Below are 56,516 nucleotides of genomic sequence, written 5' to 3' on the forward strand. Positions count from 1 at the left end.
AACTTGGGATAAAAGAGCAGCCCGGGGACGTTATGGTTGAAACATGACGCCGTTAGCTCTTTCGCCTCATGCTTGCCGAAGGCCAGCTCCATCATGCAACCGAGCATGTAACGGCCTACCCCTTTCGAGCGGGCATGCGGCGCAATGATGACGTTGCCCATCGAGCAGCGACCGCGGAAATCGTAGCGCGAGAAATTGGCAAACCCCACGACCTCGCCGTTCAGCTCGATCACCGTGTTGTCCGAACGTTGCTCGATGGCGTCCTTCAGCTGCGCCGGCGTCAGCGGGAATGCCGCTTTAGGAAACATATAAAAGAGCTCATCCACACTCTGTGGCATGTCGCACACGGCCGGTATGTCTTTTTCTTCTAGGGGACGATGTTGAAACATGAGAATTACCTCTCGAAGAGACGGGCCTGAGCCGAGACTATAGGCCATGAGCTGGCACCCTGGCATCGCCCGTACGGTTCTAAAGCGTATTTTTGCTTCAACCAGCGCTGAGCGCTGAATGGTTGCCGCACGCATCTGACCGCGGGGTGACATGATCATTGCATTTGACGCTAACGAAACGCTGCAACTTGCTGACCTCACTGAACTTATCTCGACCGGGCAGAACGCATGTGGAACTACACCACGTCATGCAATTTGCATGGAGGCCGCCCAGGCGTTTTTCCTCAACTCCCTGTTTTTAAACGCATTTATAAAACAGCCTACGCTGGCACACGCACTGCAATGTCTTGCCTGAAGCAAAAACCATTATTTGCACGGAGCATGACCCCATGAACGTCTCACCTGATGCCTATCCTGCCGCTGTCGAAGAAACCTCCAATGCCTCGGGTGTGTCCTGGGGTGCCATTTTCGCCGGAGCCGCCGGTGCGGCTGCGCTGTCCATGATTCTTGTCTTGCTCGGGTCGGGCCTTGGCTTCTCGGCCATGTCCCCATGGGCCAATGAAGGTGCCAGCGCCAAGACGCTGGGAATTTCCACCGTGGTGTGGCTGGCACTGACGCAGATCCTTGCCTCCGGACTGGGCGGCTACCTGGCCGGTCGTCTGCGCGTGAAGTGGTCCAACCTGCACGGCGACGAGGTTTATTTCCGTGATACGGCGCATGGCTTCCTTTCGTGGGCGATCGCAACGCTGGTGGCGGCGGTGTTGATCGTCGGCTCCGTCAGCGGGTTGGTCGGCAGCGGTGTGAAAGCTGGCGCCAGTGCGGTAGCAGGTGTTGCAGGCACCGCAGCCGTTGCAGCGGGCAGTGCCGCAGGGAATACCTCAAGCGAGCAATACGGCTACTTCGTCGATTCGCTGTTCCGTGACGACCGTCCCGCCGCCGTCAGCGATGATGCCGCGCGTGGTGTGGTGGTACGTATCTTCGCCAAGACATTGGCCAACGACGGGCAGTTGGCGCCTGAAGATCGCGCTTATCTCGCGCAACTGGTCGCTCAGCGTACCAATCTGAGCCAAGCCGACGCAGAGGCCCGTGTCGATCAGGTCTACGGCCAGGCCAAGCAAGCGGTCGCCGACGCAAAACTCAAAGCTCAACAGGCTGCCGACACTGCTGCCAAAGTGGCCTCGGCGACCGCGCTGTGGACCTTTGTCGCTCTGCTCTGCGGCGCCTTCGTGGCCAGTCTGGCCGCACTCTGGGGCGGCCGTCGCCGTGACGCCGTGACCTACGTCGAAACTCGCGCCTACACCACTTCTACCGTCCGTTGATCAAGGAGAAACATCATGCGTTCCCTACTGCTGTGGTTTCTGGGTGTACCGATTCCGGTAATTATCCTGATCGCCCTGTTTATGCACTGATCGCTTCATAGACAATCCGCGCATCGCCCTTGAGCTACACAGGGCCTGCGCGGATTTTTCATGCCCGCCTTATGGCTCGCGCGCTTTCCTGGGCCTACCCCTCGCCCCCCTACCCTCCATGAAAAAAGCCCTCGAAGACTGACGTCAACGAGGGCCAAAGGCACTGCGCTCACAGTTCGGTCAAGGCATTCCCAGCCAATTGGGCAATGCCAGAGAAATGAACGGTACGTACGTCACCAGGATCAAGAACAACAGCAGGATCGACAGCCATGGCAAGGCTGCGCGAATCGTTTGCCCCAGCGTCAACCCCGTCACCGCGGAGGTGACGAACAGGTTCAGGCCCACCGGTGGGTGCACCAGGCCGATCTCCATGTTCACCACCATGACAATCCCCAGGTGAATCGGATCGATGCCCAGCTTGGTGGCGATCGGGAAGAAAATCGGCGCCAGAATCAACACGATGGCCGAGGGCTCCATGAAGCTGCCGGCGACCAACAGCACCACGTTGACCATGATCAGGAAGCCGATGGGCGTCAGGCCCTCGGAGATGACCCAGTTGGTGATCTGTTGTGGGATCTGCTCGGTGGTCAGCACGTGGGCGAACAACATTGCGTTGGCAATGATGAACATCAGCATGATCGACAACCGGCCCGATTCCAGCAGCACCTTTGGGCAGTCGCGCAAGCGCATGTCTTTGTAGACGAACAAGGCGATGAAGGCGGAGTAGACGGCCGCGACCGCGGCGGCCTCGGTGGGCGTGAACATGCCGCTGTAAATGCCGCCCAGAATGATCACCAGCAACAACAGCCCCCAGAAAGCGCGGCGAGCCGTGGTCAGCCACTCACGGAACGAGACACGCGGCTGGGCTGGCAGCTTTTTGACCCGCGCCACGATGTAAATGACGACCATCAGGATCACGCCCAGCAGGATGCCAGGGACCACACCGGCGATGAACAGCTTGCCGACCGACGTCTCGGTCGCCGCCGAATAGACCACCATCACGATCGAAGGTGGGATCAGAATTCCCAGCGTACCGGCGTTACAGATGATCCCGGCGCCGAATTCCCGGGGATAGCCCGAGCGCACCATGCCCGCAACTGCAATCGAGCCCACGGCTGCCACGGTAGCGGGAGAGGACCCGGAGAGCGCGGCGAACAGCATGCAGGCCAACACCGCGGCGATCGCCAGGCCACCGCGAATGTGGCCGACACAGGCGTTGGCGAAGTCGATCAAACGCTGGGCCACGCCGCCCGTGGTCATGAACGCACCGGACAGCAGGAAAAACGGGATCGCCAGAAAGGTGTAGCTGTCGGACGTCTCGAACAGCTTGATCGCCAGCGAGCTCAAGGAGTCCTGGCTGAACAGCAGGATCGACACAGCACCGGACAGGCCCAGCGAAATCGCGATAGGCACACCCAGGAACATGAAAACGAAGAGCAAGAGAAACAGACAAAGCACGGTCATCAGTGTTGCTCCCCGTCAGGATTGGCCAGTTTGCTGGCTTCTGCGGCCTCGTCGGCCAGCCCCAGGCCGGTCTGACGATGGGTCCAGATGCGATGGAGGATTTCCAGATAGCGAGCGATGACCAGCGCAAAGCCGATCGGCACGATGAGGGTGATGTAAGCGATCTTGATGCCGTAACGGTCAAGGTCTTCGGCCCCGATTCCGGCGACGAACAGTGCCGAAACCCATTTGTAGCTGGCGACTAGGAACAGCCCGGCGTACGCCAGGCAGCAGGCGCAAGCGAGCAAGGCGAGCATCCGCTGAACAGGTTTGCTGGTTTTCTTCACCAGCGCATCGACCCCCAGGTGCCCCGCCGTGCGCACGCCGTAGGAAATCCCGAAGAAGATCAGCCAGCCGAACAGCGCCTTGGTCAGGGCCACGCTCCAGGTCATGCCTTGGGCATAGCCCATCAGGTGATCGCCAATCCCTGCAAAAAAGTCGCTGCTGACCGCCCATTGGTCGCTGAGGGTGTAGAACAGTGTGTAAATGTTATTCAGCGCCACGTAAACAAACGTCACCAGCGTCATGGCCGCCAGCAGGAAGGCGATGAAGCCCTCCTCCAGGTGCTCCCAGAGTCGCGTCAGCGATTGCATAAGAATTCTCCGAACGTCGAGAGAGTGGCCACCGCCCAGGAAGGGCGAGGTGGCCACGCAGACATCACGGCCCGTTTCGATCAGGCCGAACCGGGGGTGATCAAGGCGCCTTGTTGGCGTCGTCTGCCGCCTTGATCAGGTCGGCACCGATCTCTTCGGAGAACTTGTCCCAGACCGGCTTCATGACTTCCCGCCACTTGGCCCGTTGTTCCGGGGTCAGCGTCACGATTTCGCTGGTTTTCGCATCGATGATTTTCTGCTTGGCGGTCTGGTTCAGGGCTTCGGCCTGTTTGTTCACCTCGACGGTGACCTGATCCATGATCTTCTGCAGTTCGTCGCGAACGTCCGCAGGCAGGCCATTCCAGAACTTGGAATTGGTGATCACCATGTAGTCGATCAGCCCATGGTTGGACTCGGTGAAGAACGGCTGCACTTCGTTGACTTTCTGGCTTTCATAGTTAGACCAGGTGTTCTCGGTGCCGTTGACGGTACCGGTCTGCAGGCCTTGGTAGACCTCGGCGAAGCTCATCTTGCGGGGGTTGGCGTGCAGCGCGACGAACTGCGCTTCCAGCACACTGGAAGCCTGCACCCGGAACTTCAGGCCGCGGGCATCTTTGGGTTCGACCAGTTTCTTGTTCGCCGACAGCTGCTTCAGGCCGTTGTGCCAGTAAGCCAATCCGTGAATGCCTTTGTCATCCATCGAAGTCAGCAGCGCCTTGCCCTGCGGGCCTTGCTGGAAGCGGTCGACAGCAGCCAGATCGTTGAACAGGAACGGCAAGTCGAAAAGTTGGACTTTCTTGGTGTACTGCTCGAATTTGGCCAGCGAAGGCGCAAGCATCTGCACGTCGCCGAGCAACAGCGCTTCCATTTCCTTGCCGTCACCGAACAGTGAAGAGTTCGGATAGACCTCGACCTTGACCTTGTCTTTCAAAGCGGGATCGGCGGCAACGAGTTTCTGGAACATCAAAGCGCCTTGGCCCTTTGGCGTATTTTCCGCCACGACGTGGGCAAACTTGATCACGACAGGGTCTGCGTAAGCCATGCCGGCCACGGACACTGCGGCGGCGCAGAAAAGCGCCTTGGTCAGCTTCAACATCGATATCACCTTTTTATTGTTGTAGAGGAATCGGTTCTGCGAGAGCGTTGTGCCATCTCACGATGCCCAACGAAGCGTGTTTCGAGAATCAGCTTTTCTATAAACCAGCGTTCGGCAATGCTGAACGCTGCCAGTGGACCCACTGCCTTCCCACCCCCGGGCCAGAGCTGACGTCACCCGAAAACTAGCAGACCCACTGGAAAGTGCCACTCCATGAAAGCCTCCGCTGCTCCACCGCGACGGGATGAGCCCGCAATCCACGCGGCGAGGAGCCTCCGCGCGTCCAGGGCCGCCTGCCTTTAACGCGGATCGCTGCCCAACGCCAACAGCCGCTGCGCACGCAGCAGCACCGGCGCATCGACCATCTGGCCATCCAGTTGAAAAGCCCCGGCCCCCTTGGCCGCCACGCTGGCGTCGACCACACGCCTGGCCCACGCCAAATCCATTGCACTGGGCGCCAGGGCGGCGTGAATCACCGGCACCTGTGCCGGGTGGATGCACAGTGCGCCGCCATAACCCATGTCATAGGCGTGCCGGATCGCACGGTGCAGACCTTCGGGGTCGCCAATAGCCGGATGCACGCCGTCGAGCGGGGGAGCGAGGTCGGCACCTCGAGAATGCAACTGCACGGCCATCCGCGCCTGGTCGAGAAACAGCCGGGCCGCTTCGGTGCCGCTGTTCAGGTTCAGGTCCAGGGCCAGGTCGAGCCCGCCGAACGACAGCCGCTGGACCCCCGGCGCATGGGCGATCTGCTCCAGTGCCAACAGGCCTTTGGCGCTTTCAATGATGGGCAACACGGGCTTGCCGGTGGCATGCACCGCGACGACGTGCGCAGCGCTCTCCACTTTAGGCAGCAGCACGCCGGCAACGCCTGCCTGCTGCGTACAGAACGCCAGATCGGCCAGATGCTCGGCATGCTCCGGCGCGTTCACTCTGACCCATACCGAGGCGTGGGGAGTGTCCTGTAAAAACGCGCCAAGGTTATCCCGGGCCTGACGCTTGAGCGGTTCTTCGACCGCGTCTTCGAAATCGACGATCACCGCATCGGCGCCGGCACCCAGCGCTTTGGCGAAGCGTTCAGGCCGACTGCCGGGCACGAACAGTGCGGAGCGGACAATGGATGGGGGCATGGTTCATACCTCGTTAATAAGTCATGCGCACAACGTAAGGACGCATCGTCTGTAGGAGCGCGCTTGCCCGCGATGCAGCGTGTCAAATACGGCGATGTTGGCTGTATCGACGCCATCGTCGGAGTGCCGCCCAGTTCCAGCGCACGCTACGGTGCGGGTGTGAGCCTTCAAACCACCCCGGCGTCACTCATTCGCGCCTGCTCTTCCGCGCTGAACCCCAGTTCGCCGAGAATGCTCGCCGTGTGCTGGCCCAGGTTGGGCACCCCGTCCATGCGCGGTGTGAAGGCGCCATTGCGCCCTGGCGGCAGCAGCGAAGGCAGCGGCCCCGCGGGACTGTCCACCGTGCGCCAGCGGTCCCGAGCCTGGAGTTGCGGGTGTTCCCAGACACCTTGCATGTCGTTGACCCGCGCACTGGCGATCTGCGCGTCTTCCAGGCGCCCCACCACTTCGTCGAGGCTCAGCGAGGCAAAACCGTCCACGATGATCTGACGCAGCGCCTCGCGGTTTTCCGAACGTTTGAAGTTGGCGGAAAACCGCTCGTCGGTGGCCAATGCTTTGTCCAACAGCACTTTTTCGCAGAACAGCGCCCATTCCCGCTCGTTTTGCAGGCCGAGCATGATGGTTCCCCCTCCACCGGTCGGAAAGGGACCGTAAGGGTAGATCGTCGAATGCGAGGCCCCGGCCCGCGGCGGTTGGGGTGCGCCTTTGTAGGCGTAGTACATCGGGTAGCCCATCCACTCCACCAGACTCTCCAGCATGCTGACGTCGATGCGGCTGCCCTCGCCCGTCTTGTCGCGCAACAGCAACGCCGAAAGGATCCCGGTGTAGGCGTACATACCCGCCGCAATGTCGGCGATCGAACAGCCGGCCTTGGCCATTTCCTCGTCACCCGGTCCGCCGGTCACCGAGAGAAAACCGCCCTCGCTCTGAATCAACAGGTCATAGGCTTTCTTCTTTTCATACGGGCCGCCCTCGCCGTAGCCGGAGATGTCGCAGACGATCAGACGGGGGAAGCGCGCGTGCAATGCGCCGAACGACAGCCCCATGCGCGCCGCGGCACCCGGTGCCAGGTTCTGCACCAGCACATCGGCCTGGCCCAACAACGCTTCGAGGATGTCGCCAGCGGCGTCCTGTTTGAGGTCCAACGTCAGGCTTTCCTTGGAGCGGTTGGTCCACACGAAATGCGAGGCGAGCCCGTCGACGCGCTGGTCATAGCCGCGCGCGAAGTCGCCGACGCCGGGACGCTCCACCTTAATGACGCGCGCGCCGAGATCGGCCAACTGTCGCGTACAGAACGGCGCGGCGATGGCGTGTTCCAGGCTGATGACGGTGATGCCGTCCAGAGGACGGGGGGGTTGTTGAGTCATGCTATTAACCTCTTCTCATGATCGTTCCCACGCTCCGCGTGGGCATGTATCCCATGACGCTCTGCGTCATCGCCGTGGACGCGGAGCGTCCGAGGGAGGCGTTACCACGCGGAGCGTGGGAACGATCACGTATGTGCTATCAGATCAAATCCGCCAGATCCCGCGCATCGCGCAGCTGCCAGACCCGCTCGATCAGTGCCCTGCCCTGCTCTGCCGTGCGTGCGCCCGAGAACGCCAGCAGGCGCTGGACTTTGTCCTCCAGCTCAGGCCGGGACAGGGTGTTGCCCGGATCGCCCTTCGGGTCATCGATCGCGGCGGTCAGCGTGCGGCCGTCGGTGGTGGTGACAATGACCCGGCCCAACCAGCGGGCGGGGTACGCGCCATCGACTTCCGGGTCCAGCTCCATCGTGACCTTCTCGCGGAATGCGGCCACCGCAGCGTCGGTCAGCGCCAGGTCGCGAAACTCGATGAGTTGCGCACTGCCGTGCACCGCGATCAAGCCCAATACGGCGCCCATGGAGAATTTTGCCTGGTGGACGGTTTGCGGCACGTCGACCCGGCCCAGCACGTCGATGGCGCCTTGATGGACGCGGGTAATGACCCGAGCGATCTGCTCGTGCCGCAGGCCTTCGCGCTGCATCAGGTGCAACAGCGCATCCGCTGCCGGGTGGGTATGACGGCAGGACGCATGGAACTTGAAGGAGGTCTCGACCAGCGCCCAACGCGAGCCCAGACGGTCGGACAGTTTCGAGGGGTCGCTGTCGCTCGACATGCCCGCCGCCATGCCTTGATCGCCTTCCAGAATGTTGCGCGCACCGGTCAGGCCGTCAGCGGTCAGGTACGCCGAGAGCACTCCGTCGGCAGCGGCCTTGGCCGTGTGCAGCTGTTTGGAATCGGCCGCATCGCGCAGGAACTCCCAAAGCCCCGCCGCCTGGGTGCCGGCCGTTCCGAGCAGATTGATGAACTGCTCCTGATTGAAATTCAGCAATTTCCCGACCGCCACGGCCGCAGCCAGGGTGCCCACCGTCGCCGTGGTATGGAAGATGCGGTAATGCGAACGCCCCAAGAATTCGCCGATACGAATGCCAGCCTCGTAACCGGCCACTGACGCCAGCAGGAAGTCCTGGCCGGATTTGCCCAACTCCTGCGCGGCTGCCAGCGCTGCAGAGAACACCACGGTCGCCGGGTGCAGCACTGAGCTGTTGTGCAAGTCATCCTGCTCGACCAGATGCGAGGCTGCGCCGTTGACCAATGCAGCGAAATACGCAGTGGTGCCGCGGCCATTGACCAGCACCTTTGCCTTTCCACTGGCCGGGCCCATGCGCTCGGCATAGCGTTCGAAGATCGGAATGGGCCGCGCGCCCTTGCTGGCCAGCGCCGAACCGACCCAGTCCAGAAACAGGTCTTCGGTGCGGTCCAGCACGGGCCCGGGAATCTGCTCGTAATGCAGCTCGGCGAGAAAGCTCGCCAATACCTGGGTGTGGCTTGCCTGGGTATGACTCATCTGGATGTCCTCAGAAGCTGCGTGGCAGCTCGAGCAAATGCTCGGCAACGTAGGAAAGGATCAGGTTGGTGGAGATTGGCGCGACCTGATACAGACGGGTTTCGCGGAACTTGCGCTCGACGTCGTATTCGTTGGCAAAGCCAAAACCGCCGTGGGTCTGCAAGCAGGCGTTTGCTGCTTCCCACGATGCTTTCGCCGCAAGGTATTTGGCCATGTTCGCCGCCGCACCGGCGTTCTTGCCGCTGTCGTATTCCTCGCAGGCGCGCCAGCGCATCAGGTCAGCCGCTTCAATTTCGATATGGGCTTCGGCAATCGGAAACTGAACGCCCTGGTTCTGGCCAATCGGACGGCCAAACACCACGCGATCGCGGGCGTAAGCAGCAGATTTTTCGGTGAACCAGCGGCCATCGCCAATGCACTCGGCGGCGATCAGCGTGCGCTCGGCGTTCAAGCCGTCGAGGATGTACTTGAAGCCCTTGCCCTCTTCACCGATCAGGCTGTCAGCAGGCAGTTCGAGGTTGTCGAAGAACAGCTCGTTGGTTTCGTGGTTGACCATGTTGGCGATGGGCTGAACGGTCAGGCCGTTGCCGATGGCCTCGCGCAGATCGACGAGGAAGATCGACATGCCTTCGGATTTCTTCTTCACCTCGGCCAGTGGCGTGGTGCGCGCCAGCAAGATCATCAGGTCCGAATGCTGGACCCGTGAAATCCAGACTTTCTGGCCGTTGATCACATACTTGTCGCCCTGCCTGACAGCGGTGGTCTTGATCTTGGTGGTGTCGGTGCCGGTGGTCGGTTCGGTGACGCCCATCGATTGCAGGCGCAGTTCGCCGCTGGCGAGCTTTGGCAGGTAGTAGCTTTTCTGCATTTCGCTGCCGTGGCGCAGCAGAGTGAACATGTTGTACATCTGGCCATGCACAGTGCCGGAATTACCGCCGCAGGCGTTCACTTCTTCGAGGATCACCGAGGCTTCGGCCAGGCCCAGGCCCGAGCCGCCGTATTCCACAGGAATCATCGCCGACAGCCAGCCCGCGTCAGTCAGCGCTTTGACGAAGGCCTCCGGGAAGCCCTTCTCCTCATCGATCTTGCGCCAGTACTCGGCCGGGAACTCGGCGCACAGGGCGCGCACGCCTTCGCGGATGGCATTGAGGTCTTCGTTATCGTATGGACTCATGGTGTTCACTCGCGTCTGCCAAAAGCCCCGTCGCAAGTGCGGGGCTGGCCATGCCTATATAAAAGAAGAGAGTTGGGTCGAACCCGGCTCAGTCAAAAAGCACTTCGGCGCTTTGCGCGACACCGGCTTCATTGCCCGCCCACAACTGCGCTTTTCCTGGCTCGCTGATGCGGCCACCGACACGGAACGGCGTCGGCACGTTCAGCGGGCGCACGCCGCGATAGGCGAAGTGGCGCACGCGTTTGTCTGGGTTGGCGTGGATGAACGCGCGCAGGTTGAACGTCGCGATCATCGGCCCGTGAACCACTAGCCCTGGGTAACCTTCGGTTTCAGTGACGTAGGGGTAGTCGTAGTGGATGCGATGGCCGTTGAAGGTCACAGCGGAGTAGCGGAACAACAGGGTCGGCGTCGGGTGGATGGTTTCGCTCCAGTCGCCCTGCTCCGGCGCGTCGCCGCTGTTGAGCTTCGGGGGATTGGGTTCGCGGTAAACGATGTCCTGTTCTTCGCGCACGCACAGCTCGCCGTTCTGTGAGTAATCGTGACGCAGGGTGACGAACAGCAACGACCCAGTGCGGCCGTGTTTTTCTTCGATGTGCAGGATGGTCGACAGGCGATGGGCGTCAGCCCCCACTGTCAGGGGCTGAAGGAATTCGACACGGCCGCCGGCCCACATGCGGTTGCGATTGTCGGCGGGCGGTAGAAAGCCACCACGGGCAGGATGACCGTCGCCGCCCAGTTGCGACTCGAACACCGGTTCCTGGAAAAAACACCATTGCCACAGGGCAGGCAGCGCCTCGCCCGCGGCCGGCACAGGCTCGCCGAACGTGGCGGCGATGCGCTTGATCAGGTTGAGACTCAGGTGATCCTGAGCCTCTTCGGTCCGTCCGATCCAGGCACTGAAATCCACCGGCGAATCTGAATCACTCATGGGAGAGAACCTTCTGCGTTTGTTGTTATGCGCAGATGATGGGATCGAGCGGGCATTCTGTGAATTTGCATTTGCGTATACCGGCGTTCATGTATGCTGAACGCCTCTTTCGCTCGTGGACCGTCCCATGCACTTCGACCTGGCTGACTTGCGCCTCTTCATCCATATCGGCGAATCCCCGAGCCTGACCCAGGGCGCACGCCGCGCCTTTCTTTCCCCCGCGGCGGCCAGCGCCCGGATCAAGGCGCTGGAAAGCCAGCTCGACACCCGCTTGCTGTACCGCGACAGTCGCGGGGTAGAACTCACCCCTGCCGGGCAGCGGCTGCTCAAGCACGCGCGGTTGATCATGAGCCAGGTCGATTACCTCAAGAGCGAATTCACCCACTACGGCACCGACTCGGCGGGCCACATTCGCATCTTCGCCAACACCACCGCGGTGACAGAATTCTTGCCGGAAGTGCTTGCGGGTTTTCTCGCCGAACGCCCAGGGGTGACCGTCGACCTGCAAGAGCGCCTGTCGCGGGACATCGTGCGGGGTGTGCTCGACGGCAGCTCCGACATGGGCATCATCGCCGGACCGGTCGAGGCGGCGGGCCTGCAAATCCTGCATTTCAGCACCGATCGGTTGGTCCTGACCGTGCCCGAAGGGCATGAGCTGGCCAAGCAAAAACAGGTGACATTCAAGCAGACCCTGGCCTTTCAGCACATCGGCCTGCACGAAGGCAGCACATTGCTCAGCTTTCTGCGCGATCACGTCGAGCGACTGGGGCTGAACCTGTCCCTCAGGATTCAAGTGTCGAGCTTCGAAGCCATCTGCCGGATGGTGGAAGCGGGCGTGGGGATCGGGATCATCCCCGAGTCCGCCGCCACGCGCCACAGCCGGACCATGAAACTGGTGACCATCACGCTGGACGAGGCCTGGGCGGTACGGGAGAGGAGCATTCTGGTGCGCGAACTGGACGCCCTGCCGGGGGTCGTACGGGCCCTGATCAAAGTGCTGATGCCTGGTTCGTAAATAGCTCTGCCGCCGCCGACTGTAGGAGCGCGCTCGCCCGCGGCGGCGTCAGCTCGGGCACAGAAGCGGTGTCCTGCTGCACGCCGTCGCGGGCAAGCGCGCTCCTACAGATTGGGTGTCAGGTTTGATTCGTCAGGCACCGTTCAACATCCGCAACCACTTCCCGGGCGGATAGCCAAAGGTCTTCACGAAATGGCGCGTCATGTGGCTCTGGTCGGCGAAACCGGCCATGGCCGAGGCGTCGCTCAGGGACATACCGCAGGCGATCGAATGGCGCACCAGGTCCAGTCGACGCAGCGTCAGGTAGCGATAGGGGCTGGTGCCGAACAACGCACGGAAGTCCCGGGACAGGCGCCAGCGGTCGGTGTCGCTGGCCTGCTCCAGCGAATCGAGGCTGACGCCCTGCTCGAGGCTGGCCAGCAGCAGTTCGCGGGCGCGTTCGGCGGCGACGTAATCGACACGCTGGCGCCCTCTGCGCGCACCCGTGGCGTGTTGCAGGGCGATGGCGATGTCGTAGACGGCGTCGTCAAGTTCCAGCGGGTCGAGGGCGGTGTGCAGGTCACGCAACAGCGCCTGCGTGGCCTTGAACAGACGCGGGTCATTGGACACCCCGCCTTTGATGAACGGCAAGGGTTTGCCACCCAGCACCTGTTGGATCATCGCAGGTTCCAGATAGAACATCCGATACCGAAAGCCATCTTCTGTACCCGCATGCCCATCATGGGGTTCGTCGGGGTGCAGGACCATGGTCTGGCCTGGCAAGTTGTTCACCAGTTCCTTGCCGTAGCGAAAGCTCTGGACGCCTGACAGGGTATGGCCGATGGCATAGGTGTCGTGCCGGTGCATGTCGAAGCCATGGCCGTGGAAGTATGCCTCGATGCGCTCCAACTGCGGCGAGGGTTCGGCGCGCACCACCCAGTCCCGCTCCGAATGGGTCAGGTGGGCTTCACCGTTTGAGTACTTGTCCATGGCGCGGGCTCAACGTTGAAAAGGCGGCAGGCGTTCACAGATACCACTTGCGGTCGCGGTTGTGAATGCCCGTTCCCGCGCAAGCCCACGGACACTTATCGCCAGATCATCGGGGCTCTTGCATCCCATGGGAACTGTGCGACCATCTGACCGTCATTCCAAACAACAACAATGCGCTCGGCCAATCAATTGGCACGAGGCTCCGACCAGGAATGTTGGACTCATGAATTACTTCCGCCGCCTGTGGCTGGACCGCCAGCTGAAACGCGCCCTCGCTCGCAACAAATGCCGACTGGACAGTGGCATCCGGGGCTTGCGAAACGACCTGCAGTTGACCCTCGAATACGGCGTCAAACTGCATCAGGTCAAGATCAATGCGCGAACGCTGCGCATTGGTGCTTACACCGACATCGTCAGCGGCACGGAATTGCAAGATGTCTCGCACATCGGCCGCTACTGCTCCATTGCCCGCAACGTCACCCTCGGACAAAACCGCAAATCGCACCCCTTGAACTGGCTGAGCACTCACAGTGCACTGGCTGCGCAGCGCCACGGCCACTGCGGGGCGCCGCTGACGACTGAACCGACCCGGCAGACCGTGATCGGACACGACGTATGGATCGGCATGGACGCGCTGATCCTGGAGGGCGTAACCATTGGCACCGGTGCTGTCATCGGCGCCCGATCCCTGGTGACCCGCGATGTGCCTCCCTATGCGGTGGTCACCGGCTCCCCCGCTCGCGTGCAGCGCTATCGCTTCGAGCCGGCCGTCATCGAAGGCCTGCTGGCCAGCCAATGGTGGAACCTGCCGCCAGAACACTTGGCCAGGTTGCCCCTGGAAGATCCCGAAAAACTGCTGGAAGCGTTGCAAGGTGTCGTGGTCCCGGACCGCGATCCGGGGTCGGTAACGGTGTGCAACAAGCCGTTCAGCGTGACGCATCGCCACGCAGATCCGGCTGAAGCGGCTGCCCAGACAACGGCGCGTAGTCCCGCGCGGGCGGACCGGCCGGGCCTTGTATCACTGCTGACAGCAGCCACCGCTCGAAAATGAATGGACACCGGCATGGGGTCATCCGGGTTGCTTGAGGTCGTTCGCCGGGGCTGCGGTCGCATGCACCGACGGCGCCTTCGCCTCGAGCAACGCCTGAATCGCCTGTCGGTACGCCTGCTTGCCCAGGTTCATGCTGTTGTTGTGGTTGCCGCCGGGCACCATCAATAGCCGCTTCGGCTCCTGGGCGGCCTCGAACAGCGCCTCGCTGAAGCGCGGCGAAACGAATTGATCGGCGCTGCCATGGACGATCAACACCGGCATGCGGATGTCGGCGATCTTGTCGATGGAGTCGAACTTCTGCGAGACCAGCCAGCGCACCGGCAGTGAAGTCCGGGTGCTGGCAACCGATGCCGCGACGTCGGCCAGGTTGGTGAACGTCGACTCGACGATCAATCCCCGCGCCTGGACCGGCTCATCGCGCTTCTGCGCATCCCGCCCGAGCTCAGCGGCCAGGTCCACCGCCACGGCGCCGCCCAGTGAATGGCCGTAAATCAAGCGCTTGGCAGGATCGGGTTGCAGGTGTTCGAGGCGTTCCCAGGCGATGCGCGCGTCTTCGTAGACAGAGGCTTCCGACGGCAGTTGCCCCTTGCTTTGCCCAAAACCTCGGTAGTCGATGGCCAGTACGGAAAAGCCCAGTGCATGCAACTGCTCGATGCGGAAAAACTGTCCGGTCAGGTTCCAGCGCGAGCCATGCAAGTAAAGGATGGCGGAGGCGTCTTTCTGTTCCGCTGGCCACCACCAGGCGTGGATGTTCTGCGTGACGCCAAACGAGGGGGCCCGCAGTTCGAGCTCCTGCACGTCAGTCGGAATGCCGTGATACCAACTGGCCGTGCCCGGCTCGATCATGAAGATGAGTTCGCGCTCTTTGTGCTGCAGCGCCGCGCAGCCCACGGGCAGGCCTACGACAATCAACAGCATGCACGACCAGAAAAGCCAGCGCGCCTTCAAACGCGCGAGGGAAAGTTGCGGCATAGGGGCGTCCGGAGCAGAAACAATGACCCCGGCAGTGTGCCATTCATTGCCGCGGAAGATGAGTGCCTTCTGCCGGAAGAAATGAATCGTCGGCCCCCCGCCCACAGCAACACGGGGGGCGGGCAAGCGCTCGGCCCACCGAGAGCGGGCCTGTGGTCAATCAGTCAGCGGTGTCCCGCAACTGAATGACACAATAAAACGACTCAGTAGCCCGAAGCTGGCGCGGTGGCGCCACTGACGATGGCAATCCCCGAACTGGTGCCCAGCCGCGTGGCACCGGCCTCGATCATCGCCACGGCGGTGGCGTAGTCCCGAACGCCACCTGAAGCCTTGACGCCGACATCGGCGCCCACGACCTTGCGCATGAGCGCCACGTCCTCGAGCGTTGCCCCGCCACGGCTGAATCCGGTGGACGTCTTGACGAATGCAACCCCCAGTTCACGGCAGATTTCACAGGCCGCGACCTTCTGTGCGTCATCCAGCAGGCAGGTTTCCAGAATCACTTTCAGAGGGACCGCTGCGCACGCGTGTTTGACAGCGGCGATGTCATCGCGCACCACGTCCAGCAGGCCGTCCTTCAGCGCTCCGACATTCAGCACCATGTCGATTTCACCCGCGCCGGCGGCCACAGCCTGCTGCGCTTCGAACGCCTTGGTGTCACTCAACCCTGCGCCCAGCGGGAACCCGACGACCGCACACACCTTCACCGCCTGACCTTTGAGCAGCGATGCCGCATAGGGCACCTGTCCAGAGTTCACGCACACCGAATAGAATCCATTCTCCTGCGCCTCACGGCAAAGCGCAGCAATCTGGGCGCGAGAAGCGTCAGCGGCCAGCAAGGTGTGGTCGATGTACTGCGCGAGGGCGGCGGGTTCGATCTTCATTGACTCATTCCTTCAAGAGCAGCGATTAGCGGTAAGCTTCGAGCGGCACGCGAGGATGATTCGCCCGTCACCCCATAGTGTTTGAAATATAACATATTGTGTTAATTTTACATCAATTCAATCGACAACCGGGATGACCGTGGACAACAAGAAATCCGACCGCATCAAATTGATTCAGCAAGCCCTGCAGGACCAGAAAGCCATTCACCTGCGTGAAATGGCAGCGCTGCTGGATGTCTCGGAAATGACCCTGCGGCGCGATCTGAGCCGGCACCCAGAGAAATTCCATTTGCTGGGCGGGCACATCACCCTGGCATTCGATCCCTCCGAAGCCAACGATTACAAAGTCACCGAGCAAGGCACACGACACGTCGAGGAAAAGCGTCGTATCGGCAAGTTGGCGGCGGCGTTCATCAAGCCGGGGGATACGGTCTTCTTCGACTGTGGCACAACCCTCCCCTTCGTCATCGATTTCATCCCGGACGAGATGGAGTTCACCGCCGTGTGCAACTCCTTGAACGTCTTGCTCAAACTCCAACAGAAACCCAACTGCAACATCGTGTTGTGCGGCGGCAGCTTCCACCGCAAGAATCAGGTCTTCGAACACCACAGCGAGGCGAGCATCCTGGACGGCATTCGCCTGACATGGGCATTCGTTTCAGCGGCTGGAGTCAGCGACCAGTTTGGTGTCACTTGCTTCAACTTCAACGAGGTCGAGGTCAAGCAAAAGGTCCTGCGTCAGGCATGCCACTGCATGTTGCTGGCCGACCACTCCAAGTTCGACGCTGTGCGCACGGCGCATTTCGCTACGCTGGATGCTTTTCATGTAGTGGTCAGCGACAAGAAAGTGCCCAAGGTGTATCGCGACTTGATCCAGGGCTACGGGGCGCAGTTGGTGGTGTGACCCTGCCGTATATCCATCTATAGGAGCGCGCTTGCCCGCGATAGGGTCTATCGGGACCGAATGGGCAAGCTGGACACAACCCCGTCGCGGGCAAGCGCGCTCCTACAAGGCGCCGGGTATCGTTAGTCAGAATGCGGGCCGACCTGTAGGAGCGCCAGGCTACGTTAGGCAGGATGCGGGCCGACCTGTAGGAGCGCCCCGCTACGTTAGGCAGGATGCGGGGCGACCTGTAGGAGCGCGCTTGCCCGCGACAGGGTCTATCGGTACCGAATAGGCCAGCTGACATAACCACGTCGCGAGCAAGCGCGCTCCTACAAGGCGCTGGACATCGTCGGAATGCGGGGCAATCTGTGGGAGCGAATTCATTCGCGACGAGGCCATCAGCGTTTCAATTCACCCATCAGTTGCCCCACCTCCCCAGCCGCCAGATACCCTGTTCTCACACTGAACGACACGCGCTCCCCGGCCGCCAATTCCCGCACGTTGCCTTTGGCCTTTTCCGCCCGATACCCTTCCGGCTCGCAGGTCGCGGGCAGCACGAACGCGGCCACCTGCTGATCGGCGTTGTGCAGAATCCAGCGCGCCGCGTGATCGAACTGCTGCGGTTTATAGCGGGTGTAAAACGCGGCGCCGTTCTCATGGGTGAGCAGGAAATGCGCGTCACCGTTGGCATCCGCCTTGACCTCGTCGAAGAAGCAGACGATCTCCGGGTCGTACCACTCAGGGGTATTCAACACCTGCAAACGCGAAGGATCTTCCGTCAACTCCGCCATGTAAGCCGACCACGCGGGTGTCGGTTTCACGTGGGCCGGCACACTGCTGCGCACCCTGGTCTTTTCAATACCCAACGGCTCGACAAACCGTCCGTTGGCGACGTACGCGTAGTTCATGTGCGCCATGTACATCAGCGCCATTGGCTTGCCCGCCAGGTTCTGCACGTCCATGCCGATGTCGAACAACGCCGAGCCCGGACGCACTGTCACGCTCGGGCGGGCGCGGTAGTGATCGCCGAAACCCATCACGTATTCACACTCGCCGCCGAGGCGCAGAAACGCCCCACTCGCGTCTGACCCGATTTCCAGCCAGGCGATGTCCATCGGCGCGCAAGGCATTTCGCCGTGCAGTGGATGATCGTCCTCCGGCGTCGGGCAGCCGTTGCGCAGAAGCCCGCTGTGGAACATGAAGCAGCCGTAGGTGCCGATGACCGTCGGGGTCGGGCGCGGCTGGTCGAACATGTTGCGCATGGTCAGGTCGCAGCCGTCGAACACCGCCGACCAGATCATCTGCCCCTGATAGGGCAACACCACCACACGGCCGCGATTGTTCTCCAACGCCAGCGCCTTCACGCCACTGGGGTAGGTCCAGATCAGCACACGAAAGTCGGCAGACGCCAGCAGCGTTTTTTCAACGCCGCTGAACAGCTCGGGATACAGAGAGATGATCGTGCTCATGAAGCGGTCACCGCACCGACCGGCGCCGTTTCGCTGCGCGGATCACGCAGGCATTTGATCGCGTAGGCGACGATCACCACGAAGCACAGCAGCGGCACGCTGTAGGCGATTTGCATGTTGCCATGGGTCGCATCGGACAGCAGGCCCTGGAAGATCGGCATCACCCCGCCGCCGACGATGCTCATCACCAGCAGCGAGCCGCCAACCCCCGTGTCTTCGCCCAGGCCGTCGATGGTCAGGCCGTAAATGGTCGGCCAGCAGGGGCCGAGGAAAATGCTCACGCCCACCGCCGCGTAAACGGCGCTGATGTTCGGCACCAGGATGGTGTAGGCCAGCAGCACGATGGTCAGCACCCCGTAAATCGCCAGCACTTTGGCCGGGTGCATTTTGCGCATCAACAGGTTAGCGATCATCTTGCCGACGAAGTACGCCGCGAAGGTGGTCAGCAGGAACCACGACGCGCTGCGCTCGTTCATGCCGCCCATCTGCATGGCCAGACGAATGGTGAAACTCCAAACCCCCACTTGCGCCCCGACGTAAAGAAACTGCGCCAGCACTCCAAAGGTGAAACGCGGGTTACGCCACAGGCGAGACAGGCTTTGCGCCACGCTGCTTTTCTTGGCGATGTCCTTGAGGTTGCCTTTGCACGCCGGGAACCGGGTGAAGGCGATCAGTACGAACATCAGGATCAGCACCGCGATCATCCATTTGTACGGCAGGAGCGTCGACTGGATCATCTCCAACTGCTGAATCGCCGCCTCGGACGCACTCATCTGAGTCAGTTGTTCGCGGCTGGCGTCGGTGTCCTTGAACATCACGAAGCTGCCCACGTACACCCCGGCCATGGCGCCGAATGGGTGGAACGTCTGTGAGATGTTCAGGCGACGAGTGCCGGTTTCACGAGGGCCCATCAGAGTCGAGTAGGTGTTGCAAGCCGTTTCAAGAAACGACAGCCCCGCGGCGATGACGAAAAGCGCCATCAGGAACATGCCGTATTTGGCCATCGACGCCGCGGGGAAGAACAGCGAGCAGCCCACCATGTACAGCAGCAGGCCGATGAGGATGGTGGTCTTGTAGCTGAAACGTCTGACGACCATGGCCGCCGGTATCGCTACGAAGAAGTAGCCCAGATAAAACGCCGACTGCACGAATGCCGTCTGGAAATCGCTGAGCAGGAAGGCTTTCTTGAAATGCGCGATCAGCACGTCGTTCATGCTCGCCGCCGCTGCCCACAGCGCGAAGCAGCAGCACAGCAGGATAAAGGCGAACCACGGCGTGCGGTTCAGGTAGAACCCGTCCGGGGAATGTTGGAGCGCGGGCTTTGTCATTGTTGTTCTCCGTGAAGTGCAGAAAGACCTCACCCCGTCGGCCACCAACGTCCGGCCAGAGTGCGGCGGCTCATGAATGGCTTACAGGGCGTCGAGAAAACGTGCGAACCCGTCGGCGTCCGGGTACGAACTCTGCGTGCCTCGCCCGGTGACCGAGCACGCGGAATAGGCCACGGCTTGCGTCATCGCGTGGCGCATGTCGCCGTCCTCGCTCCAGTGACGCGCGAAGCAGCCGATGAAAGCGTCACCGGCACCCGTGGTGTCGCGGGCATCCACCTTGAGACCCTCGACGCGGAACTCGCCCTCCTCGCCCACGTACAGCGCCCCCTTGTCGCCCAGCGTCACGATGACGTGGCGAATGCCGTCCCGCGTCAATTGCAGTGCTGCCGCCCTCGCCGCTTCGAGGGAGTCGATCACCTCGCCGGTGATCAGAGCCAACTCGGTTTCATTGGGGATCAGGAAGTCGAGTTTCAGCAGGTGTTCGCGGCTCAGGCCTTTGACGGCGGGCGCAGGGTTGAGCAAGACCGGAATGCCGTTCGCCTTGGCAAAGTCGATGGCGTAGTAAACGGTCTCCAAGGCGATTTCGAGTTGCAACACGATCAGCGAGCAGTCGCGCAACGCGGCGTGCGCGGCGTCGATATCCGCGGGCTTGAGGTGGGCGTTGGCACCTTTGACGATGAGGATGCTGTTGTGGGAATCGTGCTGCACGAAGATGGGCGCCACGCCGCTGGAAACGCCGGGCACACGCTGGACGAACAGCGTATCGATGCCATGGCGCTGGAAATTGGCGAGGGTGTTGTCGGCGAAAGCATCGTCACCGACCTTGCTCAACATCAGCACGTCGGCCCCCAGTTTGGCCGCTGCCACCGCCTGATTGGCACCCTTGCCGCCGCATCCCATGGCGAAATCCGGTGCTTCCAGCGTCTCGCCCTGGACCGGCATCCGATCGACGTAGGTGATCAGGTCCACCATGTTGCTGCCAATGACCGCGATCTTTTTCATGTGTCGTTACCTTGTGCACGTTCTGACGACCTGAAACCCAATCGCCCGAGCGCTATTATTTCTGTTATTTAAATAACAATTATTGTGACTATTCAACCTCTTTTTTCTGAAAGCGGTCAGCCTCGCAATGCAAAGCGGGTCAGGCATCGCTGCCTGACCCGCTAAAGATCCGGAGATAGAGAGGTTTGCCTCGTCGAAAAGCTAAGACCACCGGCGGTCGCAATCGTTTGCGATGGGGATTTCGTCACCGCTGCACGTGGGCGTTCGGAACTTCACTTTCCCTCTCGTGGGCGCATTTACATCAAGCCATAGAGCAGCGCGATGTTCGCCACCAGCATCGCCAGCGCAGTGGGTACCTGCGCCTTGATCACCGCATATTTGTCCGGCAGTTCCAACAGCGCTGCCGGAATGAGGTTGTAATTCGCCGCCATTGGCGTCATCAGCGTGCCGCAGTAACCGGAAAACATACCGATAGCCGCCATCACCGCAGGGTTGGCCCCGTACATGCCCACCAGCACCGGTACGCCGATACCGCCGGTCATCACCGGAAACGCCGCGAATCCGTTGCCCATGACGACGGTGAAAAGCGCCATCCCGAGCACATACACCATCACGGCGATCAGCCGAATATCCAAGTTGATGTACGCGGTCGCCAGATGCGCCACCGCTTTGCCGACGCCGGCGTCGTTAAAGACCAGCCCCAGCATCGCCAGCATTTGTGGGAGCACGAGCGCCCAGCCCAAGGCTTCGGTCAGGCGGCGGGACTCGCGCATGGCCTGGACCGGGGTGTCGCGGGTGAGCCAACAAGCCAGTGCCAGCGCCACCAGGCTGCCGATGCCCAACGACACGAAGGTGCTGTTGGCCGGATCCAGCAGATAGACGTCGCCAAACTTGATGGCCTTCAGCCCCACCGCGCCCACCACCGTCACCAGCGGAATGGCCAGTGCGGGGACGAACAACCTGTTCCTCAAGCGCCCTGCACTTTCGCGTCGCGCCGCGTCCGGGAGGTTATCGTGGCGACCGAATCCGACACCGCCTAATCCCGCGATCAACGCCATGAGGAGCACCCCGGCGCCCACCCAGACAGCGGGCAGGCGCTCGCCGATCAAAAAAGCAGTCGCGAACAGCCCCCAAAAAAGCCCGGTGGTCCAGCGCTTGGGGTTGCTGCGATCTGCGGCTGTCATCAAGGCCGTGATCGCCAGGATCAGGCCGGCCAGCCAGTACAGGTATTGAATGGACAGGATCATGACGACACTTCCTCAGACGTGGCGGATGGGTGTGGCAGCGCCTTGAGTTCGCGATTCAGGCGTTGGTCGAAGCGGTGCAAGCGGATGCTGTGGATCACGAACGCGCACAGCGCTGTCGGGATGCCCCAGAAGGCAATGTGCATAGGGTCCACGTCGATACCTGATCCCAGCAGGAACGTGTGCATCAGGGCGATCGCGCCAAAGGCCACGAAGATGTCTTCGCCAAAAAACAGCCCCACGTTGTCGGTGGCGGCACACAGGGACAACAGCTTGACGCGCAGGGCGTCGGGCAACTTGCCGAAGCGCGATTCGGCTGCACCTTCCGCCATCGGTGCGAGCAGCGGACGAACCATCTGCGGATGCCCGCCCAGGCTGGTCAAGCCCAACGCCGCCGTGCTCTCCCGCACGAACAGATAAGCGATCAGCAGCCGCCCGGCAGTGAGTCGGGTGAACCGTGTGACCCAGTTCTGGGCGTGCAGCCGCAAGCCATGTCGCTCCAGCAAACCGATGACGGCCAGCGGCAGCAAAATGATCAGCGGCAAGGTGCGGGTCTTGATGAAGCCGGTACCGATGGTGGCGAGGATGGTTTCCAGCGGCATGCTCGCCGCAAGGCCCGTGGCCAGTGCCGCCAGCGCGACCACCAGCATGGGATTGAAACGCAGGACGAAGCCCAACACGATGACGAGCACGCCGAGCAGCGGCCAGAGGTTGATAGCGGTTTGCATGATGAATCTCTCGAGGTTATGGGCCGCGTGAGGACTGGACAGCCCACGCGAAATGGAGAGGGTTGGGCGGCGCCGGCTTTTACCAAAGCGGGACGGTGTAGCTCACGATCAACCGGTTCTCGTCCAGGTCATTGCCAAAGTTCGAGCGCACCGTCGCGTTGCGCCATTTGACGCCCAGGTTCTTCAGCGCCCCGCTTTGCACCACATACCCGATGTCCGTGTTGCGTTCCCACTCCTTGCCCTCGCCGCCTGCCGCACGTTCGACGTTGTCGCCCGACACATACCGGCTCATGAACGTCAGGCCGGGCAGCCCCAACGCCGCGAAATCGTAGTCATAGCGCAACTGCCAGGAGCGCTCCCGGGCATTGGCGAAATCACCGATCTGAATGAAGTTGACCAGATAGGGATCACTGCCCGCGATGTACGGAAAGGGGTCATCGCCGTTCATTCGCTGGTAGCCGACGCCAAAGGCATGTGCGGTGAGTCGGTAGGTGAACATTGACCCGAATGCCGTGTTGTCCAGGGCGCGGAAAGATCCGTCCTCGCGACTGCTGGCGTAGCGGATGTCCGATTTCAGGCTCTGGCCCGTGCCGAGGGGCAATACATGAATCAGCCCGCCGTAGTACTGCTGATAGACGTTTTCCAGTTGCCCATAGTGAGCGCTCAGCGTCAGTTGCGGCGTGACCTGATAATCACCTCCGCCGAAATTGAAACTGTTGCTGGTGCCGCCGATGCGATTGCCGGTCATCTCGGTGAAGTCACTCGAGCTGTTGGCCTTGATGCGGTCGATATGGCCTGCGTTCAACGTGAGGCCGGCCAGTTCCTGTGAGGTCAGCAGCCCACCGCGAAAGGTTTGCGGCAACAGGCGGGTGTCGTTGGCGTTGATCACCGGGTCCTTGAAAAACAACGAGCCAACCTTCAGCTCGGTTTTCGAGGCTTTCATCTTGGCGGTCAGCCCCAACTTGGCGTAGTCGTCCTGGGAGCCACCGGATGAGCGGTCCGCAGGCAGCAAGCCGGTGCCCGCCGTGCCGTCACCCGAATCGAGCTTCAACCCCACCATGCCCAACGCGTCCAGCCCAACGCCTACAGTGCCTGCGGTGTATCCCGATCGCAGACGCAGCAGAAGCCCTTGGGCCCATTCCTCCGCCTTGTCGCGAGCACCCTCCTGACGGAAGTCACGATTGAAGTAGAAATTGCGGCCTTCCAGTTCGCCTTTGCTGTCGGCAACGAAATCGGCGTGGGCGGTGATGCCCTGTGTCAGCGTGACGCTGCCAAAGATCAATGCACAGACGTATTTCTGATTGTTATGGGTCATTGAAGCCTCTTCCCGTGAGCGCGCAGCGGTGTCGACCGACTGCTTGGCAGAGCGCAGCTAATGAATGAGGTCGGGCGCCTGAACACCGCGACCCTGAAGGCTTGGCGCGTGGATTGCATCGGTGTCTACCGACGCGGCGTCGTGCCTTTCTCGTGTCGCCGAGCATCTTTCGGCAGACCGCTGCATGCCGTCCAACGGGAAAAAACCGCTATGCCCTATAAGAAAATCTGTTCAGCACCGTTCATCGTCTCCCCTTCATTTGGAGGGCAATGAGTGACGCGATAATCATATTCACTTTACACTTGCTATCCATTCGCTAGTGTAGGGGCCGGAAACTAGGACTCGCTGTAGAGGGATGGCCAGTAGTTGGTTCCAGATCCGGCTTATATCGACCGCTAAATGTATCTTTCAGGGAGCGCATGACCTCTTCGATTCACCACGCAACTTTCCTTCTTAAATCCTGAGCAATCAGTCAACAAACCAGGCCTTATAACAACACCGTCACCGGCCGACCGATCACGATACGGAATGACCATGCAGAGTATCTCTCCGGTTTTCGCGCAAGCGTTTATCGACGCTATTTGTCACGTCGAAAAAGGTGTTGAGCACCATCTTGTTCATTCGCCGGAGCAGGCGCATGAGTTGCCGCCGCCTCCCCATGTACCGATGAACGAGCTCACCGAATTCTTTTCCCGCGCGCACCTGCAGACTGGCAACGAGGATATCGGTCTGCTGGCGTATCACAGCGCGCACCCCGGGCACCTGGGGGTCTTGGGCTACGCGATCATGTCGTGCCCAACGCTGCACGACGCGCTGGCCCGGATCGCCGAGCACCACACCCTGATCGGCAGCGGCTTCAGCCTGTTCCTGGACGTTCACCCGACGGCGATGAAGATTGCCGGATTGTCCACCAGCCCATGCAACACGGCGCTGCCGCGGGCTTTCATCGACGCGGTGGCCGCCCTCACGCTTGGCTTGCTGCACTGGCTGGCGCCCAAGGCTCGTATCGAGCCGATCCAGGCCGAATTCAGCTACCGCGAACCCACAGACAAGCGTCAACTGGAGCGACTGTTCGGCACCAACCTGAAGTTTTCCGCCCCGGTCACATCGCTGACCTTCCGCCGCTGCGATGGCGAATTGCCGGTGGCGACCTTCGACCCGTCACTGCAGCAGATCCATGACGAATACCTGCGACGACGCCATCGCGAATGGCAAGCGGCGGTGATCACGACACGCCTCAGGCAGCTCATCCTCCAGTACTTGCTCCAGGGCAAGACGCTGGCGCTCGAAGAGGTGGCTCAAGGCATGGAGATGTCTGCGCATCAGTTATCCCGCGCATTGGAAAAAGAAGGTCAGCGTTTTCATAAAGTGCTGGACGAGGTACGCCAGCAACACAGTCGTCATTTGCTTCTAAATACCGATCTGAGTCTGAAACAAGTGGCTTACTGCATCGGATTCAAAAACCAGAGCGCCTTCAATAAAGCCTGTGAGCGATGGTTTTCGATGTCGCCGGGAAGTTATCGGATCGAACGAGGGATCTCCCCGTCCGGTACCCAATGAAACGCGGTTCAAGTTCCATCTAGAACGGATCACTGGCGCCTTTATTGTTATCCGCAAGCTGTTTTCGTTTGTCCCCGAGGTGACGCCCCGGTTAAAACCTACCGCTTACACGGTAAAACCCCGTGACGGGACTTGCCGTTCACTGGGGACGAACATTCAATGATGCTCAGACGTTTCAAATTCGCCACACGTATTCGACTGTGCTTTGCACTGGTGATCCTCGCGCTGATCGGGGTGGGTGCCTTTGCCATGTATCAAGCCAAAATGATTCGTCAGGCGAGTCTGGTGATCGAACAAGATGCCCTGCCGGGCATTGCCTTTGGCGATGACATCATTCTCGCGGTGGCCAAGGCGCGCTTGAGCACCCTGCGCTTGCTGGTCTCGACCAACGAAGCGGCACTGGCCAAGAACTATCAACTGCTGATGGACGACATCCGCGACTTCAAGACCGCGCAAGATACCTACCGTCCGTTGATTTCCACCGAGCACGAGGGGCAGATCTTCAACCGTGTCGGCACGCTGTTCGATCAGTATCGAGCGGGCGCGCTCAAGGTGCATGATGAACTGGCGCAAGGCCACGCGACGCAGGCGCAGGCATTCATCGAAAACGAGCTGACCACCCTCGCGCAGCAGATGAGTGATGCGCTGGGCGAACTGGAGCGTATGAATGACGCCTCTCAACAGGCCGCCAGTGAGTCGGGAGCCGCGGCTTACCGGATGTCACTGCAGGTCACGCTGGGAGTGATCATTGTGGTCACACTGGGTGCAGCGCTCATCGCACACAGTTTGACGCGCAGCATCGCTCAGCCCGTGTCCCAGGCGCTGACGTTTGCCGAACAGATTGCGCAGGGCGATCTGCGGGCGACGTCAGTGCACATCGAAGAGCAGGATGAGGCGGCTCAATTGTTGCGAGCGGTGGTCGTCATGCGCGACAACCTCAGCGGCACGCTGTCGGGTGTCTACCACGCCGCAGCGCAGCTTTCCGCCGCTGCGGAGGAACTCAGTGCGCTGGTCAACAGCAGTAACACCGATCTGCAAGCCCAGAACAGCGAAATCGAGCAGGCTGCCACCGCCATCACCGAGATGAGCCAGGCCGTCGACGAAGTCGCGCGCAATGCCTTGAGCACGTCCGATGAGTCCAGAAGTTCGTTGCACCTGGCCCAGGACGGCCAGCAGGAACTCAACGCCACGCTGGGCGCGATCACCCGCTTGGACAGCAGCGTCAGCGGCGCTTCCGAGCGTGCCGGTGTGCTGGCGAGCAACACGCTCGAAATCAGCAAAGTACTTGAGGTGATTCGCTCCGTTGCCGAGCAGACCAACCTGTTGGCGCTCAACGCTGCCATCGAAGCGGCGCGTGCAGGCGAAGCCGGTCGCGGCTTTGCCGTAGTCGCTGATGAGGTGCGCTCGCTGGCCCATCGCACCAGCACTTCGACGATGGACATCGAGCGCATGATTGGCCACATCCAGAGTGGCACCCGCGAAACCGTCACAGCCTTGACCGACAGTGCGACCCAGGCTGCTCAGACGCGGGAACAGGCGGTGTCCGCCAACGCGGCGCTGCAGGGCATCACCACCTCGGTGAACCGCATCGATGAGCGCAACACCCTGATCGCCACTGCGTGCGAGCAACAAGCGCTGGTGGCCAAGGACGTGGATCGCAGCATCATCCGCATTCGCGACCTCTCCATGCAGTCCTCGGTGCGCGCCGACCAGACCCGGGCGGCGAGCGAAGAACTGGCACAGATCGCGGTGGCGCTCAAACAGCGTCTCGACGGCTTTACCTTCCAATGACACGGAACGCTGCGATGGAACCAATCGACGAATTGACTCAAAGCCTGACCAGCCTGCTGGAGAGCATTGCCGGATCCCGGCACGATCTGGACATTCATGGCCAGAAGACCCTGCTCGAAGCCCTACGCCAACTGCTCAAAGCCACCGAGGAACTGAACCTGAGGATGCAGGACATCGTCCGTCAGCAACATCAGGCACAGCGCTCCCGACCTGCGCTACGCCTGGTGAAATAGCTGCTCGCACGGATTTGATCGGGCGTCCAACAAATAAAACCGTGGCGCCCGATCAGAATTTCCATTGTTTCACTGGCATGTAACCTGCTTTTTCCCTGACTGATGATCGCCGTTCGCGGTGGGCTCTTCGGCCCCCTGCCCCGTTCGGCACCGCTCAATCGCTCAAGGAAAACGCTCGGTGAACCTCAAGTTTCTGGAAACCTTTGTCTGGGTCGCTCGGCTGAAAAGCTTCCGGCTCACGGCAGAGAAGCTGTTCAGCACCCAGGCGTCTATCTCCAGCCGGATCGCCGCGCTGGAGGACGAAATGGGCGTGAGGCTGTTCGTCCGCGACTCCAAGGGCGTCTCCCTGACCACCGAGGGTGTGCGGGTGTTGGAGTACGCCGAACACATCATGGACACGATGCAAAGCATGAAAGCGGCGATCAATGACCCCACCCAAGTGCGCGGCAGGATCCGCATCGGCGCCATGGATACGGTGATACACACTTGGCTCAGCCCGCTGGTAACACGGCTGATGAAGTGTTACCCGAACCTGGAAATCGAGCTGACCGCCGAGACCGCCAGCAATCTGTGCATGCAACTGGAAAAGGGCTATCAAGACATCATTTTCCAGACCGACGTGCTGCGCTTCGACGCCGTGCGCAATGCGCGATTGGCGCGCTATCCCCTGCAATGGGTCGTGCCCGCCGGGTCGACGTTCGACCGCGCCGACGTGACGCTCGAGGAAATCGCCCAGGCGCGTATCGTGACCTTCTCACGCAACTCCCGGCCGCATCAGGACATCCTTAACATGCTACACACCGCCGACATCATCACACCGCGCATCAATTGCGTGAACTCGGCATCGGCCATCACCCGTTTGGTGCGTGACGGCTTCGGCATCGGCGCCTTGCCGGTCGCCTTGGTCCGTGGCGAATTGGCGCAAGGGGTACTGACCCTGATCGACAACGTGCCACTGCCGCCGCAGATGGATATCGTCGCCAGTTGGCGCACGGGCGCCGGAATGGAACGGGTGGAGGACATCGTCAGCCTGACCCGCGAGGTGGTCAGTGAATACGCGCAGGAAATGCCCGACGGCTTTGTGCTGGAAGGGGGTGATGATTGAAGTGGCGGCCCGCCGCGAAACCAGCTTCCATCGGCTGCGCAGCCGTCCCATGGCCTGGGTGCTCCGCTGCTCAGTAGTCCCCCCGCCCTTCCAGCAAGGTGTCCAGCAACCACGCCGCAGCAGGGCCCGGGCTTTTTTGCCGCGACCAGATCACGTCGACCGCCGAACTGCGCGGCCAGCCGGGGACCTGCAACTCTTTCAAGCGGCCCTGGGCGTAACTTCGCACCAGCCAGCGCGGCAGAGCCGACCACCCAAAACCGAAAACGGCCATGTCCATCAACAACAGGTAATTGGGCGCTGACCAAGTCCGTTGCGCCCCCTCTGGCAGGTCATCGGTGGTGACGCACTCGTCAAGGAGCGTGTTCAGCCGCAACGCGCGATGCTTGGCCAGTTGCCGATAATCCACCTGCGGCTCGCCGGCCAACGGATGCCCATGGGAAACGAACAAGCCAAAGTCCGCGCGCTCGACGATCGTCGCATAGCCGATTTCCGGGGGGTAACCGGGTTGCGCGGACAACAGCCCCAGCGTGGCGCGCCCGGTCTGAATCAGGTTGATCGCATCGCCGTGTTCGGCGAATACGCACTCCAGCTCAATGTCGGGAAAACGCTGATCGAGCTCGGTCATGCGCGCTTCGAATTCGGCGAATTGGTTGGCATCCGAGAGCACCAGGGTCAAGCGCGACTCGACGCCCTCCACCAACCGGCCTGCCGCCCGCCGCAATTTGTCGGAGGACACCAGCACATCGGTGATACGGTCTTCCAGCGCCCTGCCCGCCTCCGTCAGGGTCGGCTGCTTCGACGAACGATCGAACAGGGTGACACCCAAGTCGATCTCCAGCCGGGAAATCGCTTCGCTGATGGTCGACTGACTCTTGCCGAGCCGTCGGGCCGCCGCACTGAACGACCCGAGGGCGACGACTTGGGCAAAGGCTTCGAGCGCCTCCGGTGAATAGCTCATGAGAGATCCTTGGCAGGTCCATCGGTTTTTCCGATGGTAACGATTTTCACTGTAGCCGACTGCACCGCGACAATGCAGCCCTGCCCAGCCAAACAGTGAATCCGACCCATGCCCGTGCACTCAACCGAGACACCGACGACGCCCACCAAGTCGCTCAAAGAGCGCGCCTTCCATGCCGCGCTGTTTGAACTCATCGGCGTGCTGCTGTTCGCGCCTGCCCTGGCCTGGGTCTTCGATCAGCCACTGGGCAAGATGGGCGCGATGACGGTCATGATTTCCACCCTTGCGATGCTGTGGAACATGGTGTTCAACGCCAGCTTCGATCGCTTGCGCGCCCGGCTCGGGTTTCCAATGACCGTGAAGGTACGGGCGCTGCATGCCATCGCGTTCGAAGCCGGGCTGGTGGTCGCCGTTGTGCCGCTCGCTGCCTGGTGGCTTTCGATCAGTTTGCTGGAGGCGTTCATGCTGGATATCGGGCTGCTGCTGTCGTTCCTGCCGTACACGATGGTGTTCAACCTGGTGTACGACAAGGTGCGGGAGCGGTTGCTGGCCAGAAGAATGCTGGGCCCGGATACCTGTCGATGATCGCCCCCGTGCAAGGCGTGACCTCGCTGCTCACACCAGAAAGGGCAGCACTTCGGCCAGTAACGCGTCAGGAATCTCCTCTGCCAGGTAATGGCCGCCCGGCAGCGCCTTGCCCTGTACATCGCTGGCGACCTGTCGCCACTCCTTGAGCGGGTCGAAGCATTGGCCCACCGTGCCTTCCGCGCCCCACAGCACCAGCAAAGGCAGTTGCAGGTGGTGACCGGCAGCAAGGTCGGCGCGGTCGTGATCCAGATCGATGCTGGCGCTGGCGCGGTAGTCTTCGCAGACGCCACGCGCGGCGCCTGGCAAGCGGGCACAGCGCACATATTCGGCAAAGGCCTGATCGGTGAATGGGGTAAGCCCCGCACTGCGTGTGCCCATGACGCTGCGCACGTACTGCTCGGGGTTGGCCTCGAGCAAGGTTTCAGGCAGCGGCGCCGGGCGAATCAGGAAGAACCAGTGCCAATACGCTCGGGCGAAAGCCTCGTTGGTCTGGCTGTACATGGCCAGCGTGGGCGCGATGTCGAGCAAGGCCATGCGCGTGACGGCCTGCTCATGGTCCAGCGCCAGCCGGTGCGCGACCCGGGCGCCCCGGTCATGGGCCAGGATCGAAAAGGTCGGCAGGCCCAGCTCGCGCATCAGCGCCACCATGTCACGCCCCATTTCACGCTTGGAATAACTGGAATGGTCGTCGGTGGCCAAGGGCTTGTCGCTGTCTCCGTAACCACGCAAGTCCGCCGCCACCACCGTGAAGTGCTGACTGAGACGCTCGGCGATCTTGTGCCAGATGACGTGGGTCTGGGGATGCCCGTGCAGCAGCAACAGACCAGGGCCATGGCCACCGATGCGGTAGGCAATCCGCACGCCATTGACCAGGCGCAGGTCTTTCTGGAATCCGGCAAACATGGGTCACTCCTTATGATTGTTGGCCACATGCTAAAGCGATGAGCCTGAGCGGCAAGGCGCGAAACGTGGCGACGGCGTTCATGAAACGTGTTGGCTCGCATGCGCGCCATGGGGGGACGGACGGGCAATTGGTCTCCCGTAATCCCGTGCCATTGGCTATTCGGCGCGCCGCCCGCCCAGCGTAAGGTAGCGCCACGTCAAACGACATTTCCTACCTTTTTGAATGGAGTGAACCCCATGAACGCACGCATCGCCTGGGCACAGAAATCACCGGAAGCCTACAAAGCCATGGTAGGCCTGGAGACCGCCTTGGCCCGCACCGGCCTCGACCACTCACTCATGGAACTGATCCGCCTGCGCGCCTCGCAACTCAACGGCTGTGCCTATTGCGTCAACATGCACGCCAACGACGCGCGCAAGGCCGGCGAAACGGAAACCCGCTTGCAGACCCTGAGCGTCTGGGCAGAAACCCCCTTCTTCGATGCCAAGGAAAAGGCAGTACTCGCCTGGGTCGAAAGCCTCACGCAACTGTCGACCCATCACGCGCCTCAGGATCAGTATGAAGCGCTGCTGGAGCACTACAGCGAAGCGGAGGTGGTCAACATCACCCTGGCCATCGCCACCATCAACGCATGGAACCGGTTTGGCGTCGGGTTCGCAATGGTCCCCTAGCAGCATCGGCACGCTGCAGCAGGTGCGCGTCGCCGGCTTGCAGCAGGCCGGTCACACCCGCAAGAACCGCCCGCTGAGAGCCACCCCCAGCAGCATGACGGCCAGGATCATGAATGCCACGTCTAGGCTGCTCAGGTGGGCAACGAAACCGATACCGGCCGGCCCCATGAGGATACCGAGGTACCCCAACGTGGTAATGGCCGGGACGGCAACGTTCTCGGGCATGGTCTTCTGGCGCCCGACCGCGCTGTAGAACACCGGAACGATATTGGAACAACCGATCCCGACCAGCGCGTACCCGAGCAACGCCACTTGCCAATGGGCAACCAGCGTGGCGACGGCCATGCCCGCTGCCGCACAGAAACCACCGAACAGGATGATCCGATGGGGCCCCAACCGCCGGACAATCGGGTCGCCGCCCAATCGGCCAAGGGTCATCGCCAAGGCGAACACTGCGTAGCCAAAGCCCGCATAGGACGGTTCGACGCCGCGTTGTGCACTCAGGAAAACGGCACTCCAATCCAGCATCGCGCCTTCGGTCAGGAAGACCGTGAAACACAGCAGGCCAATGAACAGCACCACGCCCTGGGGGATCGCGAACACCGGACCGCCCGCCTCGCTGCCGTAGCCGAGCAGGTGGGGATAGGCCTTATAAAGCGCAACGCCGATCAGCAGCGACACCAGCACCATGGTCAGCCACGGCCAGACACCGACGCTCAGCAAAGCCGAAACGCCCGCAGCGCCTGCAATGCCCCCGCAACTGAACAGGCCATGGAAGCCCGACATCATGGTCTTGCCACTGGCCCGCTCGACGATGATCGCCTGGAAGTTGATCACACAGTCCAGCACACCCATGCTCGCACCGAACACAAAGAGTGTCGCCACCATCAACGGCAATGTGGTCACCGTCGCCAGCAGCGGAAGGCACAGGCAGGCCAGACAGCCGACCCACAGAATCATGCGTCGGCAGCCGTAGCGTACGGTCAATGCGCCCGCCAGGGGCATGGAAAGGATCGAGCCGATCCCCAGACACAGCAACAGCAAGCCAAGGCTGGCATCATCCAGTGCCAGCCGTGCTTTGGCATAAGGCACCAGCGGTGCCCAGGCGGAAAGGCTGAAACCGGCGATGAAAAACGCCACGCGGGTGGAATACTGCTCCAGCCGCCCCGGCACGACCGGCGCCGCGGTGCCAATGGAAGTCATTGCCGCTCCCTTTACTTGCATGCCGCTCCTCATGAGCGGGCAAAAAGGCAGCGTAACAAAGGTTGGCGAGATGCCGAAGCGGGAAAGTCGAGAAGGATGCCCTCACAAAGGCCTCAGCTTCTGCCCGCCAACCTGGCCGGCAAGGCTGCGACCGACCCACAGCCGGTCGCGATGCCCCCCCGTGTACCCTTCAAGCCTTCCAGGGCGACTTGCGAATGATCTCGACGAAGTTCAGCGGCTTGAACGAGGGCTCTTCATCGACCAGTACGTCGGCGTTGACCGTGCCGAACGTGGTATCCGGTTTATGGCGAAAACCGTTGGCGAAGGCGCAGAGGATGCACTCCTTGAAGGCCTCGCCACGGGGGTGTGCATGGGTCACCACCTCGCGCTGCTGATCACTGAACTGGTGGTAGTTGATGCCCAGTACATCCATTTCCACGCCTGCAGTGACCAGGGCCACGTTCGGTCGCAAATGCTCGGGAACACCTGGCGTGGTGTGCAGCGCAATGGACAACCAGATCTGCTCCAAGTCCCCTTCTGACAAGCCGAACGACTGGGCGAAAGTGCGCGCGGCGTTGGCGCCGTCGACCTCGAAACGCAGGTCGGGGCTGCTGTGTTTCTTGACCAGCCCCAAGTCGTGGAACATGGCGCCGACGTACAGCTGCTCGGCGTCGTACTTCAGGCCTTTGCGCTCGCCGGTCAACGCGCCCCACAGAAACACACGGCGGGAGTGGTTGAACAGCAGATCGTCTTCTTCGTCACGGATATAGTCGGTGGTGGCGCGAGCCAGGGCACTGTCCGGGATGTTGATGCCGGCGATGGCTTGGGTCATGGCGTATTCCTCGGTGGGTCGCGTCGGGTCGGCGCGTTGAGGACAAGTGTCGAGCAGGGGCATTGTTCGCTCAATCGGCACGCGGTCTCGTTCTCTGCCAAACGTGCATCGTTTACTGCCAGCCGGAGTCGGGTTTAACAGAACACAGCCCAACGCCGGACCGGCCTTGCGTTAAACTGCGCGCGCCTCGCCAGCGGGCCGCCAGAGCACGCGGTGGGCCTCGAACCTCACTGATCAATATCGAACCGAACCAAGGAGCCCCTGTGTACAAGGGTGTTGCGCTATCGGTCATGGCCTCCTGCCTCTTCGCGGTCATGTACTACTACACCTCATGGATGAAACCCTTGAGTGGAGAAGAAATTTTCGGCTGGCGCATGTTGCTCACCTTGCCCTGCGTGACCGCTTTCATGCTTTCCAGCGGCGACTGGAGGCGGGTCCGGGCGTTGGGCGCGCGCATTCGCCAGACGCCCGCGCTGCTCGGCGCGATGGCGTTGTCGGCGAGCTTGCTGGGGGTGCAGTTGTGGCTGTTTCTGTGGGCGCCGCTCCACGGGCGCAGCCTTGAGGTCTCCCTGGGCTACTTCCTCTTGCCTCTGACCATGATCCTCACCGGGCGCGTGGTGTACGGCGAGCGGCTGTCCCATTTGCAGAAAATCGCGGCCTGCTGCGCGTTGGTGGGCGTCGGCAACGAGCTGCTGCGCTTGGGCACCTTTTCCTGGGAGACGCTGCTGGTCTGTCTCGGTTATCCGCTGTATTTCATCCTGCGACGCCGATGCCAGACCGATCACCTCGGCGGCCTGTGGTGGGATATGCTGTTGATTCTGCCGGCGGCGTTGCTGTTCATCGTCAAGGGTGATCCCGGCATCGTCGAAGCGCAGCCGCGCTTTTACCTGTTGATCCCGATTCTCGGCGCTATCAGCGCGCTGGCGCTGGTCAGTTACATCCTCGCCAGCCGCCTGCTGGCGTTCAGCGTGTTCGGGCTGCTCAGCTACGTCGAGCCGGTGTTATTGGTGGGTGTGGCCCTGTTGCTGGGCGAAACCATCGGCCGGGACGAGTGGATGACCTACCTGCCGATCTGGCTGGGCGTCATGGTGCTGATGGCCGAAGGTGTCCGGCATGTGCTGGCGCAGAAGCGACGGAACGGGCTGTAAGCAGAACGTGGGCGCGCACTGGATGCCCCGATCGAGCGTCGCAGCCTCCAGATGAAGAAGCGTCGATGCCCTCGGCGGCATTGACGCAGATCAATAGTCGTCAGTTGCGAGGTGGGTAGACTGCCTTTACCGCCCACCTTTCCGGGAACCCCCGCATGCTCGACGACCTCCGTTGGGACTTTGACCTCATCCGCCGCCACGACCTGACCGGGCCGCGCTACACGTCCTACCCCACCGCTGTGCAATTTCACCCTCAGGTGGGCGCCTTCGATCTTCTGCACGCCTTGCGCGAGAGCCGCAAAGCGGATCGGCCCCTGTCGCTGTACGTGCACATCCCGTTCTGCGCCAACATTTGCTATTACTGCGCCTGCAACAAGGTCATCACCAAGGATCGAGGCCGGGCGCAGGTCTACCTCCAGCGCCTGGAACAGGAAATCCAGATGATCGCCGGCCACGTCGGCAAGGGGCAGGTGGTGGAGCAACTGCATTTCGGCGGCGGCACCCCCACCTTCTTGAGCCATGTCGAGCTGCGCCAGTTGATGGGCCACCTGCGCAAGCATTTCACGCTGCTCGATGCGCATTCCGGCGACTACAGCATCGAAATCGACCCACGCGAGGCGGACTGGTCGACCATGGGCCTGCTGCGGGAGCTGGGTTTCAATCGCGTGAGCCTGGGCGTGCAGGATCTGGACCCGCTGGTGCAACGGGCCATCAATCGCCTGCAAAGCCTGGCCGAAACCCGGGCCATCATCGAAGCCGCCCGCACTTTGCAGTTTCGTTCGGTCAACATCGACCTGATCTACGGTCTGCCCCTGCAAACGCCGGAAGGCTTTGCTCGCACGGTGGACGAGGTCATTGCCCTGCAGCCCGATCGGCTGTCGGTATTCAATTACGCGCACTTGCCGGAGCGCTTCATGCCACAGCGGCGTATCGATAGTGCGCAACTGCCGAACGCCGAGCACAAGCTGGAAATGCTGCAGCGGACCATCGAGCAATTGACCGGCGCGGGGTATCGCTACATCGGGATGGATCACTTCGCGTTGCCCGACGACGATCTGGCGATCGCCCAGGAAGAAGGCACGCTGCAGCGCAACTTCCAGGGCTACACCACCCATGGGCACTGCGACCTGATCGGGCTGGGTGTGTCGGCCATCAGTCAGGTCAGCGACCTCTACGCTCAGAACAGCAGTGACCTGACCGATTATCAAAACGTGATCGGCACCGATCAGCTGGCCACGAAACGGGGGTTGATGTGCACCCTCGACGATCGTATCCGGCGCACCGTGATCTCCCGATTGATCTGCCATTTCGCGCTGGACTTCGCACCGATCGAAGCCGCCTTTGGCATCGTCTTCCGCGATTACTTCAACGAGGCCTGGCCGAAGTTGCTGACCATGGCCAAAGACGGGCTCATTCAGCTGGATGCCCAGGGCATCCGCGTGACGCCTGCCGGGCGCCTGCTGGTGCGCTCGGTGTGCATGGCATTCGACGCTTATCTCGACTTACAAAACCGTCAGCGCTTTTCCCGAGTCATCTAGGGAATACCCGCAAAGACGGCAGGAATCAATTTCACGCCACGGAGGGCGCGTGCTGGTCGCAAGGACAGGCCCTGCGCTACCCTTACGACTAATGTGTGTTTTCTCACAAGGAATTACCCGATGTCTGAGCCAGTCAAACTGCGTGCTCATACCCAGGCTCACTGCAAGGATTGCAGCCTGGCCCCGCTCTGCCTCCCGCTGTCCCTGAACCTGGAAGACATGGACGCACTGGACGAAATCGTCAAACGCGGTCGGCCATTGAAGAAAGGCGACTTTCTGTTCCGCCAGGGCGACGCATTCGATTCGGTCTACGCCGTACGTTCCGGCGCCTTGAAAACCTTCAGCCTGAGCGATGGCGGCGAAGAGCAACTGACCGGCTTCCACTTGCCCAGCGAGCTGGTCGGCCTGTCGGGGATGGACGCCGAGGCCTACCCGGTTTCGGCGCAAGCGATGGAGACGACATCGGTATGCGAAATCCCCTTCGAGCGACTGGACGAATTGTCGGTGCAACTGCCGCAGTTGCGTCGCCAGCTCATGCGGGTCATGAGCCGTGAAATCCGTGACGATCAGCAGATGATGCTGCTGCTGTCGAAAAAGACCGCCGATGAACGCATCGCCACCTTTCTGGTGAATCTGTCAGCCCGCTTCCGCGCCCGCGGTTTTTCCGCCAATCAGTTCCGCCTGAGCATGTCGCGCAACGAAATCGGCAACTACCTGGGGCTGGCGGTGGAGACCGTGTCGCGGGTGTTTACCCGGTTTCAGCAGAACGAACTGATCGCCGCCGAAGGCAAGGAGGTCCATATCCTTGACCCCATCCAGCTTTGCGCGCTGGCAGGCGGTTCGCTGGAAAGCTGATATGACAGTCCGGTCCGGGCAGGCTTAAACTACGCTCTTTGTGTCGCCTGCCCAGGACCGCTTCGATGATCTTCGACGAATTCAGTTTCAAATCTCTGATCCGCCCAGTGGTGGACTTTCCCAAGCCAGGCGTGATCTTTCGCGACATCACTCCGCTGTTTCAGTCGCCCAAAGCGCTGCGACTGGTGATCGACAGCTTCGTGCACCGCTACATCGAGTCGGATTTCACCCACGTCGGCGCCATGGACGCGCGGGGCTTTCTGATCGGTTCGATCATTGCCTACGAACTCAACCGGCCGCTGGTGCTGTTTCGCAAGCAGGGGAAGCTGCCAGCCGACGTGCTGGCGGAAGGGTACCAAACCGAGTACGGCGAAGCGTTTCTGGAGGTCCACGCCGACAGCCTCTGCGACGGCGACTCAGTGGTGATGTTCGATGACCTGATCGCGACCGGCGGGACGCTGATAGCCGCTGCCAACCTCATTCGCCGAATGGGGGCCAAGGTGCATGAAGCCGCCGCCATCATCGATCTGCCGGAACTGGGCGGCTCGCAACGGCTGGAAGCGATGGAGATCCCGACGTTCTGCCTGACACGGTTTTGAATTCAGGCCCTCACGGGACGATCACCACGCGCCCATTCGGCGCAGTGCGCCGTGTGCCGCTCAAAGCTTGATGGGTTTGCGCCCCGCGAAGGAGTGGGCCAGCGTGCCGCCATCCACCAGTTCCAGTTCGCCTCCCAGCGGCACACCGTGGGCGATACGGGAGGTCACCAAGCCCTTGTCGGTGAGCATCTGGGCGATGTAGTGAGCGGTGGCCTCGCCTTCCACGGTCGGGTTGGTCGCCAGGATGACTTCGCGAAACGTGCCCTGCTCTTCGATCCGTGCCATCAATTGCGGAATCCCGATGGCCTCCGGCCCCAGCCCGTCCAGCGGCGACAAATGCCCCTTGAGCACGAAGTACCGCCCCCGGTAGCCAGTTTGCTCGACGGCATAAACGTCCATCGGCCCTTCCACCACACACAGCAGCGTGTCGTCGCGACGGACATCGGCACACTGTGGGCAGAGTTCATCTTCGGTCAGCGTACGGCACTGCTTGCAATGGCCCACGCCCTCCATGGCCTGACTCAAGGCCTGCGCCAGACGCGATCCGCCGCTGCGGTCGCGTTCGAGCAACTGCAACGCCATGCGCTGGGCGGTTTTCTGACCGACACCGGGCAGAATGCGCAGGGAGTCGATCAATTGGCGAATCAGGGGGCTGAAGCTCATCGAGGAAAAATCTCACGAAAACACGAGACGCGGTTTATACCCGCGCCTCTGACAAGCGTCAAACGCTCAGGACACCTTGACCACCAGCTTGCCGAAGTTCTTTCCCTCCAGCATGCCAATGAAAGCGTCCGGCGCATGTTCAAGGCCTTCCACGACATCCTCGCGAAACTTGACTTTGCCCTCCTTGACCAGAGGCACCATGGCCTGCATGAACTCATCCAGGCGATGGTAATACGCTTCATAGACGATGAAGCCCTCAACCCGCGCCCGTTTGGTCAACAGCGTCCGCATCAGCAGGGGCAAGTAATTGGGGCCGTCGGGCAGCCGTTGGGCGTTGTATTGCGCGATCAGTCCGCACAGTGGCACCCGGGCATGCTCATTGAGCAGAGGAATGACCGCTTCGAAGACCTTGCCGCCCACCAGTTCGAAATAAATGTCGATGCCACTGGGACAGGCTTCGCTCAATTGCTCGGCAAAATGTTCGCTGCGGTGATCGATGCAGTCATCAAAGCCCAGTTCGTCGATGACGTAGCGGCATTTATCGACACCGCCTGCCACCCCGACGACGCGTAAACCGTGGAGTTTGGCGATCTGGCCGACGACCGACCCTACGGCGCCCGATGCTGCGGCCACCACCAACGTTTCGCCAGCCTTGGGCTGGCCGATATGCATGAGCCCCATGTAGGCGGTGATGCCGGGCATGCCCAGCACCCCCACTGCCAACGACGGGCTGGGCAAATCCTTGGGCACAGGCAGCAGGTTTTTGCCATCCGACAGGCTGTGACTTTGCCACCCGGTCTGACCGACGACCAGGTCGCCCACCGAGAAGGCGGGATTGCGCGACTGCTCGACCACGCTCACCGCCCCACCCTCCATCACCGCGTCGATCTCGACCGGAGGTGCATAGGACGGCGCATCGCTCATTCGGCCACGCATGTAGGGGTCGAGCGAAAGGTAAAGCGTGCGCAGTTGGACCTGCCCATCTTGCAGGTCGGGCAGCGCTTCGCGCTCGAGTCGAAAGTTTTCCGGCGTGGGCGCACCCTGAGGGCGGGAGGCCAGAACAACGCGTTGGTTGAGGATCAATGCTTGCGACATCGGGAATGGCTCCTTGAATGGCTATAAAAAGCAGACCATGGGCGTTGGATGGCGTTCGGGCGGATGTGACCGATCACGACGTCCCCCTCCATGACGGCTCCCAAAGGAAAACGCCGCGCGCGTTTCCCTCCAAACCCCGGACACAAAAATGCCAGGCACTGGGCCTGGCATCGAGAGACAGTGCAACGCAGACGCGATCAGAACGGCAGCTTCATGCCCGGTGGCAACTGCATGCCCGCCGTCATGCCAGACATTTTTTCCTGGCTGTTCTGCTCGATCTTGCGCACGGCGTCGTTGACGGCGGCTGCGATCAGGTCTTCGAGGATTTCCTTGTCTTCCTGCATCAGGCTGTCGTCCAGGCTGACACGCTTGACGTCGTGACGACCGGTCATCACCACGCTCACCAGGCCAGCACCCGATTGGCCGGTCACTTCGGCATTGGCCAGTTCTTCCTGCATCTTGGCCATTTTTTCCTGCATTTGCTGAGCCTGCTTCATCAGGCCAGCCATGCCACCTTTCATCATGGGAGTTCTCCTCGAAAGTCGATGGTTCGTTGCAAGGCGCCAGTGGAGCTTAGCGCCTCACGGTCATTACGGGTTAACGGGCGCATCCACCGGAATGATGGAGTCTTCGCGAATGAACGCGCCGAACTGTTCCATCATCTGCTGAATGCATGGGTCGCTGTTGATCGACGCTTCAGCCTGACGCTGACGGTCGGCACGCCGTCGGGCAGCGGCCTGAGCCGGGGTTTCCTGTTCGGGCTTGATCAGCTCGATGGTCAGGTGGAGCGTCCGTTCATGATATTGGTTCAATGCCTCGTTCAGACGGCGCTGTTGCGTGGCGTTGAACAGCGCACTGTGCGCAGGATCCAAGTGCAGGAGCCAGCGGTCACCCTCGACGGAAATCAGGGTGCAGTTGGCGGCGATGTTGCCTGTCATGCCGGAAATCGGCAATTTGGGGAACAATTCCAGCCATTCCGCCGCAAGCCCCGTGGCGGGTTGGGCGGCAGGCAGCAACTCCGGCTCTTTTTCCACGGCCTCGACGGCATCATGCGCCAAGTCGTCCAGATAGGCGAACGACGCCGGGTCGATGTCGACATCCGGCTCGTAATAGTCGTCATCGGGAGGCGGCTCGTCGTCGCGCTGCATCGGCGCAGGCGCATAGGACGCGGCATCCGGCAGCGGGTCGAGCATCGCCGGTGTGACCACTTCAGCCGCGGCTTGCAGTTGTTCTGGCGAGGCCATTTCAGGCGCATCGGGCACGGGGCTGGCGGGCGCCGGTGCCGGCATCGGCGTCAATTCGGGCTGCTCGGCAACGGTGTCGAGCACTGGCTCGGGCACGTCCGGGACCAAAGGCTCCGTCACCGGCTCCGATTCAATTGCAGGTGCCGCAGCGACGGCGGGGGGCACCGCCTTGGGCTCATTCCAGGGCAAATCGACGTCATCCGGCGGAAGCGCCGTGCTATTTTCGGCCGCCATGACGGGGCCCGGCTCAGGCGCCACAGCCGCTACCGGTTGCGTTTCCATTGGCTCAGGTGCGGCAGCCCCAGCCGCCGCAGGCACGTAGGCAGGTGTAGAAGCCGAGGGCGCCGCGCCGGCCACCGCTCGTTGGGAATCAGCCGTGGCCGGGCTGATCCCCACTGACTTTAGCGGCTGCCGGGGGGCACCTTCGCTGTCGGCGGGCCGAAACGCCAGCATCCGCAACAGGACCATTTCGAAACCGCCACGCGGGTCGGGCGCCAGCGGCAGGTCGCGCCGACCGATCAGGCCCATCTGGTAGTAGAACTGGACGTCTTCGGCCGGCAGTGCCTGGGCCAGGGCCAGCACGCGGTCGCGGTCGCCATGACCGTTGTCGACCCCTTCCGGAAGCGCCTGGGCAATGGCGATGCGGTGCAGCACGTTGAGGATTTCCGACAACACGCCATTCCAGTCAGGGCCTTGCTCGGCCAGATGACGCACGGCCTCCAGCAGCGCACGGGCATCGCCGTCGATGAGTGCGGTCAGCACGTCGTACACCTGGCCGTGATCCAGCGTGCCCAGCATCGCCCGGACGTCGGCAGCCAGTACCTTGCCTTCGCCGAACGCGATCGCCTGATCCGTCAGGCTCATGGCATCGCGCATCGAACCGTCCGCAGCACGGCCCAGCAACCACAGGGCATCGTCCTCGAACGGAATGTTTTCCGCGCCCAGCACATGGGTCAAGTGCTCGACCACACGTTCCGGTGTCATGTTCTTCAGTGAGAATTGCAGGCAGCGCGACAGAATGGTCGCGGGCAGTTTCTGCGGGTCGGTGGTGGCCAGAATGAACTTGACGTAGGGCGGCGGCTCCTCCAGCGTCTTGAGCAAGGCGTTGAACGAGTGGCTGGAGAGCATGTGAACTTCGTCGATCAGATAGACCTTGTAGCGACCACGGCTAGGGGCGTACTGCACGTTGTCCAGCAGTTCACGGGTGTCCTCGACCTTGGTGCGGCTCGCGGCGTCGATCTCGATCAGGTCGACGAAACGGCCTTCGTCGATCTCGCGGCACACCGAACATTCGCCGCAAGGCGATGAAGTGATACCGGTTTCACAGTTCAGGCATTTGGCGATGATGCGCGCGATGGTGGTCTTGCCGACGCCGCGCGTGCCAGTGAATAAATAGGCGTGGTGCAGGCGCTGGCTGTCCAGCGCATTGATCAAGGCCTTGAGCACATGGGTCTGGCCGACCATTTCGCGGAACGAGCGCGGACGCCATTTACGTGCAAGAACCTGATAACTCATCGAAAACCGTCGCGACTGGGTTGCGGAAGACCGCTAATCCTAGCGGAGCGAGGCCAAAATTGCATCCGGGCAATCTGAGCGCCCGCGAATCGACAGACTGAGGCTAAACTGCCACCACTGCCCAATCGCTTCGTCATGCTCATATGAGGGACTTGAATGCGTCTGCTGGCACTGAGCACCATGTGGCTGATGACAGGGGCCGTAGAGGCCGGACAGGGACCGTTGCGGTTTTCCATCGCCGACGCCTGGGCGATGCCACTGGTGCAGATCGACGACCACCAGCCCACCGGTGGGATCATTTTCGACATCATGCAAAGCATGGCCGCCCACGCCAACCTCTCGGCGGAATACCGCGTTGTGCCTATCAAGCGCGTGCAACGCACGCTGGAACGCGGGGCGATCGATGTCCGCTGCTACGCCGCGCAATCCTGGATGCCCAACCTGTCAGGCGATTACACCTGGAGCCTGCCGCTGCTGATCCAGCGCGACCTGTTGATCAGCACCCCCGACAACGCCAGCCCGCGCGCGCCGGACTCCCTGACCAATGAGACCATCGGCACGGTTTTAGGGTACGCCTACCCGACGCTGCAGAAAGCGTTCGATGACCACCGCCTGGTCCGCGATGATGCGCGCAGTGAAGTCCAGGTCCTACAAAAACTTCAGATCCATCGCTATCGCTACGCGGTTGGCAACCAGTGGTCGCTGGATTGGTTCAACCGTAACCTGCCCGACGACCAGAAATTGCGCGGCGTGGCGGTGATCGACGAACAACCCGTGGGCTGCATCGTGCGCAACGACACCGACATTCCCGCCCAACGTCTGATGCGGATCCTCCTGCGCATGCGCATGTCCGGAGAGATCGACCGGATCATGAGCCGCTATAACACGGTGTCCGGTTTACCAGCGGATGGTCCTGCGGCGCCGCGATGAGGCGGATGCAGGGTCGGCGGCCCGGTAAGCTGTCGCACAACCGTCACACTCCGCGATTAGCCTCCGTCGACATAATGGGTAACACCGTTTCGACCCGCTGACAGGAACCGTGATGAGCGATAAACACATCCCCAACCCGCCTTCCGCCGAACCGATGCCCGCCAACGCCCCGACCGATGCCAGCCGTCGCCGCTTTCTCGGTGGCGTCGCGGTCCTTGGCGCGGGCGCCACGCTGAGCAGTGTGGTCACCGCCAGTGAGTCGGGTGGCCAGGGCCAGGCCGCCTCGCTGGACACCGCCCTCAGCGGCGCGGCGCTGGACAAAGCGTTGCAGGACAACATCAAGACCATCGTGGTGATCTACGCCGAGAACCGCAGCTTCAACAACCTGTTCGCCAATTTCCCAGGCGTGGAAAAACCCCTTTCTGCCGTCAAGCCAGAGGACTATCGCCAACGGGACCGCGACGGCAAGGTTCTGGACAACCTGCCCGTCTGCTGGGGTGGGGTGTGCCAGGTCGGTCCGCAGAGCATTGACGGCGTGAGCTACGCCACAGGGGTGCAATTTCAGGAAAACCTGCCCAATGCGCCCTACCCGCTAAAAGGACCGAACGGCGAAGACCTGCCGCTGGGTGTCGTGACCCGCGACCTATGGCACGTCTTCTATCAAAACCAGATGCAGATCAACGGGGGCAAGAACGACGGCTTCGTGGCCTGGGCCGACTCCGGCGGCCTGCCCATGGGCTATTACGGGCAAAGCCAGTATTCCCTGCGCCTTTGGGACGTCGCCAAGGAGTTCGTGCTTTGCGACAATTTCTTTCAAGGCGCCTTTGGGGGTTCGTTCCTCAATCACCACTACCTGATCTGCGCGAAGGCACCGTACTACCCGGACGCCGCCACTTCTCCAGCCAAATCGCAGATAGCATCTCTGCAAAGCGATGACCCGCTGGACTATCGCCTCAAGCCGCTGGAAAAATCCCCTGCCAGCGCCATGGTCGGCCCGCCGCAGTTCGGCCCCAGCGCCTTGACCCCGGACGGCTATGCGGTCAATACCATGGCCCCGCCCTATTGGCCGACCTGGCTGCGTGACAAAGACAAACCGGATTATTCGCAGCCGAACCTGGCCAACGTGCTGGTGCCACAGAGCCACGACCACATCGGCGACAAACTGTCGAAAAAGCACGTCGACTGGGCTTGGTACGCCGGCGCATGGCAAGTGACGCTGGATGCCTACAAGGATTCGACGGGCATTCCCAAGATCCCCAATTTCCAGTACCACCACCAACCTTTCAATTACTTCAAGCAGCAAGGCCCCGAGAACCCGGTCGAACGCAGCAAACGCCTGCGCGACGCAGGCCTGGGGGACGACTTCAGCACCAACCGTTTCTTCGCGGACGCTCAGGCGGGCAAGCTCCCCGCCGTCACCTTCTACAAACCGCAAGGCAACCTGAACATGCACGCCGGTTACGCTGATGTCGCTGCCGGAGACCGGCACATCGACCGCGCCGTGAAGATCCTCCGTGAAAGCCCGCAGTGGAAGAACATGGTGATCATCGTCACGGTCGATGAAAACGGCGGCTGGTGGGACCACGTCGCGCCGCCGAAAGGCGACCGTTGGGGACCCGGCACGCGCATTCCGGCCATTGTAGTGTCGCCGTTTGCACGCAAGGGGACGGTCGACCACACGGTCTATGACACCGCGTCGATCCTGCGCCTGATCACTCGTGTCCACAGTCTGGAAAAACTGGACGGTCTCAAGGAACGAGACGAAGCCATGATCGCCCGCGGACAGGTCCCTATGGGCGACCTGACCAACGCGTTGCATTTTCCAGCCTGATCAAGCCCTGCGTTGCAGAACGGCTCCGAGACGTTCTGCAACGTTTACCAGATTGACTCACCCGCTTGGGACGTATTCCTTCAGAACTTCATTCACTCTGCAGGGAAGCAGCACCATGAATGCCCCCCTTCTACATTCCGAAACGTCGCAAGACCACCGAACATCAATATCCCGCTGCGCGCATTCTGGGCCATCGGGATTTGTCACCCGACCTGAACAACGATGGAAAAATCACGCCCATCGAGTTCATCAAGGCGTGCCCGTCCTTCGATGTTGCGACTTGGCTCACGCAAAACTGATTGCCCTGCACCACTCGCCAAACCACACACATTTACCGAAATCGAGTGCACATCTGTGCATGTACAGCGCGGTCGCGGCTGCCTAGAGTGACCGCGCCCATTCGCACCATCGAGGAGAGTGCTATGCCGCAGACACTGAAGTTCCAGCAAGTCGACGTCTTTTCCAGCACGCCCACCGAAGGCAATCCGCTGGCGGTGGTCGGTGCTGCGGATGATATGACTGACGCGCAGATGGCCGCCTTCGCACGCTGGACCAACCTCAGCGAAACCACCTTTCTACTGCGTCCCACGCATCCGGACGCCGATTACCGCGTGCGCATCTTCACCACGACTCGGGAGCTGCCCTTCGCCGGGCATCCGACGCTGGGCAGTTGCTTCGTGTGGCTCGACAACGGTGGCGTACCCAAGGGGGAGGAAATCGTTCAGGAATGCGGCGCCGGGCTGGTAAGGATTCGCCGGGATGGCTCGCGCCTGGCGTTTTCCGCGCCGCCTCTGCTGCGCAGCGGGCCGGTGGAGACCGAAACGTTGCAAACCATCGCCTCGGGGTTACGCATCCCCGTCGAGCAGATCGTCGCCAGCCAATGGGCGGACAATGGGCCTGGCTGGGTGGCAGTCATGCTGGCCGACCGCGACGCGCTACTGGCGATTCGCCCCGACTACACAGCGTTCAAGGGCCTCAACGTCGGTGTGGTGGCCCCATGGACTGGAGCCGACGCGGAAGCCGATTTCGAGGTCCGCGCATTTACCGGCGACCTTGGCGCCGAAGACCCGGTCACAGGCAGCCTCAACGCCAGCCTCGCCCAATGGCTGATTCCCGCCGGTCTGGCGCCAAGCATCTACACCGCCCGGCAAGGCACGGCAATGGGGCATCGCGGGCGGATCAACATCAAACAGGTGGGTGAGCAGATCTGGATTGGCGGCGATGTGCAGCAATGCATTGAAGGTAAGTTGATGATTTAAAATATAACGGTCGATTCGTAACAGAGCGGGCACTTTAACCCGTTCTGTTTAAATTTAGTCATTTATTGTCTGGATCACTCACCACTTGGTAATTAATCGCCGTAATGATCATACTCATCTTCTAAGTCATCTTGAGATGACGGAGATTTCGACGCAACGAGATCGATAAGCTGTTTCACCGTTTGAGCCTTGAGATACTCATCATCGCCAATCGATATACCCATTTCCTTCTCCAAGTATAACCGGAGTTCAGCATGATCCGAATCATCAAGGTTCAAGTCCTCTATTAGTCTGGATTCGGGGTTTATTAACGTTCTATCAACTCTCTTGCCTTCCAGCCAATCGATCAACACATTCTCAATATATTGCCTGTCCATAGCACACCTCTAAATTTAGTTTGAGCTCAGCAACTTCCAAAGTATAAAGAACAAGACAGATCGCATTAGATTTTTTCGCGATTAAAGATATAGCATCGCCCTATCGCCCTATGTGTCATTCCACTACGATCAAACTTTGGAAAGTGTGGCGCTGGTCGCGCGTTGAAAGGCCTGTGACTCGCAAGGCAGTCGCATCGTTAGCAACGCCAACAACACCGCCACGACGCCAATCGCCACGTACACGCCAACGAATGAGCCATTGGCGCTGGCCAGCCAGCCGCCGCAAAAGTTGCCGATCATTCCGCCCACGCCCTGCATGATGTTGGCCACGCCGAACAGCGTCACGGCAAGCGCCGCGCTGCTGGCCATCTTCGAGACGTAGGCGGGAATAAGGCCGAAGATCGGGTAGAACGCCACCGCGAACAGCACGCCCGCGACCAGCGGCCAGTAACCGACCGGGTGCACGACGAGGACCAGCGCAGCCAGTGCGACGCAGACATAGACCAGTATCATCGTCAACCGCAAGCCGATGCGGTCTGACAGCCAGCCCACAGAGAGGCCGGCGAACATGCCAACGAAGCCGATACTCGCCCAGATCTGCGCGGTGTAGGTCACGTCAAAATTCAGCTCCGTCCGCAGGTAGGACGACAAGTAATTCTGAAACGGAAAAGTCGAAAAGCCGAGCAGGAAGTTCATCGCCCACACCGTCAGCACCCAAGGCTGCATCAGCGAGGAAACGCCGATACGTTTCGCAGGAACATTCGCGGCCGCTGCTTCGGGTTCGCGCGTGAACAACTCGGCTTTCCTGAAAGCCAACAAGACCGCAACAGCCAGCAGCATCGTAATGACGCCAACGATCCACCACACCGTCCGCCACTCCCCTCCAGGTGCGTAAATCGGCACCAGCAGGCTATTGATGAACACGCCATAGCTGGTGCCACTGGACACCAGCCCCATGGCCATGCCGCGGTACTTGAACGCAACCGAACGGGCGATCACAGCCACCATTGGCACGAACACCGACGCGGCAGTCCCGGCCAGCACCGTCAGCAAAGCGCCGATGAGAATCACATTGTGCGCCTGGGACAACCCCAGCAACGCGAGCGCGCACACCACGCCAGATCCGAAAATAACCCAGCCACCACCCACCCGCGCAGTCAACCAGGCCGCCAGCAACGCACTGACCATGTAGCCAAACTGGCCTGCCGCCGTGATGCTGCCCACGTAGGAAATGTCGAAACCCAGGCTGGCGCGCATGTCAGGCACCAGTTGAGAGAAGAGGTAGATACCGAAGCCGAATGTCGCGGCCACCAAGCCGGTGAGCAACATCACAATCAACGCATTGATACGCATCGTCAGCATCCTTTCGTCAATGAGAGGGGAACGTCACCTTGAAGGATCAAGCCGTGGGTTGAGCGGCCTCGATCAGTTCGGCGGCGAGGTCTTTGGCCAGTAGAAAAACGCTGTCGTCGTTTTCCAGCGCCCCTGTCAGAAATGCGCCTTCCAATAGCAAGAAGAGTCGCCGAACCAGCACGTCAGGACGTTTGAGCCCGGCCATCACCGCCAGGTCGAGCAGGTGCTGCTTCACCCCGGTTTTGTGCCGCTCCACTGCCAGACGCACCGGGTGGTTACGGTCAGGGAACTCGGCAGCGGAATTCACGTAAGGGCAGCCCCGCAAGCCACCTTCGCGCAGCCACTGCCGATGCAGATCGAACAAGCCCAGTAGCTTCTGCGCGGGAGACTCGCTGGCGGCCAGCGTTTGTTGTACAGCAGCCTCCCAGCGCTCATTGCGCTTGTCGAGGAACGCCACAATCAGCTCGTCCTTGGAGGCGAAATGCGCGTAAAGCGTCATCTTCGACATGCCCGCCGCCTCTGCCACCGCAGCAATGCCCGTGGCGTTGATGCCGTCTCGAAAGAACAGCTTCGAGGCGGCATCGATCAGCCGCTGATGATTAGCGCCAGCGTCGCGGGACGTCGCCATGGTATGACCTTGATCAGTGACTGTACTGACCGGTAAGGATAGCCCCCGAAGACAGACGCGCAATGCTCGGCCTCGGCTTCCCGACGAAGAGCATATTCAGCGGCAGGGGAAAGCGTTTTTCAGGGCAGCGACCACCAGTACCGATTCGTTGAGGTGCAGACTTTCCGGATGCTCTTCCAGTGACTGAACGACGATGCGCATCGACTGCACCATGGGAATCCCGCCGTCGGGCACGCAAACGAATTTCGGTGCGCCACCCGCCTCATGGAGAATGTCCAGTGTATCGATGGTGGCCTGCAGCACGCCGACACAATGGCCGACACCCACCGGATTCTTCGCCATGCCGCCATTCATGCTGTTGATGCCGTCCTGGCACTCCAGCAGCAATTTATTGCCATCGGCCAGAGCGGCGGTGCTGAAGCACAGGACCATGAGCACGAAGCCGCACAACGTGGACCGCATCATCAACGCAGCCACAGTTCCTTGACCGAGTGGTCTGCCGCCTTGCGCACCACCAGACTGGCACGCTCGCGGGTCGGCAGGATGTTTTCCAGCAGGTTCGGACGGTTGATCTCCCGCCAGATCTTGCGCGCGGCATCTGGCGATTTCTCCGGCGGCAGGTCGGCCAATTCACGGAAATAGGCGCCTCGCGCGCGGAAAGCAGTCCGTTGCAGCATGAGGAAGCGCTCGACGTACCAGCGCTCGATGTCGCCTTCGTCGGCATCCAGGTAAATCGAGAAATCGAAGAAGTCGGACACGATCGTCCCGGGCTTCTGGCCGTCGTTGCCTTCGGTTTGCAGCACGTTCAGGCCCTCGAAGATCAGGATGTCAGGCTGGCTGACCTCCAGAAACGTGTCCGGCACGATGTCGTAACTGATGTGGGAATAGACCGGGGCACTGATTTTGGCCACCCCCGCTTTCAGGTCGGAGAGAAACTTGACCATGCGCTTGCGATCGTAGCTTTCCGGAAAACCCTTGCGGTGCATGATGTCATCCGCCGCCAGCTTCGCGTTGGGATGCAGAAACCCGTCGGTGGTAATCAGGTCAACCCGAGGATGGTCGGGCCAACGCGCCATCAGTGCCTGGAGCACCCGAGCGAAGGTGCTTTTGCCCACCGCGACGCTGCCGGCCACCGCCACCACATAGGTCTGTTTTTTCGCCGGTCGGCCGAGGAATGTGTCCTTGATGCTGGCCAGATTGCGCGCGGCATTGACATGCAGGTTGATCAGGCGGGACAGCGGGAGGTAGATGTTGACGACATCTTCCAGGGAAATATCTTCGTTCACGCCTCGTAACGCCGCCAGGTCTTCTTCGGACAACGTCAGTGGCGTGCTGGCGCGCAGCCCCGCCCATTCCTTGCTGGTCATTACGAGATAGTCATCAGGCGCCATCTATAGCCTTCCAATCCAGGTGTCGGAATCGACAATGGTGCGAAGACTATCGTATTGACCCAAAAACCGGGCAGATTTCTTTGATTTCCCACGCTTTTATCGACGCGATGGCGTCGGGCTTGGCCTATGCCCAAGGTGTCCGACCGATTGCCCACAGATTCGCCATCGGGGACGGGACAGTTTCCAGATGTTGCCTACGGAGCGCGTGTCGGTCGGCCTACATCCAACCCTTCGGCCAGCCCCGATCATGACGCTGGTCGTGACAGGTTGTTTCCAATGGAGGCCGTGCGAATGCCGCCGCTCTACACCGCCGACGGCCTTGCCCTTATCGACCGATGAACACGGGATTGCCCTGGATATGCCGATCAAGCTGGAAATGAAAACCACCGACCCCGAGAAGATGGAGCTCGCCGTTCGCTACTGGGCGATGAGTGAAACCGGGGATTTCGTGGAAAAAGTAGTGGATCTGGTGCCTTTTCGTGACATCGTCCACAGCGGCACGTTGGCCGCGCATGTGCGGGAATGGTGTCGCGCTTACGACGAAAACCTGACCTGCCCTGATTGCGGTGCCTGCCGGGAAGTGACCAGCCGCTCCGCCGTCAAGAGGTTTCCGCAGAAGTCCCCCCTCCCCTGTTCCGACTGCAGGACGATACGCGAAAGAGAGCAACGCGAGGCCCGCGCTGCCGAAACCGCCGCGCTGGAGGCTCAATTGAGCGCCTACATCGCTCAGTTACCTTCCACGCCCATCGACTACCAACAACTGAGCGATGACCAAGCCTTGTTGCTGCTTGCGCTGAATGCCGCCCTGTCCCCGCGACTGGGCTCGGCAGCCTTCTGCGTGAGTGATTGCAAAGCGATCGCCCCGTTGGACGTCAGCGTCTTCATCGACAGGTTGCGCTGCGCAGACGCAATCCGCGAAGCGCCGCTCGACGCTTCTCCAGGCACTTACTACCTGCAGGACGGTGAACTGTGGTTTCAAAAGTCCTATGTCGCCTACCGCCTGGCTCCGGATATCCATTTCGGAGCAACCGACGAGGCTCTGTCGGTACTCATCGAACGGGAATATTCGGACACGTCCGCCCTGTTCGATCTCTGGCTGGACTTCGCCACGGCCGATGCCATGCGCTATTTCTTCGATAAGTGCACGGCGTTCAATCATGACGTGGATGTCGATCAGTTCAAGGAAATCAGAAGCACGCTGCGCGAAGCCTTGAAAACCTGGAGCGTGTCTCAAGTCTGGTTCGTGGCCTGGAAATGCGTGAAAGACGCCGCCAGCCTGGCGAGGCTGGTTTATTACTCCGAAGCCCGCGCCACGGCGACCCTCCCTGGGAAAATTCTCAGGGCCCTGGAAAAGGCAGAGAAAGACGAGACGAACATTCGCAAATGGGACCGCCCTGACCACCAGCCCTCGGGTACGCTGGGCATGCTGTTTACCGAGATGTTCGGCATCGATGAGGACACGCCTGGCAAAGAAGTCCTGAGCCGGCTCAAAGCCCTGCGCGCTGAGACATCAGCCGTCAGCCAAACAACGCCCCAGCCTGAACCGGTGCGGCGTTGGCTGAGTGAGGCGTTGATCAACGACAACGGCCCGCAGATGCTGCGTGAGCTGGTCGAGCTGACCCGCGAAGGCCATGACATCGACCACGCCATCGGCCTTCTGCTCGCATCCTGTACGGGATCGCACGCCTGAGAAAACGTCACCCCACGCGTGCGCCGAAAGAATCGCAGCGACGCTGCAAATAGATTGAACTCCCGCATCGCCTCTGGTGACGAATAGCCACTACTCACCAGCGGAGGCATTTTCGATGCGGCTCGAATCCTTGGCGTTGCGACTTCTGAATACCCTCACCGATGAGGTGGCGTCACGAGTTTCCCCGCTGGATTTCACCGCGCTGCTGTATCTCCGGGATCAGGGTTTTGCGCAAGTGTCGGTCGAAAATGGCTGTGTCGTGGCCGAGCGAACCCCCGCCGGCAAACGATTCGCCCATGACCGGGCTGGCCGACGCGCATGAACAGGGCGTCAATAGCCGTGGGATTCTCGGAATTTCTGGTAGTTGTGGTATTCGATCCATTCGACCACATCGTAGGGCACATAGAGCTGTCGAGTTGCCCTTGAAATAGCGATGTAGACCGCACAGATGCGCTGATCGAAATCGTACGCGTCCTTGAATTTCACGTTGGTCAGCAGTTCCGGCGTGAGCAACACCTGCTCGAACTCCATGCCCCCCGCCTCCTCCGCGCGCATCAGGACACAGCGCTTGGACGGGTCGCCAGACAGGCGGCTCAAGCGCGTGACGTCGGCCATGTTGAAGCCCTGATCCAGGCGCTGCTCGACCCACAGGAAAGCTTCATCGAACCGATTCGCAGCACGCACCCGCTGCCAGTCGGACATGTCGCTGAAATACGCGTGAAGCCCGAGCGCACTTCGCTCGGGCGCGTAGAAGTCCGGTTTGAACAGGCCGACGGCCGTGTTCATGAAGTGCTCGAAGTCCCGTTGCGACGCCGCATCCTGATAACCGAAGGCGCAACGGGCGGCATGCAGCTCCATGGCCCACTTCATCATGTCCCAAGGCGACGCGGTCAGGATCACGCAGCCCTCGGGCGGCACGAAACCCTCGGGGTATTGCTCGATGCCGACATCTGCATCCCGCGCGCCCTCGAACGGCAACTTGCCCTTCTCCGAATGCTGATGGATCAACGGATTGACCAACCGCTCGACGTTACGCCCCGAACGCACCGAGTAACTGATGTCGGTCTGGCGCACCCGGGGGCCGCGTTTGACCATCGCTCTCCCGGGGTGCTGGTACTCGTCACCCAACGTAATGAGCACCTGCTTGCCACGTTCGATGATTTGCAGCAATGCCGGGGCAATGTCCTGGCTTTCGTCGACCAGAACGTGACTGTAGCGATCCGGCATCGCACAACCGTTCAGGTTTGCCCGTTTCAACATCCACAACGCCTCGAATCCAGTCTGGCTCCCCCATTCGGGATGCCTGTCGAGGTAAACCCAGAGGCGACTGGCGTATTCGAGCAAGACCTGCTGCTCCAGCGGGCTGAGGGCCAGATTGAAATGCGGCAGGTGCTTGCCCGCCAGGCTGTGCTCCCAGGATTGGCAATAACACTCGAGCACTTTGAGGCACAGGTCCAGCGTGGCCTGGGGACCTTGATCGCGAAAGCCGAGAATGTTCAGGGTTTGCGCCAGCGCTTGCTTGCTCGGCACGCTCTCCGTCACGCGCTCGGGCTCAAAGCGCGGGCCATTGAGCAACGCTTGAGCGAAAGCCTTGAACGTCGAGCCGGGGCCTTTGCCCTTGCCCTGCGCGCCTTTCAGCCGCTCGCGCAGCGCAGCGAGCTTGCCTGGCGTGCGCGCCAGCAGCAGCGTCCGCGCCGGAGGCAGACACTCCATCAGCACGCCCAGCAAATGACTCTTGCCGATTCCGGCATAACCCTGAACGTGCAGATCCTCGTCAAGATTGGCGCGAAACGTTCGGACCAGCTTGTCCTGCGCAGCGCTCAGCCAGCGCTCGCGATAGCGGGGCGTGATCAACCGCTCGCTGAATGGATCGTTCTGACGATGGTGGCGAGTTTTGTACTCAAGGTCCCACTGCCCATCCGCCAGCAGGTAATCCCTGGCCGCCACTTCTTCTTCCAGCAACAGCCGCAGATTGAGGCCCTTGATAGCGTTCAGGCCGAAATACAACTGGCGGGCGTCGAACAACCGCCGTGCCTCCGCCAACAACCCGCCTGCGGCAGCCCCTTGCGCCACTGACCAGGCGAGCAAACGCCCCAGCACCTTCTCGGCGGCAGCACAGGTCAGTTCGTTCTCCGACGCCTGCGCCAGGTTCTGGATCACCAGAACGGCCGCCAGTTCAGGCTCGCTCAGTGGGTCGAGCGCGTGCACGCCCTCGTTTTTCAGTCGCTCGCACGTTTCAGCGGTGACGGGCAGAAAGACCGGGCCTTGAAGCAGGAGATGTTCAGGTTGCATACAGCCTCAGGATTTCAAAGAAACGGAAGGCACGGTCAACTCGAATCGATAGTCGCCCAGCGAGCCCGACATGCCGCCCGCTTGACGGCGCTGATCGCCACCGTCGATCTCCCGCTGCACTTCATGCACGGCCATGTCCAGCAACTTACGCAAATCGTCCAGGCTGCTCGCACACAGGCTCAGTTGCAGCGCGAAGCTCGCGTTTTCCGACGCAACCGGCAGCTCGCCCGGCCCACCGGCTTCCTGACGCGTCGACGCCGCCAGAATCGCTGCGTGCTCCTCGTCCATCAGGTCCAACAGACGCGACAACTCCAGCGTTTTCTCGGGCTGCGACTGCATCCGGTCCTTGATCTCCAGACGGCGCATCTGCCATTCGCGCAGCTTGGCACGGGTCAGGTTGTCGATCTCGTCCACGTGTGAACTCTCTCATTGGCGGGTGGGGATTATGCCACTGAACGGCACGCTTCGCTCTGACCCCGCCCTGCCGGGTATCGGTCGACGGTCAAGCGCGTGCTGCCCTGCGTCCCAATGTCGAACAAAGCGGTGGCGTGCAGCGATTGAACGTTGCGGCGAGGGTTGCCGTGCAAGGAACCACGTTCTCCCAACGTTTGATCATTGGCGAGCATGAGCCCGAGCCAACTGCGTGTTCTGACGTATGAATGCGCCAAACCCAGCGGTAAAGCACTGCCGAGTGACGTGATCAAAGAGAGGGCGGGAAAGCGGATAAAAGAAAGGAGGCAACCCCACCAGCCACACCCCGGCACACAATGTTCCCGCTGTGGCTGCTCCCTTCCGGGCCTGACCAGATGGCATGCAAGCATGCTCGGGAATCAATGCGGGCCTTATGGGGCAAGGGTTTCAGGCTGATGAGGCAACCAGAGTTCTACCGGTACGCACACCCAGCATGGGTGCTCAAATCTTGGGGTGTAGCCAGCACTGTCACACTTTGCTGTAACACTTTGGTGTCACACCCATGGCCTACATCATCAAGCGCGGGGCGCTCTACTACCTCAATCTCAAGCTGCCAAAGCACCTCTTTCCGAGGTGTACCACTTTGCGTTTGAGTCTGAACATACGGCATCGCCAGAGCGCATTATTCATTGCCACATCACTGGTGCAGCGGCTGCATCACCACCTTAGCGAGCACCCTCTTACAGACCTTCAGACGCTTCGTGCGCTGTGTTCGCAGTGGCGGGACTCAACACCCACGCCCACTATCCCAACCACTCCACGGACCACTGCGGCAGTCTCAGCGAAACGGAATAGCGACAGCCCTACTCTCGCTGCACTCTCCAAGCTTTATATAGAGGAAGGGAAACGGGGAGGCACATGGCGACAGGTCAGCACCGAGGAAGTCGAGCGAGCCTTATCAGACCTTTTCGAGTTGGTGGGTGACATGCCCGCTCAAGCCTTCGATGCGCACCAAGCACGCCTTCTAAAGGAACGGCTCAGCCTATGCCCGCAATATTTCGGCTTACGCCCCGAGTTCAAGGGAAAGACGCTGAGGCAGGTGGTTGACTCAGGAAGTTCTTACAAGACCATTACCGCTGTCACAGTGAACAATCGGCTACGCAAGCTCACTGCCTTCCTGAACTGGTGCAAAACGAATGGGTACGTCACAGACAACCCACTGACGGGCATGAAAGTGATGACAGGATCAGCGAAGGAAGCCCGGCTGTCTTTTGAACGACACGACCTAAATGCCCTGCTGAACCATGAGGCACTGCGAAGGGAAGCCCGCAAGCACCCTTGGCGTTACTGGCTGCCGCTCCTTGGACGAACCACTGGGGCACGATTGGAGGAGCTGTGCCAACTGCGTGTCGATGACTTCATTGAGCAACAGGGCATCCAGTGCATCCGGATTGATGACAGCCGTGAAGGTCAGAACCTGAAAAACGCAAGCAGCCGCCGCGTGCTTCCTTTACACACTGCTCTGCTCGATCTGTGCCTACTTCAGCATGTTGAGTCGATGAGGGTTACTGGTGCAGATCGAGTATTCCCTGATCTGGAAGCAGTACGCGGGAAGCTGGGTCACGCACCATCAAAATGGTTTGGACGTTACAAGGCGAAAATGGGTATCACCGACCCACGCAAGACCTTCCACAGCTTCCGCCACACCTTCATCGATGACCTGCGTGAGGCTGGCGTGCAAGACTCGTTAATCAAACGCATGGTGGGACACGAAGACAGCTCCGTAACCTTCGGCATCTACGGCAGCAGGACGCCAATCAAGGCAATGGCCGAAGCACTCAGGCATATCGAATAACCTGCCGGAAACCTTGCCAAAACCTCGCTTTCAAACGACGC

The 56,516-nt window shown here is 61.1% G+C and carries 54 protein-coding genes and 1 pseudogene (1 of these 55 only partly in view); 22 read left to right on the forward strand and 33 right to left on the reverse strand.

Annotated features, from left to right (window positions below):
- A protein-coding gene (locus tag DBP26_RS14585) for a GNAT family N-acetyltransferase (protein ID WP_108238403.1) crosses the window boundary here: on the reverse strand, window positions 1-389 show its 5' portion. It extends 88 nt beyond the left edge of the window; 389 of the gene's 477 nt are visible here — the first part of the coding sequence; it begins with the start codon at window positions 387-389; its stop codon lies beyond the left edge, outside the window.
- 151 nt (window positions 390-540) lie between these two features.
- Between DBP26_RS14585 and DBP26_RS26870 the strand changes: the two genes are divergently transcribed.
- On the forward strand, window positions 541-744 hold the full coding sequence (locus DBP26_RS26870) for a hypothetical protein (protein WP_146749671.1): 204 nt from the start codon (window positions 541-543) through the stop codon (window positions 742-744).
- A 34-nt stretch (window positions 745-778) separates the two neighbouring features.
- Window positions 779-1,708, forward strand: coding sequence for a hypothetical protein (locus DBP26_RS14590; RefSeq protein WP_108238404.1), 930 nt, complete (start codon window positions 779-781; stop codon window positions 1,706-1,708).
- Window positions 1,709-1,978: 270 nt separating this feature from the next.
- Here the strand turns inward: DBP26_RS14590 and dctM are convergent, their stop codons facing one another.
- The 8 genes from dctM to DBP26_RS14630 form a co-directional block, all read right to left on the reverse strand.
- Entirely contained in the window at window positions 1,979-3,262 is a 1,284-nt protein-coding gene (gene dctM, locus DBP26_RS14595; RefSeq protein WP_108238405.1) for a C4-dicarboxylate TRAP transporter large permease protein DctM, read from the reverse strand.
- Complete coding sequence (locus tag DBP26_RS14600) at window positions 3,262-3,894, reverse strand: TRAP transporter small permease (protein WP_108238406.1); 633 nt, start codon at window positions 3,892-3,894, stop codon at window positions 3,262-3,264. Before DBP26_RS14600 ends, dctM begins: the two co-directional genes overlap by 1 nt.
- 100 nt (window positions 3,895-3,994) lie before the next feature.
- Window positions 3,995-4,990, reverse strand: coding sequence for a TRAP transporter substrate-binding protein (locus DBP26_RS14605; RefSeq protein WP_108238407.1), 996 nt, complete (start codon window positions 4,988-4,990; stop codon window positions 3,995-3,997).
- A gap of 299 nt (window positions 4,991-5,289) precedes the next feature.
- Window positions 5,290-6,120, reverse strand: a complete 831-nt coding sequence (locus DBP26_RS14610; protein ID WP_108238408.1) for a CoA ester lyase — start codon at window positions 6,118-6,120, stop codon at window positions 5,290-5,292.
- A 167-nt stretch (window positions 6,121-6,287) separates the two neighbouring features.
- Complete coding sequence (locus DBP26_RS14615; RefSeq protein WP_108238409.1) at window positions 6,288-7,487, reverse strand: CaiB/BaiF CoA-transferase family protein; 1,200 nt, start codon at window positions 7,485-7,487, stop codon at window positions 6,288-6,290.
- Window positions 7,488-7,626: 139 nt separating this feature from the next.
- The gene (locus DBP26_RS14620) at window positions 7,627-8,991 is read right to left on the reverse strand and encodes an MmgE/PrpD family protein (RefSeq protein ID WP_108238410.1); all 1,365 of its coding nucleotides are present in this window, start codon (window positions 8,989-8,991) and stop codon (window positions 7,627-7,629) included.
- Window positions 8,992-9,001: 10 nt separating this feature from the next.
- Entirely contained in the window at window positions 9,002-10,165 is a 1,164-nt protein-coding gene (locus DBP26_RS14625) for an acyl-CoA dehydrogenase family protein (protein WP_108238411.1), read from the reverse strand.
- Window positions 10,166-10,253: 88 nt separating this feature from the next.
- The gene (locus DBP26_RS14630) at window positions 10,254-11,093 is read right to left on the reverse strand and encodes a MaoC family dehydratase N-terminal domain-containing protein (protein ID WP_108238412.1); all 840 of its coding nucleotides are present in this window, start codon (window positions 11,091-11,093) and stop codon (window positions 10,254-10,256) included.
- A 127-nt stretch (window positions 11,094-11,220) separates the two neighbouring features.
- On the opposite strand from DBP26_RS14630, the gene DBP26_RS14635 reads away from it, so the two are divergent.
- Complete coding sequence (locus DBP26_RS14635; protein ID WP_108238413.1) at window positions 11,221-12,108, forward strand: LysR family transcriptional regulator; 888 nt, start codon at window positions 11,221-11,223, stop codon at window positions 12,106-12,108.
- Window positions 12,109-12,240: 132 nt separating this feature from the next.
- Here DBP26_RS14635 and DBP26_RS14640 read toward each other — a convergent pair whose 3' ends face one another.
- Entirely contained in the window at window positions 12,241-13,077 is an 837-nt protein-coding gene (locus DBP26_RS14640; protein ID WP_108238414.1) for an AraC family transcriptional regulator, read from the reverse strand.
- A gap of 223 nt (window positions 13,078-13,300) precedes the next feature.
- Between DBP26_RS14640 and DBP26_RS27460 the strand changes: the two are divergent.
- A pseudogene (locus DBP26_RS27460) lies at window positions 13,301-14,017 on the forward strand (CatB-related O-acetyltransferase); the annotation flags it as partial.
- Between the two features lie 129 nt (window positions 14,018-14,146).
- Here DBP26_RS27460 and DBP26_RS14650 read toward each other — a convergent pair.
- Both DBP26_RS14650 and deoC read right to left on the reverse strand, forming a co-directional pair.
- Window positions 14,147-15,100 (reverse strand): alpha/beta hydrolase, encoded by a 954-nt coding sequence (locus DBP26_RS14650; protein WP_177411060.1) that lies wholly within the window; start codon window positions 15,098-15,100, stop codon window positions 14,147-14,149.
- A gap of 203 nt (window positions 15,101-15,303) precedes the next feature.
- The gene (gene deoC, locus DBP26_RS14655; RefSeq protein WP_108238416.1) at window positions 15,304-15,984 is read right to left on the reverse strand and encodes a deoxyribose-phosphate aldolase; all 681 of its coding nucleotides are present in this window, start codon (window positions 15,982-15,984) and stop codon (window positions 15,304-15,306) included.
- 133 nt (window positions 15,985-16,117) lie between these two features.
- On the opposite strand from deoC, the gene deoR reads away from it, so the two are divergent.
- Window positions 16,118-16,888, forward strand: a complete 771-nt coding sequence (deoR, locus tag DBP26_RS14660) for a DNA-binding transcriptional repressor DeoR (protein WP_177411061.1) — start codon at window positions 16,118-16,120, stop codon at window positions 16,886-16,888.
- 380 nt (window positions 16,889-17,268) lie between these two features.
- Here the strand turns inward: deoR and DBP26_RS14665 are convergent, their stop codons facing one another.
- From DBP26_RS14665 to DBP26_RS14690, 6 genes are all read right to left on the reverse strand, one after another.
- The gene (locus DBP26_RS14665) at window positions 17,269-18,339 is read right to left on the reverse strand and encodes an aldose 1-epimerase family protein (protein ID WP_108238417.1); all 1,071 of its coding nucleotides are present in this window, start codon (window positions 18,337-18,339) and stop codon (window positions 17,269-17,271) included.
- Complete coding sequence (fucP, locus tag DBP26_RS14670; protein ID WP_108238418.1) at window positions 18,336-19,667, reverse strand: L-fucose:H+ symporter permease; 1,332 nt, start codon at window positions 19,665-19,667, stop codon at window positions 18,336-18,338. Before fucP ends, DBP26_RS14665 begins: the two co-directional genes overlap by 4 nt.
- A gap of 81 nt (window positions 19,668-19,748) precedes the next feature.
- A complete protein-coding gene (rbsK, locus tag DBP26_RS14675; protein WP_108238419.1) occupies window positions 19,749-20,669 on the reverse strand; it encodes a ribokinase in 921 nt (306 codons plus the stop codon).
- A 296-nt stretch (window positions 20,670-20,965) separates the two neighbouring features.
- On the reverse strand, window positions 20,966-21,916 hold the full coding sequence (locus tag DBP26_RS14680) for a DUF979 domain-containing protein (protein ID WP_108238420.1): 951 nt from the start codon (window positions 21,914-21,916) through the stop codon (window positions 20,966-20,968).
- Window positions 21,913-22,641, reverse strand: coding sequence for a DUF969 domain-containing protein (locus DBP26_RS14685; protein WP_108238421.1), 729 nt, complete (start codon window positions 22,639-22,641; stop codon window positions 21,913-21,915). The genes DBP26_RS14680 and DBP26_RS14685 overlap by 4 nt, the downstream gene beginning before the upstream one ends.
- 79 nt (window positions 22,642-22,720) lie before the next feature.
- Window positions 22,721-23,956, reverse strand: a complete 1,236-nt coding sequence (locus DBP26_RS14690) for an OprD family porin (protein ID WP_108238422.1) — start codon at window positions 23,954-23,956, stop codon at window positions 22,721-22,723.
- 534 nt (window positions 23,957-24,490) lie between these two features.
- Between DBP26_RS14690 and DBP26_RS14695 the strand changes: the two genes are divergently transcribed.
- The 4 genes from DBP26_RS14695 (at window position 24,491) to DBP26_RS14710 (ending at window position 28,645) form a co-directional block, all read left to right on the forward strand.
- The gene (locus tag DBP26_RS14695; protein ID WP_158541441.1) at window positions 24,491-25,516 is read left to right on the forward strand and encodes an AraC family transcriptional regulator; all 1,026 of its coding nucleotides are present in this window, start codon (window positions 24,491-24,493) and stop codon (window positions 25,514-25,516) included.
- A 162-nt stretch (window positions 25,517-25,678) separates the two neighbouring features.
- Complete coding sequence (locus DBP26_RS14700; RefSeq protein WP_108238479.1) at window positions 25,679-27,307, forward strand: methyl-accepting chemotaxis protein; 1,629 nt, start codon at window positions 25,679-25,681, stop codon at window positions 27,305-27,307.
- A gap of 14 nt (window positions 27,308-27,321) precedes the next feature.
- Entirely contained in the window at window positions 27,322-27,540 is a 219-nt protein-coding gene (locus DBP26_RS14705) for a hypothetical protein (RefSeq protein WP_108238424.1), read from the forward strand.
- Window positions 27,541-27,718: 178 nt separating this feature from the next.
- Window positions 27,719-28,645 carry a LysR family transcriptional regulator gene (locus tag DBP26_RS14710; protein WP_108238425.1) on the forward strand — a complete coding sequence of 309 codons (927 nt, stop codon included), beginning with the start codon at window positions 27,719-27,721 and terminating at the stop codon, window positions 28,643-28,645.
- Between the two features lie 70 nt (window positions 28,646-28,715).
- On the opposite strand, the gene DBP26_RS14715 is transcribed toward DBP26_RS14710, so the two are convergent.
- Window positions 28,716-29,603 (reverse strand): LysR family transcriptional regulator, encoded by an 888-nt coding sequence (locus DBP26_RS14715; RefSeq protein ID WP_108238426.1) that lies wholly within the window; start codon window positions 29,601-29,603, stop codon window positions 28,716-28,718.
- A 108-nt stretch (window positions 29,604-29,711) separates the two neighbouring features.
- Between DBP26_RS14715 and DBP26_RS14720 the strand changes: the two genes are divergently transcribed.
- Window positions 29,712-30,188, forward strand: a complete 477-nt coding sequence (locus DBP26_RS14720) for a multidrug/biocide efflux PACE transporter (protein ID WP_108238427.1) — start codon at window positions 29,712-29,714, stop codon at window positions 30,186-30,188.
- Between the two features lie 30 nt (window positions 30,189-30,218).
- Here DBP26_RS14720 and DBP26_RS14725 read toward each other — a convergent pair whose 3' ends face one another.
- Entirely contained in the window at window positions 30,219-31,094 is an 876-nt protein-coding gene (locus tag DBP26_RS14725) for an alpha/beta hydrolase (RefSeq protein WP_108238428.1), read from the reverse strand.
- A gap of 237 nt (window positions 31,095-31,331) precedes the next feature.
- Here DBP26_RS14725 and DBP26_RS14730 point away from each other — a divergent pair, with 237 nt between their 5' ends.
- Window positions 31,332-31,766, forward strand: a complete 435-nt coding sequence (locus tag DBP26_RS14730; protein ID WP_108238429.1) for a carboxymuconolactone decarboxylase family protein — start codon at window positions 31,332-31,334, stop codon at window positions 31,764-31,766.
- Between the two features lie 51 nt (window positions 31,767-31,817).
- Here the strand turns inward: DBP26_RS14730 and DBP26_RS14735 are convergent, their stop codons facing one another.
- Together DBP26_RS14735 and DBP26_RS14740 are read right to left on the reverse strand one after the other, a co-directional pair.
- The gene (locus tag DBP26_RS14735; protein WP_108238430.1) at window positions 31,818-32,969 is read right to left on the reverse strand and encodes an MFS transporter; all 1,152 of its coding nucleotides are present in this window, start codon (window positions 32,967-32,969) and stop codon (window positions 31,818-31,820) included.
- A gap of 190 nt (window positions 32,970-33,159) precedes the next feature.
- On the reverse strand, window positions 33,160-33,801 hold the full coding sequence (locus DBP26_RS14740; RefSeq protein WP_108238480.1) for an HD domain-containing protein: 642 nt from the start codon (window positions 33,799-33,801) through the stop codon (window positions 33,160-33,162).
- A gap of 263 nt (window positions 33,802-34,064) precedes the next feature.
- On the opposite strand from DBP26_RS14740, the gene rarD reads away from it, so the two are divergent.
- From rarD to DBP26_RS14760, 4 genes are all read left to right on the forward strand, one after another.
- Window positions 34,065-34,949: an EamA family transporter RarD gene (rarD, locus tag DBP26_RS14745; RefSeq protein ID WP_108238431.1), complete on the forward strand. Its 885-nt coding sequence runs from the start codon at window positions 34,065-34,067 to the stop codon at window positions 34,947-34,949.
- A gap of 155 nt (window positions 34,950-35,104) precedes the next feature.
- On the forward strand, window positions 35,105-36,487 hold the full coding sequence (hemN, locus tag DBP26_RS14750) for an oxygen-independent coproporphyrinogen III oxidase (RefSeq protein ID WP_108238432.1): 1,383 nt from the start codon (window positions 35,105-35,107) through the stop codon (window positions 36,485-36,487).
- Between the two features lie 120 nt (window positions 36,488-36,607).
- Window positions 36,608-37,342 carry a fumarate/nitrate reduction transcriptional regulator Fnr gene (gene fnr / locus DBP26_RS14755; RefSeq protein ID WP_108238433.1) on the forward strand — a complete coding sequence of 245 codons (735 nt, stop codon included), beginning with the start codon at window positions 36,608-36,610 and terminating at the stop codon, window positions 37,340-37,342.
- Window positions 37,343-37,407: 65 nt separating this feature from the next.
- Window positions 37,408-37,941 (forward strand): adenine phosphoribosyltransferase, encoded by a 534-nt coding sequence (locus DBP26_RS14760; RefSeq protein ID WP_108238434.1) that lies wholly within the window; start codon window positions 37,408-37,410, stop codon window positions 37,939-37,941.
- 60 nt (window positions 37,942-38,001) lie between these two features.
- Here the strand turns inward: DBP26_RS14760 and recR are convergent, their stop codons facing one another.
- The 4 genes from recR to dnaX form a co-directional block, all read right to left on the reverse strand.
- A complete protein-coding gene (recR, locus tag DBP26_RS14765) occupies window positions 38,002-38,604 on the reverse strand; it encodes a recombination mediator RecR (protein WP_108238435.1) in 603 nt (200 codons plus the stop codon).
- A 66-nt stretch (window positions 38,605-38,670) separates the two neighbouring features.
- Complete coding sequence (locus tag DBP26_RS14770) at window positions 38,671-39,699, reverse strand: NADP-dependent oxidoreductase (RefSeq protein WP_108238436.1); 1,029 nt, start codon at window positions 39,697-39,699, stop codon at window positions 38,671-38,673.
- A 197-nt stretch (window positions 39,700-39,896) separates the two neighbouring features.
- Window positions 39,897-40,223 carry a YbaB/EbfC family nucleoid-associated protein gene (locus tag DBP26_RS14775; protein ID WP_108238437.1) on the reverse strand — a complete coding sequence of 109 codons (327 nt, stop codon included), beginning with the start codon at window positions 40,221-40,223 and terminating at the stop codon, window positions 39,897-39,899.
- A gap of 66 nt (window positions 40,224-40,289) precedes the next feature.
- Window positions 40,290-42,458 (reverse strand): DNA polymerase III subunit gamma/tau, encoded by a 2,169-nt coding sequence (gene dnaX, locus DBP26_RS14780; protein WP_108238438.1) that lies wholly within the window; start codon window positions 42,456-42,458, stop codon window positions 40,290-40,292.
- Window positions 42,459-42,614: 156 nt separating this feature from the next.
- Between dnaX and DBP26_RS14785 the strand changes: the two genes are divergently transcribed.
- From DBP26_RS14785 to DBP26_RS14800, 4 genes are all read left to right on the forward strand, one after another.
- Window positions 42,615-43,388: a transporter substrate-binding domain-containing protein gene (locus DBP26_RS14785; protein WP_108238439.1), complete on the forward strand. Its 774-nt coding sequence runs from the start codon at window positions 42,615-42,617 to the stop codon at window positions 43,386-43,388.
- Window positions 43,389-43,500: 112 nt separating this feature from the next.
- Window positions 43,501-45,219: an acid phosphatase gene (locus DBP26_RS14790; protein ID WP_108238440.1), complete on the forward strand. Its 1,719-nt coding sequence runs from the start codon at window positions 43,501-43,503 to the stop codon at window positions 45,217-45,219.
- Window positions 45,220-45,338: 119 nt separating this feature from the next.
- Entirely contained in the window at window positions 45,339-45,518 is a 180-nt protein-coding gene (locus DBP26_RS14795; protein ID WP_218565127.1) for a hypothetical protein, read from the forward strand.
- Between the two features lie 123 nt (window positions 45,519-45,641).
- A complete protein-coding gene (locus DBP26_RS14800; RefSeq protein ID WP_108238441.1) occupies window positions 45,642-46,478 on the forward strand; it encodes a PhzF family phenazine biosynthesis protein in 837 nt (278 codons plus the stop codon).
- Between the two features lie 92 nt (window positions 46,479-46,570).
- On the opposite strand, the gene DBP26_RS14805 is transcribed toward DBP26_RS14800, so the two are convergent.
- The 5 genes from DBP26_RS14805 to coaA all read right to left on the reverse strand — a co-directional run bounded on the left by DBP26_RS14805 (window position 46,571) and on the right by coaA (window position 50,227).
- Window positions 46,571-46,855, reverse strand: a complete 285-nt coding sequence (locus DBP26_RS14805; protein WP_108238442.1) for an acyl carrier protein — start codon at window positions 46,853-46,855, stop codon at window positions 46,571-46,573.
- A gap of 129 nt (window positions 46,856-46,984) precedes the next feature.
- Entirely contained in the window at window positions 46,985-48,208 is a 1,224-nt protein-coding gene (locus DBP26_RS14810; RefSeq protein WP_158541440.1) for an MFS transporter, read from the reverse strand.
- A 46-nt stretch (window positions 48,209-48,254) separates the two neighbouring features.
- Window positions 48,255-48,836, reverse strand: coding sequence for a TetR/AcrR family transcriptional regulator (locus DBP26_RS14815; protein ID WP_108238444.1), 582 nt, complete (start codon window positions 48,834-48,836; stop codon window positions 48,255-48,257).
- Between the two features lie 96 nt (window positions 48,837-48,932).
- The gene (locus tag DBP26_RS14820; protein ID WP_108238445.1) at window positions 48,933-49,301 is read right to left on the reverse strand and encodes a Rap1a/Tai family immunity protein; all 369 of its coding nucleotides are present in this window, start codon (window positions 49,299-49,301) and stop codon (window positions 48,933-48,935) included.
- Window positions 49,301-50,227 carry a type I pantothenate kinase gene (gene coaA / locus DBP26_RS14825; RefSeq protein WP_108238446.1) on the reverse strand — a complete coding sequence of 309 codons (927 nt, stop codon included), beginning with the start codon at window positions 50,225-50,227 and terminating at the stop codon, window positions 49,301-49,303. Before coaA ends, DBP26_RS14820 begins: the two co-directional genes overlap by 1 nt.
- A 358-nt stretch (window positions 50,228-50,585) precedes the next feature.
- Here coaA and DBP26_RS14830 point away from each other — a divergent pair, with 358 nt between their 5' ends.
- Both DBP26_RS14830 and DBP26_RS14835 read left to right on the forward strand, forming a co-directional pair.
- Window positions 50,586-51,917, forward strand: a complete 1,332-nt coding sequence (locus DBP26_RS14830) for a hypothetical protein (RefSeq protein ID WP_108238447.1) — start codon at window positions 50,586-50,588, stop codon at window positions 51,915-51,917.
- A 115-nt stretch (window positions 51,918-52,032) separates the two neighbouring features.
- Window positions 52,033-52,239 carry a hypothetical protein gene (locus DBP26_RS14835; protein ID WP_108238448.1) on the forward strand — a complete coding sequence of 69 codons (207 nt, stop codon included), beginning with the start codon at window positions 52,033-52,035 and terminating at the stop codon, window positions 52,237-52,239.
- 8 nt (window positions 52,240-52,247) lie between these two features.
- Here the strand turns inward: DBP26_RS14835 and DBP26_RS14840 are convergent, their stop codons facing one another.
- The gene (locus DBP26_RS14840) at window positions 52,248-54,209 is read right to left on the reverse strand and encodes a hypothetical protein (protein WP_108238449.1); all 1,962 of its coding nucleotides are present in this window, start codon (window positions 54,207-54,209) and stop codon (window positions 52,248-52,250) included.
- A 6-nt stretch (window positions 54,210-54,215) separates the two neighbouring features.
- Window positions 54,216-54,623, reverse strand: a complete 408-nt coding sequence (locus tag DBP26_RS14845) for a hypothetical protein (protein ID WP_108238450.1) — start codon at window positions 54,621-54,623, stop codon at window positions 54,216-54,218.
- 559 nt (window positions 54,624-55,182) lie between these two features.
- Here DBP26_RS14845 and DBP26_RS14855 point away from each other — a divergent pair.
- On the forward strand, window positions 55,183-56,475 hold the full coding sequence (locus DBP26_RS14855; RefSeq protein WP_108238452.1) for a site-specific integrase: 1,293 nt from the start codon (window positions 55,183-55,185) through the stop codon (window positions 56,473-56,475).
- The last annotated feature ends 41 nt before the right edge of the window (window positions 56,476-56,516 follow it).

The organism is Pseudomonas sp. RIT409, assembly GCF_003052515.2.
GTDB lineage: Bacteria > Pseudomonadota > Gammaproteobacteria > Pseudomonadales > Pseudomonadaceae > Aquipseudomonas.

Bases quoted from the DNA above. Each gene is read 5' to 3' on its own strand.
- DBP26_RS26870 (WP_146749671.1), top strand. From the start codon at position 541: ATGATCATTGCATTTGACGCTAACGAAACGCTGCAACTTGCTGACCTC.
- DBP26_RS14590 (WP_108238404.1), top strand. From the start codon at position 779: ATGAACGTCTCACCTGATGCCTATCCTGCCGCTGTCGAAGAAACCTCC.
- dctM (WP_108238405.1), bottom strand. From the start codon at position 3,262: ATGACCGTGCTTTGTCTGTTTCTCTTGCTCTTCGTTTTCATGTTCCTG.
- DBP26_RS14600 (WP_108238406.1), bottom strand. From the start codon at position 3,894: ATGCAATCGCTGACGCGACTCTGGGAGCACCTGGAGGAGGGCTTCATC.
- DBP26_RS14605 (WP_108238407.1), bottom strand. From the start codon at position 4,990: ATGTTGAAGCTGACCAAGGCGCTTTTCTGCGCCGCCGCAGTGTCCGTG.
- DBP26_RS14610 (WP_108238408.1), bottom strand. From the start codon at position 6,120: ATGCCCCCATCCATTGTCCGCTCCGCACTGTTCGTGCCCGGCAGTCGG.
- DBP26_RS14615 (WP_108238409.1), bottom strand. From the start codon at position 7,487: ATGACTCAACAACCCCCCCGTCCTCTGGACGGCATCACCGTCATCAGC.
- DBP26_RS14620 (WP_108238410.1), bottom strand. From the start codon at position 8,991: ATGAGTCATACCCAGGCAAGCCACACCCAGGTATTGGCGAGCTTTCTC.
- DBP26_RS14625 (WP_108238411.1), bottom strand. From the start codon at position 10,165: ATGAGTCCATACGATAACGAAGACCTCAATGCCATCCGCGAAGGCGTG.
- DBP26_RS14630 (WP_108238412.1), bottom strand. From the start codon at position 11,093: ATGAGTGATTCAGATTCGCCGGTGGATTTCAGTGCCTGGATCGGACGG.
- DBP26_RS14635 (WP_108238413.1), top strand. From the start codon at position 11,221: ATGCACTTCGACCTGGCTGACTTGCGCCTCTTCATCCATATCGGCGAA.
- DBP26_RS14640 (WP_108238414.1), bottom strand. From the start codon at position 13,077: ATGGACAAGTACTCAAACGGTGAAGCCCACCTGACCCATTCGGAGCGG.
- DBP26_RS14650 (WP_177411060.1), bottom strand. From the start codon at position 15,100: ATGCCGCAACTTTCCCTCGCGCGTTTGAAGGCGCGCTGGCTTTTCTGG.
- deoC (WP_108238416.1), bottom strand. From the start codon at position 15,984: ATGAAGATCGAACCCGCCGCCCTCGCGCAGTACATCGACCACACCTTG.
- deoR (WP_177411061.1), top strand. From the start codon at position 16,118: ATGACCGTGGACAACAAGAAATCCGACCGCATCAAATTGATTCAGCAA.
- DBP26_RS14665 (WP_108238417.1), bottom strand. From the start codon at position 18,339: ATGAGCACGATCATCTCTCTGTATCCCGAGCTGTTCAGCGGCGTTGAA.
- fucP (WP_108238418.1), bottom strand. From the start codon at position 19,667: ATGACAAAGCCCGCGCTCCAACATTCCCCGGACGGGTTCTACCTGAAC.
- rbsK (WP_108238419.1), bottom strand. From the start codon at position 20,669: ATGAAAAAGATCGCGGTCATTGGCAGCAACATGGTGGACCTGATCACC.
- DBP26_RS14680 (WP_108238420.1), bottom strand. From the start codon at position 21,916: ATGATCCTGTCCATTCAATACCTGTACTGGCTGGCCGGCCTGATCCTG.
- DBP26_RS14685 (WP_108238421.1), bottom strand. From the start codon at position 22,641: ATGCAAACCGCTATCAACCTCTGGCCGCTGCTCGGCGTGCTCGTCATC.
- DBP26_RS14690 (WP_108238422.1), bottom strand. From the start codon at position 23,956: ATGACCCATAACAATCAGAAATACGTCTGTGCATTGATCTTTGGCAGC.
- DBP26_RS14695 (WP_158541441.1), top strand. From the start codon at position 24,491: ATGCAGAGTATCTCTCCGGTTTTCGCGCAAGCGTTTATCGACGCTATT.
- DBP26_RS14700 (WP_108238479.1), top strand. From the start codon at position 25,679: ATGCTCAGACGTTTCAAATTCGCCACACGTATTCGACTGTGCTTTGCA.
- DBP26_RS14705 (WP_108238424.1), top strand. From the start codon at position 27,322: ATGGAACCAATCGACGAATTGACTCAAAGCCTGACCAGCCTGCTGGAG.
- DBP26_RS14715 (WP_108238426.1), bottom strand. From the start codon at position 29,603: ATGAGCTATTCACCGGAGGCGCTCGAAGCCTTTGCCCAAGTCGTCGCC.
- DBP26_RS14720 (WP_108238427.1), top strand. From the start codon at position 29,712: ATGCCCGTGCACTCAACCGAGACACCGACGACGCCCACCAAGTCGCTC.
- DBP26_RS14725 (WP_108238428.1), bottom strand. From the start codon at position 31,094: ATGTTTGCCGGATTCCAGAAAGACCTGCGCCTGGTCAATGGCGTGCGG.
- DBP26_RS14730 (WP_108238429.1), top strand. From the start codon at position 31,332: ATGAACGCACGCATCGCCTGGGCACAGAAATCACCGGAAGCCTACAAA.
- DBP26_RS14735 (WP_108238430.1), bottom strand. From the start codon at position 32,969: ATGACTTCCATTGGCACCGCGGCGCCGGTCGTGCCGGGGCGGCTGGAG.
- DBP26_RS14740 (WP_108238480.1), bottom strand. From the start codon at position 33,801: ATGACCCAAGCCATCGCCGGCATCAACATCCCGGACAGTGCCCTGGCT.
- hemN (WP_108238432.1), top strand. From the start codon at position 35,105: ATGCTCGACGACCTCCGTTGGGACTTTGACCTCATCCGCCGCCACGAC.
- fnr (WP_108238433.1), top strand. From the start codon at position 36,608: ATGTCTGAGCCAGTCAAACTGCGTGCTCATACCCAGGCTCACTGCAAG.
- DBP26_RS14760 (WP_108238434.1), top strand. From the start codon at position 37,408: ATGATCTTCGACGAATTCAGTTTCAAATCTCTGATCCGCCCAGTGGTG.
- recR (WP_108238435.1), bottom strand. From the start codon at position 38,604: ATGAGCTTCAGCCCCCTGATTCGCCAATTGATCGACTCCCTGCGCATT.
- DBP26_RS14770 (WP_108238436.1), bottom strand. From the start codon at position 39,699: ATGTCGCAAGCATTGATCCTCAACCAACGCGTTGTTCTGGCCTCCCGC.
- DBP26_RS14775 (WP_108238437.1), bottom strand. From the start codon at position 40,223: ATGATGAAAGGTGGCATGGCTGGCCTGATGAAGCAGGCTCAGCAAATG.
- dnaX (WP_108238438.1), bottom strand. From the start codon at position 42,458: ATGAGTTATCAGGTTCTTGCACGTAAATGGCGTCCGCGCTCGTTCCGC.
- DBP26_RS14785 (WP_108238439.1), top strand. From the start codon at position 42,615: ATGCGTCTGCTGGCACTGAGCACCATGTGGCTGATGACAGGGGCCGTA.
- DBP26_RS14790 (WP_108238440.1), top strand. From the start codon at position 43,501: ATGAGCGATAAACACATCCCCAACCCGCCTTCCGCCGAACCGATGCCC.
- DBP26_RS14795 (WP_218565127.1), top strand. From the start codon at position 45,339: ATGCCCCCCTTCTACATTCCGAAACGTCGCAAGACCACCGAACATCAA.
- DBP26_RS14800 (WP_108238441.1), top strand. From the start codon at position 45,642: ATGCCGCAGACACTGAAGTTCCAGCAAGTCGACGTCTTTTCCAGCACG.
- DBP26_RS14805 (WP_108238442.1), bottom strand. From the start codon at position 46,855: ATGGACAGGCAATATATTGAGAATGTGTTGATCGATTGGCTGGAAGGC.
- DBP26_RS14810 (WP_158541440.1), bottom strand. From the start codon at position 48,208: ATGCGTATCAATGCGTTGATTGTGATGTTGCTCACCGGCTTGGTGGCC.
- DBP26_RS14815 (WP_108238444.1), bottom strand. From the start codon at position 48,836: ATGGCGACGTCCCGCGACGCTGGCGCTAATCATCAGCGGCTGATCGAT.
- DBP26_RS14820 (WP_108238445.1), bottom strand. From the start codon at position 49,301: ATGATGCGGTCCACGTTGTGCGGCTTCGTGCTCATGGTCCTGTGCTTC.
- coaA (WP_108238446.1), bottom strand. From the start codon at position 50,227: ATGGCGCCTGATGACTATCTCGTAATGACCAGCAAGGAATGGGCGGGG.
- DBP26_RS14830 (WP_108238447.1), top strand. From the start codon at position 50,586: ATGCCGATCAAGCTGGAAATGAAAACCACCGACCCCGAGAAGATGGAG.
- DBP26_RS14835 (WP_108238448.1), top strand. From the start codon at position 52,033: ATGCGGCTCGAATCCTTGGCGTTGCGACTTCTGAATACCCTCACCGAT.
- DBP26_RS14840 (WP_108238449.1), bottom strand. From the start codon at position 54,209: ATGCAACCTGAACATCTCCTGCTTCAAGGCCCGGTCTTTCTGCCCGTC.
- DBP26_RS14855 (WP_108238452.1), top strand. From the start codon at position 55,183: ATGGCCTACATCATCAAGCGCGGGGCGCTCTACTACCTCAATCTCAAG.